The following is a 57671-nucleotide window of genomic DNA, read 5'->3' on the forward strand; positions in this document are numbered from 1 at the left end:
GTAGTAGTACGTGGCTGGCACGGCGATGGCGAGGACGAGCGGCGCCAGCGTGGCGGCTACTTCGTCGCCGGTGAGGTCGAGGCAGACCCTGCGCAGCATCAGCATCGCGACGAACAGCGAACCGAAGGAGAGGCCGTACACGACGTAATAGCGCAGCGCATACACGGGATCGTCGGTGCTCGTCGCGCGCGTGAACGTGGCGCGCAGCGGATTATGCGCTGGCGCGTCCTTGGCGAGATGTTCGAGAAAGCGCGCCTTGACGGATCCCGGCAGCAGCCTCTCGCTCGCGTTTGCGATAGCGGGCAACAGCTGGCGGTAGACGTACGGCCGCTCGGCCGTGCCTGCGAGGACGTCCGTGAGCGAGGTGCCGGCATGCCCGTCGCCGAAGCTGTGCTTGGCGTAACTGCCGCAGAAGGCGGCTGCCGCGACGAGCAGATAGGTGCACAAGAGCATCACGCTGCGTGTGACGCGTGCGCCGAAGGGCTGCTGCGGGTTCATGGGACACTCCGTCAAGAAGCGCGGGGCCGCACGTTCGCGCGGTCCCGCGTGCTCGCATCAGGGCTGGGAATAGTCCGTGCCGGACGGATCAGTGGTGTACGTATAGGCGTACGCATAGTCGTAGTGGCCATAGCGCGCGCCGCGCTTGAGCTCCACCGCATTCAGCACGCCGCCGACCACGTGCGCGCGCGCGCGCTGCAGCTTCTTGAGCGACGCGCCGATCTCACGCTCCGTATGGGCGCCCGCGCGGATCACGAGGACCGTTGCGCCGGCGAGGTTCGCGACGATCGACGAATCGGCCACGGCGAGCAGCGGCGGCGTGTCGACGATCACGAGATCGAATTCTTCGGAGAAGCGTCGCAGCACGTCCGCGAAGCGGCTCGACGTCAGGATTTCGGACGGATTCGGCGGATACGCGCCGGCTGCGATGAAGTGCAGCCCCGAAACGCCCGTTGCGCGCGCGGCGATATCGAAGTCCACCTGGCCGGTGAGCAGCTCGGTCAGCCCGCCCTTGGGCGAGCGGCCGAAGTACTGCGCGAGGCGCCCGCGCCGCAGGTCCGCGTCGATCAGCAGCACGCGCTTGCCGGATTCGGCGAACAGCGCGGCGAGATTCGCGCACAGGAAGCTCTTGCCATCGGCGGGCGTCGGGCTCGTGAACGCGACGATGCGGTTCGGCGTATCGACGAGACCGAATTGCAGCGTCGCGCGCAAGCCGCGCAGACCCTCGACCGAGGTGTCGAACGGATGCGTCTTCGCGAGCAGCGCGCGGGTGGGCGCATACGGCGCCGGAACCGGCAGCGTGTCGGCTGCCGCTGTGCGACCGCGCTCGCCCACGCGTGCGCTGTTGTGTGCACCGTGCGGGCGCAGCAGGCGTGCAACGCTCGAGGGCAAGATACGCATCATGCCGCTTCGCGTGGGCGCGGGCAGCGCGGCGTGCTTGCTGTTGGCGAGTTGCAGATCGCTGCGCGTTTGCTCGGCCGAGAGCGCAATCGAGCCGAAGATCGGCAGCGAGAAGCGCCGCTCGATCGTTTCGGGGTCCGAGATACCCGTGATGAACATGTGGCGGCAGAACGCGAACCCGATCCCCGCGAGCACGCCGAGGAGCGCGCCCGCGGAAATGATGAGGCCGGACTTGGGCGCGACCGGCACGGTCGGCACGAGTGCCTCGTCGATGATGTGCACGTTGCCTACCGTCCCCGCCTTCTGGATCGACAGTTCCTGGGTGCGGTTGAGCAGGGCGACGTAGATGTCGTTGGCGACCTTGGCATCGCGTTGCAGCGAGACGGCTTCACGCTCCGTACCCGGCAGGCCCTTGAAGTGATCTTCGAAGCGCGCGCGCTCGGCCGAGAGGGCAGCAAGCTGGGCGTCGACCTGCTGGACCTCGGGGCTGTCGGCGGTGAAGCGCGTAATCAGCTGCGCACGCGCGATGCGCAGCGCCGCGATCTGCTTTTCGTACTCGAGGCCGCCCGACAGATACACAGAGGCCTCGGCAGACGGCTGGAACGTGCCGGCCCGCGCCTGGTACTCTGAGAGCGCGCGTTCCGCGCGCTGCAGATCCTCGCGCAGCCGCGGCAGCTCGCTGTTCAGGAAATCGAGCATCTTGCTCGCCTCCTCCTGCGCGCGCGCCGTGCGCTGTGCGAGGTACGACTGGGCGACTGCGTTGGTGATCGCGGTAATCGCCTTCGGGTCCGTGCCCATGAACGAAAGCTGCACGATGCCGGTGTCATGGCCGCGTTCCATGACCCCCAGGCCGCCCGCCAGACCCATGACGGCGTCGAGCTGGTTGGCGCGCGTGACGAAGAACTCGGTGTCGGGGCGCGCGACGAGCTGCGTCACGTAGATGGTGACACCGTTGCCTTCGGCCGGCTTCCCGGCGTTGCCGGTCAGCAGCAGATGGCCTGCCGGATCGAGCAGATCGAAGCGGCCGTCGCCGAGTGCGCGCAGCGTGAGCTGCACGCCTTCGAGCGCCTTGGGCACGCTGATCGAGTCGACGGCGAACTGCTCGCCGCCCCACGCATAGGAGTGCATGCCGAACCAGGCAGGCATCGGGTGGCCCGGACGCGCGAACAGGTGGGAGATTCGCGAGAGGTAAGGCATCGTCTTTGGCCCCGCGCCGAAGTTGAGCTTGAATTGCTCCACTACGGGCTCGACCACGCTGCGGCTCTTGATGATCTCTATTTCGGCGTCGGTGCGCACCATGCCCCCGCCGACGGTCGAAAGCGAGCCGATCGAGGCGGCTCCCGAGCCTTGCTGCGCCGGGTCGATCTGCAGCATGGCGTCGGCGGAGTAGATGCGCGTGGCAGTCTGGGCATAGAACACGGCGGCACCGAGCACCACCGCCACGATGCCGATCACCCACCAGATCTGGTCCACCACCATGCGCACCAGATCGCGCATCACCTCGTCCTCGTCGCTCCCGCGGGCCGGCGAGATGTCTTCAATGTCATAGGTACTCATTGTTATCTCTCTCGGTCGCGGTACTCAGGGGTTCACGAGTTCTTTCGTGAAGAAGATCGTCTGCAGCGACGGCGTGATCAGGTCGAGCAGGCGGTTAAAGCGCGCCGACTGGGCGATCTGCACGTACACCACATCGCGAGGCTCCAGCTCGAACCGGGTCATCAGCATGATGGAATCGACCTGGGTCATGTCGAGGCGATACACCTCGGGCGTGGCGAGCTTTGTCTTCACAGTGTGGTTCGGTCCCGGCTGCGGATCGATGCCGCGAATCACGTAGATGGCATGCGGGTTCGACGTACGGTTGTCGATGCTGTTCGCGTTCGCGATGGCGTCGGCGAGCGTGAGCTTGCCGCGGTTCATCGGCACGATCGAAGGATGCGCGATTTCGCCGAGCACGAACACGCGGCTATTGGCGCGGTCGGGCACGTCGACGATGTCGCCATCCTTGAGCAGCACGTTCTGGTTGATATTGCCGGTCGAGACCAGCGAATCGACGTCGACCTGATGGCGCACGCCGGCGCGCGTGACGCCGATGTTCTGCAGATCGGCGTCCTGGTTGGCGCCGCCAGCGCGGTTGAGCGCGTCGACGATCGACAGCGGCATGTCGGTGATCGCCTGGCCCGCGGGCTGGCGCACGTCGCCGAGCACCTGGATCTGCTTGCTGTTGAAGCCTGTCACGCGCACGTCGAGCTGCGGGTTGCGGATCGTTTTGCTCAAGCCTTTCGTGAGCGTTTGCTGGACCTGTTCGGCAGTCATGCCGACCACCTTCACTCGGCCCACGCGCGGAAAGAAGATCGTGCCGTCGCTTGCCACGCGCAGCTCGAGCCCGCCGATCTGGCCGCCGCCTGTGCTGCCTGCGCCGCCCGCGCCGCCAAGTGTGCCGCCGCCAGTACCGCCGCCCGCCGAAGCGCCGGCGCCGCCGCCCGACGAGAGGCCCGGCAACGGCGGCGTGCCCCCGCTCGACCCGCCTTGCGAGGTCAGCTCGGGGTGATCCCACACGATCACCTGCAGCGAATCGTTGATGCCGATGTGATAGACGTATTCCGCGCGCGTGTCCGGTGTGAGGCACGTGAGCGGGCAGGTGCGCAACGCCGTGTCATCGTCCGGATGCTGGGCGAAGAATTGCGCGTTGATCTGCTGCACGTCGTAGACGGGCGGCGCCGTCTGCTGTGCCGGCGGAGGGGGTTCGCGCAGGTTGCTTTCGTCGAAAAAACCGCCGGGCGTGAAACTGCACGCGCACAGCGACGACATTGCCAACCCCGCGATGATGGTTTTTGTCTGCATGGTCTCATTCCCCGCGTTACATGTGCGCGCCGATCCTTTCAGCGTCTTTCCTGCTGCCAGGCGCCAAAAAGAGCGCGTACGCCAATCCACCACTGCTGCATGGCCACTGTCGGCCCGGTCCGGCCGAATGCCAGCGTGAGCGCGCGGCCAAGCCCCGGGTCCGCGCGCGTGCCAATCAGCGTGGCGTAAAAGATAAAAGCCCAGCGACCTGCCGGTGAGAGGTGGTCGCGCATGATGAATCGCAGATTAAACGAAGCGTTGTAGAACGCTGTGCGGTTGAACACATACCGCTGATCATCGTCGCTGCGGGCCGCCGGAAAGTGATCGACGAGGATCGTCGGGTCGTACATCAGCTTCCAGTCACGCCGCACGACGTCGAGGCTGAACAGCATTTCGCAGTGCACCTGCGCGCCGCTGCCGCGCAGCCGCTCGTCGAAGCGCACGCCTTCCACTGCGGCGCGCCGGAACGCCATGTTGACCGCTTTGAGCACCTGCACGCGGCGCGCCGAACCTGCGCCGATATGGTGATTGCCCACCGGCCGGCCATACCAGCTCACGAGCCCGACGTTGGGCGCCGCGCCCGTAAGGATCGCGCCGAGCTGATGCACGATGTCGCGCCCGCCAATGCCGCCGAGCGCGCTGTCGCGCGCGAACGCTTCGGCCATGCGCTGGGTCCAGTCGCGGTGCGGCGCGGCGTCGTCGTCGGTGAAGCAGAGAATGTCGCCGCGCGCCGTTTCGATGCCGAGGTTGTAGGCGGCGACGACGCCCGGCTGCGTGATGCGCGCGACGCGCAGGTTGCGCGTGCCGGGCCCCGCTGGCCGCGCGTCGAGCAGCGCATGCGTGGCGTGGTCGTCCTCGCGGGCGACGACGACCACTTCGTCGGCGGGGCGCCACTGCGTGTCGAGCGCCGCGAGACAGCGTTCGAGATCCGCCGGCCGGCGGTACGTCGGCACAATCACAGTTAGTTTTACTGACGGGCCCGATACCTCATTCACGTGTTTCCCCGTATGCGTTTCAATACGCGTTATGGCCGATGAAGCCCTTCACGAGGGTGATCAGCACGATTTTGATGTCGAACCAGAACGACCAGTTGTGGATGTAGAACAGGTCGAATTTCACGCGCGCTTCCATTTTTTCCACTTTGCGCGTGGCGCCGCGATAGCCGTTCACCTGAGCCCAGCCGGTGATGCCGGGCTTGATGCGGTAGCGGTGCATGTAGCCGTACACGAGATCCTTGTAGAGGTCGTCGTGTTCGAGCGCGTGCGGGCGCGGTCCTACCACCGACATTTGCCCGAGCAGTACGTTGACGAACTGCGGCAACTCGTCGAGGCTCGTGCGGCGCAGGAATGCGCCGACCTTCGTCACGCGCGCGTCGTGCTGGCTCGCCTGGGTGACGACGCCTTCGGCTTCGCGGTGCACGGTCATCGAGCGGAACTTGTAGATCTCGAACGTGCGGCCGTCGATGCCCTTGCGTTTTTGCCTGAAAAACACGGGGCCCGGCGAGTTCAGCTTGATCGCGACAGCGATGAGCGCGAAGAGCGGCAGCATCAGCACGAGCGCGGTGAGCGCAAATATGCGGTCGAACACGAGCTTCGGCCACATCTGGGGCGTGGGGATCGGCATGCCGGTCAGGCTGATGGTGGGCAGGCCGAGCACGTCCACGAGCGTGTGGTTGAAGAGCGCGAGGCTGCGCGTATCGGGAATGAAGCGCAGGTTCACGAAGTCGTTCTGGAACGCGCGCGTAAAGCGGTAGATCGTGTGCTCTTCGGAGAGCGGCAGCGCGAGCCAGACTTCGTTGATGTGCTCGTCACGCACTTTCTGCACGAACGCGTTCATCTCCGTGAACGTGGGCAAGCCGTTGATGCTCGCGTGCCCCGCGTGTGTCTGGTCGCGATCGGCCTGGGTCGTATCGAGCATGAACACGGGCTTGAAACCCGCGTGCGCACGCTGTTCCAGATGCGCGAGCAGCGTGCGCGTGAAGCCCGGTGCGCCCACGAGCGCGACGGTGCGGTAGTTCAGGCCGCGGCGCCGCGCCACGCGCAGCAGCAAATGCGCGGCAAGCTTCGTGGCGAGGATCAGCGCGCCCGAAATGAGCGTCGCGTAGGCGAACCATAGCCGCGAGATCGTGTCGGCGCGGTGCAGCGTGAAGACGAGCAAGAGCCCCATCACCACGACCACGAGCCAGGCGGCGGCAGTGCGCGCGAGCATGGTCGGCAGCGACTTGCCGCGCCATGTTTCGTAGATGCCGAACACGGGGAAGAGCAGCAGCACCAGCGCGCAATTGAATGCGACGAGGAGCCGCTGCGTGTCCTCGAGTCCGATGGCCGCCGAGTAGCGCGCGCCGTGGGCGAGGAGGCCTCCGGCGATCACGAAGAGCGCGTCGAAGGCCCGAGCCGTATTGCGAAACATGTCCGATCCTCTGCTTGTGCTGCGTCAGGCGACGGTTTCGGCTTGACGCAGGCGCGGCAGCAGGCGGTCGAACTCGCTGCGCACGAGGCGGTAGCATTCGCAGGCGCGCGCTTCGAGCCCTTCGCGGTCCAGCACCTGGATGCGGCCGCGATTGTGGTGGATGAGGCCCTGGGCGTGCAGCTTGCCCGCCGCTTCGGTGATGCCCTCGCGGCGCACGCCGAGCATGTCGGCAATGCGCTGCTGCGTGACGGCGAGTTCGTTCGACGCGACGCGGTCCGTCTCGCTCAGAAGCCAGCGGCACAGCTGGCTGGAAAGCGAATGGTGGCGGTTGCACGCGGCCGTTTGCGCGATCTGCGTGAGGAGCGCGTGCATGTAGAGCATCATGAGCCGGCGCAGCATGTCCGAGCGCGCGAAGTGCTGGCGCAGCGCCTGGGCGCTCATGCGATAGGCGAAGCCGCCGTGCTGAACCTGCACGCGGCTCGGCATGGTTTCGCCACCGGTGAGGATCGGCACGCCGGTCATGCCTTCGCGGCCAACTGCCGTCAGTTCGACCGAGCCGCCGTCTTCCATCGTCGAGAGCAGCGAGATGACTGCCGTGGTCGGGAAGTAGACGTGGTGAATGCGCTGGCCGGAGTCGCAGAGCAGTTGCTCGGCACGCAGATTGACGAGCTCGAGATCGGGCGCAAGCGCCTGCCACTCATGCGACGGGAGAGCACCGAGCAAATGATTGCCGTGCAAATCGGATTGAAGGGTAAGCATGATTGGTCCTCGCACGAAGCCGTGTCGAACACGGCATTCTGTTTTTCCCCCGCCACCTCGTCCCATGTGCCTTGTGCCTTGATGCCTGGCGTGCGGCCATGAGTACGTTGTGTGGGCCCCGTATACCCCCGGACGCGTCGGTGCTGGTTTGTGGTCACCGGTTACGCGCTGGTATGGCATGCCTGTTAGCGAGGAGCGTGCCAACGGACCCGAAAACGAGCAGTGGCGCGACGCAGCACCGCAGGCCGTGGATCGCGATCTGGAAAAGTCGGTCTTTTTGTTTCAGATCTGTACAGTGCGCGCGGGCCGGGTGAGCGCGGCGCGCGGCGTGGTTTGCCCGCAACGCCTTGATTTGACGGGCCTCGCGGACGTGCACTTAAAGCTTTGCGTGAGCTACCAAGGCTGAAACACGCGTTTCTCGAGCGTCTCGATGCGGTTGCGACTGCGAATCGAAATTGATTCAGATGTGTTCCACGACTAGCGTGCGCTGGCGCACGGAATGTTGGTTGCACGCAAACAGAGGCAGTGCGCAGCGAAGCGCAAATCCGACACGCGATGAGCGCAAGAGCAAGCGTACATGCGGGTTTCCACGGCTTGGGGGCTTTGAGACACGGCGCGCGCGCCCCTCAGCGTTTCAGAGGGCGGCGCCGGCGCATGTGCCAGGCTTCGCTGCGCTTGCTCGCGCCGAACCTGTTTCGTTGTTGTTGCATTGCGTTTTGCAGGCCGCAGGAGCGTCGCTGAGCGCTTGCTCAGCGCGTTCGGCCGGCGTTGCTCGACCGTGCGCAGGCGCACAGATCGCGTATTTTTGAGCGTCTAGATTCCACGTTTGCGCCTGTGGTGAGCATGTGAAAAGCTCGGGGTGCGCAAGGGTTCACTACCAGAAAAATGCCTGGCAAGAACGTGGCAAAGGCGCCTGGCGAAAGCGAGGCGCGGATATCAGATGGGCGTCGTCGCGCCGGGCGGAAGCGTTGCGGCCCGCGTGCGGCGCGAGCGGAAGAACGCGCGGCGCAGTCTTTCGGACGGTTCGTCGACCCAGCGGTAAATCAGCAGGGATACGACCGCGACGACAACGAGCATGAGCGCGATCCACGGCAGTCTCGCGACGCGCGGAAGCTGCTCGAAGTGCTGCAAAAATACGGTGAACGCCGCGCCGTGAACGATATACACCTCGTACGAAATATTGCCGAGCATGCGGTCGCGGCGCGTGCCTGGCTCCCGTACCGTGGCGAGCGCATACGGAATCAGCAGCAGCGATAGCACGCAGTTCGCGGCCAGCGTATAGCGGATCAGCGGGCCGGTGAAGCTGCCCCACAGGAACAGTTCACGGGCGTGAGGCAGCGCGAGGCTGCCAAAGAAGAACAGCGCACCCGCGGCGAGGCTGGCATGAGCCGTTCGCTTCGAAGGGCGCCAGTCGTGGCGGGCGGCCAGCATGCCGCTCAGGAAAAAGATGAAGTAGAGCGGCAAGACCGAATGGGAAGGCCACGGTCCGAAATTGCCGAACAACACGACGAAGCCTGCCAGCGCAACGGCGACGATGGTGGCTTCGATCGCGGTGCGGTGCGTGTCGCGCGTGAGCAGCCAGATCACGATCGGCGCGACCACATAGAACTGCATCTCGATGTCGAGCGACCAGACAGTGGGAATCACGTTGTCGGGGGCATCGAGTTGCGCGTAGCCGAAGATAGCCAGGTGCGACTCGTAGAAGTTGAACGCGGGCAGCGTCCACTGCGCGGGCAGGCGGAACGCGAAAATGCCGAGCGGCCAGACGCACAACGCGAGCAGGATGAGGGTTGCGTAAAACACCGGCAGCAGGCGCCACGCGCGCGAGAGCACGAACGACAGATAAGGCCGCGGCAGCGGCGCATATTCCGCGTGCCACATCTGGTAGATCCAGTAGCCGCTCAACGCGAAGAACAGATGCACGGCGGCCGCGCCGATCGAGACGGGCAGCACGTGGCCAAGGCACACGGCACCGGCCAGTGCGAGGCGGAATGCGCCGGGCGGTGCGATCAGGTTGCGTGTGGTCATGGCCTGTCCTGTCCTGTCCTTGTCCGATCCTGCGACCGGTGGGCGTTCGCGTCACGGATAAAAAATCGTTGCCGACGCGTTGATCGCACGAATCTCGCCTTCGGGCGGCGCACGCCGGGCCGTTTCGCCGTGCGGCGTGAGCGCAACCGTGCGCGGCCTGCCCGGTACGAGATGGAACCAGTTCGGTGAAGCGACGTAATGCGCATCGGCCACGTACACGTAGCGCGCGAAGCGCTGCGTTTGCAGCACGAGTTGCCATCCTTCAGGGGTTGCTTCGAGCTTCGCCGCGATGCCCAGGTCGTGGCGCTCCAGCGCGCGTTTCTCGGGCAGATGGAACGCCTCGGCGAGAATGGCGCCGCTCGTGCGATCGCGTAGCGTGGCGATCGTCACGTCGTGCGGACGCGGGCCGAAACGGTAGGCGTGCGTGAAGTCGAAGAATCGCCCAAGGCAGTCGGCGGCGCTCACCGTGCGCGCGCTGCGCGGCGCAAGCGCGATCTCGCGGCTCGCCTCGGCGACCTTGACCGCGCCATCGCGCAGGCAGAGCAGTTCGAGCGTGGCGTCGAGCGGCTGCGACGTCTCGTTGACGAGGTGCAGGTCGAGGCCGTTCAGGCCTTCATCGGTGATGCCGAGGTGCACGGGCTTGAACGCCTGCGCGAGCCCGTGCCATGCGCTCTTGGGGCGCCGCAGCGAATCGACCACACCCCAGCCCGCGCCCGGGCGCAGGTCCTGAAACTGCCAGACGAGCGCGCCGCCACAGCGCGAACCCGCGCGCCGCCATTCGGCGTAGACCTCGGTCATGAGCTCGGCCACCACCGCGCGCGCGAGGTCCAGAAAGCGCTGCGGGTCTTCGTAGCGCAGCCGCGCGGCCTCGTGGCCGTATACCGCTTGCACGTAGTGGTCGCGCACGTCGTCGAAGTCCCAGCCGGAGCCGGGGTCGCGTGGCACGGCGGCCTTCCAGCGCGGATCGTGGCAGTGGATCGTGCCGAGGCCTTCGTGCAGCGTGGCGTCGTCGGGAATGTTCGCGAACGCGAGGCATTCGGCCGCAAAACGCACATCGGAGCGCCGCACGTCGTTCATGGGTCGCTGATACGCGCTCACGCCGTAGTAATGCGTGATGCCCGAGCGCGTGCCGAACGGCCAGGTGCCGCCCGAAGGCGAATTCGTCACGTACTGGATGTCGGGCCGCTCGCGTGCGACGAGTGCGGGCAAGTGTTGTGTGAAGAGCGGCTGCTCGCGCTGCTCGGGCGTCAAGCCGAACATCGCGGCCTGCTGGTCGATCTCGCTGCCGCCGCAGGTGACGGCCAGCGACACATGGCGGCGCGTGCGCGCGAGAAACTGCGTGGCTTCGCGCGTGACCGAGGCGAGGAAGGCGTCGTCGCTCGGGTAATCGAAGTTGGCGAATGCGAAGTCTTGCCAGATGAGGATGCCGTGCTCGTCGGCGAGACGATAGAAAATATCCGATTCGTAGACCATCGTGCCGCCCACGCGCAGCATGTTCATGCCCGCGTCGCGTGCGAGTGCGAACCAGCGCGCGAGTTCGTCGGGGTGGCCCGCGAGCGTCACGAGGTCCGCGCTCGTCCAGCAGGCGCCGCGGCAGAACACCGGCGTGCCGTTGATACGCAGTGCGAAGCCATTGCCGTCGTCGCCGTGGTCCGCTTCGATCGTGCGAAAGCCCACGCGGCCCAGATCGAACGATTCGCCGCCCAGCTGCAGCGCAAGGGCGTGCAGCGTGGGCGCGCCGTGCGTGTGCGGCCACCAGCGCTCGACGCTCGGCACGCGCAGCTCGCCGCATAGCGTGCGCGCGTCGCGCCAGGCGAGCGCAGCTTGCGCGCCGGCGCACGAGAGTTGTGCGCTGACCGTAGCCGGTTGCTCGCGCACGAACGTGAGCGTGAACGACACGATGCCGTCGTCGCCGTCGAGTGAGGTGTGCACATCGATCGTGTCGAATGCGTGGGGCGCGTCGCCGAGCCATTCGATGGGACGCCATGGGCCCACGGCTTCCACGCTCGGGCACCAGCCCGGCATGTGGCCGAGCAGTGTGGTGCGCACGTTGCGTAACGTCGGCGGATTCACGAGGCGCGGGCGCCAGCGCGCACGGCCGCGCCGCGCGGCCAGCAGCGGCGCGAGCGAGCGAAAGCACAGCGCGAGCGTGGCGTGGCCTTCGAGTGCGATGTCGAGGTCGTGCGCGACGAACATTGAATCGGAGTCGAGCAGCTTCTCGCCCCCGAGCCAGACTTCCGCGAGCGTCGCGAGACCGTGCAGACGCAGGCGCTGCGTGCCATGCCCCGTCACATCGACGCGATACCAGTGATCGTCCTGCTGGAACGCCGGCGGATGGCCGATATCGAGCCGCCCGGCCGCGCGCCACGCCGCCGCGACGGTGCCGGGCACCGAGGCGGTGAGCCAACCCGCGGCGGGCCAGTCGGCGGGCGATGCGCACGCGCCCGCGCGCGTGGCGAGGCATTGCCAGCCGGTGTCGAGCGGGCGCGGCCAGACGGCCGCCGCACCTTCTTGCGCGGCCGCCCGAGTGGCTTCCAGCGCCGTCTCAGCCGGGCCGCCCGGCGGATCGAAGGTATCGGTTGGCAACGACCGCACGGCGGCTCCTTTCTATGGACTTGTGGTTGGTGCCCGGCCGGCACAGCCATCAAACAATCCGACGCTCAACCCATCAGCCTGGCAAGCGGCGGGAGCGTGTTGTCGTAGGCCGCTTCGAGCGTGTCGAAGCAGTCGGCGCAGAGATCCGGGCGCTTGCGCGCCATGGCCCGCACGAGCCGGAACTGCATCACCATCGACTCCGACGCAATGGTCTGCGCGCCCGCAACGATTTCCTCAGGCAAGTCGAAGCCCTGCTCGTTGAGCCACTGCAGGTACTTGGAGAGGAACTCGAAGTTCGCGCCCAGCTGCCGCATGAGGTTGAACGAGTACAGGTGGAAATACCGTTCGCCGCGCGTGAGCAGGGCGTCGAGCTGCTCGGGAAACGCCGCGCGCCACTGCGTGACCGGGTTGCGCTGCGGCCTGCGCCCGAGATGCGTGCGCAGCAGCTCCGCAGAGGCTTCCGCGAGGTCCAGCCCGGTCAGCGGCGCGCGCGCCTGCTTGCAGAACTCCACGTACGGAAACAGCAGGTCGGGCTGATCGAAAAACTGCGGCAGCTTGCGGAACACGCCGTCGTAGTCGCTGCCATCGAGCCGGTGGTAGCCCGTGTTGTGGAAGTAGCCGAGGCGCTTTTCCAGCGGGTCGATGAAATCGATGCCGATCGTGGTTTTCGGATGCTCGCGTTTGTACGACGTGGCGCGCGTGTTGGGCAGGTAGTAGCCGTCCACTTCGACGAGCACCGTGTGGCCGCGCAGCGTTTGCGCTTGCACGCGGTCTTCGAGCGAGTCGTAGATCGCCAGCTCCTGCACCTGGGTGCCGTAGAGCGTTTCGAGGTCTTCGAGCGGAAACTTGAAGAACGTGAACTGGTCGCCCTCGAAGTCCTGCGTCACCGTGAACGCGAAGCCGGCGCGCGGGTCGAGCCCGAAGCCGTGCAGCACTTCGATCCACAGGTCGACGTAGCAGTTCGTCTCCACCCACACGCGCTCGCCCTGGTGCAGCGCGTGCGAGGCGTGCTCGCCGCGCGGCGCGCGCAGCGGCACGACCACGGCCGGCGCGGCCGGTGCCGCCGGTGGCTCTGGCGTCGCGGGTGTCAGCGATTCGGCAGTCGAGAGCGGCGCGCTCATACATTGCCCTCCAGCGCGTGCGCAATGCGCGCGCGCGTGTCGCCCCAGAGCAAGGCGCGCACGTCGTCGGGCCAGGCGTTCACGTCGAGGCCGTGGTGGCGGAAGAGCGCGAGCGTGATGCGCTCCATGCCGAAGCCTACGCACCCCGTATGCGCGACGGAGCCGTCGGCGCAGGCGATCTTCCAGATCGCGCCGAAGTGGTCCATGTGATAGTTGAACGACAGGCACGCGGTCTTGCTTTCGGGGTTCGCCACCGGAATCAGCAGCTCGAACTTGAGCGCGAGCGTGCGCTGGCTGTCTGCGACGATCTTGCCGCCGCGCCCGAAGAACGGGTCGTTGGCGAGATCGACGTCGAGCGGCAGGTTCAGCGCGCGCACGAGCGCCGAGCCGCGCTCGATCCACATCTGGCGGAACGCCATGACCTGCTCCGCGTTGCCAAGGCGCACGTATTCGCGCTGGCGGAACATCTGCATGCGGGCCGGGTCGAGCGAGGGCTCGTGGCGGAAACAATACGACAGCACGTCGATCGTCGCGCCGCCTTCGGGCAGCGGGCCGCGCCGGGCGATCACCGGATAGATCGGATAGCACGCCGCCGGCGTGAGCACCACGCGCGTGGCCTTCTGCTGGCCGAGCCAGGCGTCGTCGCGGTCGTCGTCGCGCTCGGCCATGGCGTCGTCGAGCGCGCGCAACAGGCGCCGGTGGCCGCCGTCGTCGCCGCAGAACGAGTGGATCGTGCCGGCCAGTTGCGGGAAGTTCTTGAGGTACTCGCTGTCCTCGAAGTCCGTGCGGCGCATGGCGGGCGGAAAGCGCAGCAGCTCGGGCTGCTGGTCCGCGCCGAGGTGCGAGATCGCCACGTTCAGGCGGTCGACGATGTCCTCGAAGACCGCGCTGCGCCCGTACAGGCCGTTTTCACCCGTGTCGATCAGGATGCCCTTGGCGAGCAGGCGATCGCGCAGGGTCGGGTCGGCTTCGAGTTCGGCGGCGGCTTCGCGGGCGGCAGCTTCTTGCGCCGCGGCGGACGTATCGGTGATCGTGCTCATTTCAGACTCCCCCAGGAGCGGCCGGACGCTGGGCCAGCAGCAGGCTCGCGGTGTTCTGCGCGATGCGGTCGTTGTTGATCATCAGCGGCGCGGAGTAGAGGTCGCGCAGGTGGCGGCCCACGCTGTACTCCGTGCCGTTCTTGTAGCCCGCCATGCCCACGATCATCAGGACTTCCTGGACCACCTGCAGCGCCGTGGTCGAGATGCTCGTCTTGAGCGTGTTCATGTCGGAGGCGAAGCCGAGCAGCGCCGACAGCGGCAAGTCGGCCTGGTTCGCGCCGTGCTTGGCGTTGTGCGCGGTGCGCGCGGCGTCGAGCGCGACGGCAAGGCGCGCCTGCATCATCTGCAAGAGGCCCGTGGCTTGAGCGAGGCGCATGCCGGCCGGCGGCACGGAGCCGGGCTTCGCGCGCGCCTGGGCGCGGAAGAACGCCTTTGCGCGGTTCACGGCGTCGCCGGCCACGCCCGTCCACACGGCCGCCCACAGCGTATGCGAGACCGGCAGCATGGTCTGGTCGGCAATTTCGCTGAACGGCGTGGGCAGGATCTGCGTGGCGTCGCCGCTTGCGATGAAGCGAAAGCCTTCGCTGCAGGTGCCGCGCATGCCCATCGAGTCCCACACGCCGCGTTTTTCGAGCGTGCTTTGCTCGCGCAGCGTGACGATCATCACCTGGTCGGAGGCGGCGGCTTCCGCGTTGCGGCGGGCCGTGACGAGAATGCCGTCGGCTTGTGCGCCATACGAGATCGTCGGCGCGAGCTTCTCGATGCGAAAGCGCTCGCCTTCGACCTCGACCGCGCAAGCGCTCGTGCGCATCGCGCCGCCGATGGTTTCCTCAGACGTAGCCGAGGCCAGCAGCAACTGCTCCGAGACGATGCGCTCGAGCAGGGCTTCGTGCCACGGCGTGCCGCTGCCGTGCTCCTCGACGCAGGCCACCTGGATCTGGTGCATGGCGTAGACCATGGCGGTCGAGGCGCAGCCCTGCGCGAGCGTTTCGCAGATCGTCGCGACGTCGGCGAGCGAGAGGCCCGCGCCGCCAAAGCGCGTTGGCACCATGGCCGAGAGCAGGCGCTCGCGGCGCAGGGCGTCGAAGGCCTCGGTCGGGAAGCGCGCTTCGCGGTCCACGGAATCGGCGTGCTGCGCTGCAACCTGCATCGCGCGCTGCGCCGCGGCGCGCCAGCTCGCGGCCGGCTCGATGGCGGTGAGCGGGGCGGCCGGCGCGTCGCCTGTGGCGGGCGCGGCGTCTTGCATCAACGGCGCGTTCATACGGCCGCCTTTGCCTGCTGAAGCTCGGTCACGGCCGCAGCAAGCGAATCGATGCTGGAAAAGAGCCGGCGCGTGAGCATCCGGTCGGGAATCTCGATGCCGAATTCGTCTTCGATCGCGAGCATCAGGTGCACGGTCGCGAGCGACGAGAGGCCGGCGGCGTAGAGATCGGCGTCGTCCGCCAGGGTGTCGGGCGGCACGTCGAGACGCGCGGACTCGGACAGGATGCGGCGCAGTGCTGTTTTCATGAAATTGCCCCCTTCAAAGAAAAGGTCGCTTGGACGCTTGGGGTTGGATCTTCACGGCTAAAAGTCGATGTCCCGGACTGCCTTGTGCGCGGTGCTCCGGCGATTCAAGCGTTGCGCGGGCAGCCAGGCGTGCCGGTTGTTCGTATTAAACGAATCGCGATGCAGCATCGTCGGTTCGCTTCCGCACGGAGATCGACGGGTCGCGAGGCGTAACGTGTGGCCATGGCGACACCGCATGTCGCAACGGGAACGAAAGCTTGAGGAGGATCAATGAACTGGAAAACGCTCGAATTCGAACAGTTCACGGCACGCGAGCTGTATCTGGTCATGCGGGCGCGTAGCGCTGTGTTCGTTGTCGAACAGTCCCACGTATGTCTCGACGCCGACGGGCACGACGAGCGCGCGCTGCATGTGTTCGCCGTGGAGGACATGGGCCGTCCCATGCCGGTGGTCGCCTATGCGCGCATCCAGCCCGGCGACGCCGAGGACCCCGAAATCACCATCGACAAGGTGCTCACGAGCCCCGCGCGGCGCGGCGACGGCACGGCGGAAATGCTGATCGAGCGCTCGCTCGCGGCGATCGTGCAGCGCTGGCCGGGGCGCGCCGTGCGCGTGAGCGCGCCGGCGAGCCTCAGAGGGTTTTACGAGCAGTTCGGCTTTCGCAAGACGGAAGGGCCGTTTCTGGAGCACGGCGTGCCGTTCATCGGGCTCGTGCGGCAGATGCGCGGCGAGCACGGCACGTTTGCCGCGCGACGGCGCGAGCGCGGCGCGCTTTCCGCCGCGAGCACGTTCGAGCTGCTTTGAGGGCGCGAGATGAGTGAGGCCACTGCTATTCCCGGGTCTATGCCCGGCGCTTTGCCCGGCTCCGCACCCGGCCCGATTCCGGCGCGCGGGCCGGTGCGCGCCCGCGCGCCGGCCCGCTCACGCTCGATGTCGCGCTTCCTGATCGGCCCGTTCGCCACGCCGATGGCCATGTTCCTGCTCACGTTCGCCCTGATCCTCGCGCATCAGGGGCGTCTGCTCGAGATGACCTTCATGCCAATGGGCTGCGCGGTCGCGTACTGGCTGTACCGGCGCTATCCGGCCCACTATCTGTCGTACGTATGCTGGCTGTTCTTCCTCACGCCGGAAGTGCGGCGCTTCGCGGACTTCTTTAACGGCGCGTTCAACTCGACCAGCATGATCATGATGACGCCGTTCGTTGCCGCGAGCCTGTGCGGCATTTCGATGGTGCTGAATTATCGGCTGCTCGGCCAGCGCCGCGCCGCGCCGCTCATCATGCTGCTGATCGCCGTCGCGTATGGCTACGTGCTGGGTGTGGCCCAGTTCGGCATCGTGCCTGCCACCTACACGATGGTCGGCTGGGTGCAGCCGATCTTCATCGGCTGGTACATCATGCTGAACTGGCGGCTCTATCCGCTATTTCGGCAGGTGCTGTTCAAGACGTTCGTCTGGGGCACGATCCTGATGGGCTTCTACGGGATCTATCAATACGTGTCGCCGCCGCCGTGGACCATATTCTGGCTGGCCCAGTCGGGCATGGAGTCGTCGTCGGGCAGCCCCGTGCCATTCGGCATGCGCATATGCAGCACGATGAACTCCGCCGGGCCGTTTTCCATGACGATGATGGTCGGCCTTCTCATGTCGATCGCGTCGCCCAGCAAGCTGAAAATTGCCGCGGGCATTGCGGGCGTGCCGGCGCTGCTGTTCACGGCGGTGCGCACGTCGTGGGGCGCGGTCGTCATCGGCCTCATCTATCCGCTTGCCATGCTCGATGTGCGCAGCCGTTTGCGCCTCATCATGGCCATTTTGCTGTTCGCGGGACTGTGCACGCCCATGCTCCTGATCGATCAGGTCACCGCGCCGCTCGCGAAGCGCATGGCCACTATCGGGAACCTCAGCGAGGACAACAGCTTTCAGGCACGCCAAGGCTTTTACACCAACTTTGCCTCGATCGCCGAAGAGAGCTTTGCCGGACACGGTCTTGGCTCGACGGGGCTTGCCGCGAAGCTCGCCGACCCGCACGCGCAGATCATTGCGTCGCTCGACAGCGGCGTGGTGGACATCGTCTGGGTGCTCGGCTGGGGCGGTGGGCTGCTCTACGTGGCCGGGCTCGTTGCACTGCTCTGGCGGGCTTTCCTCGCGAGCCTTGCGCGGCCGGGCGACCGCTTCGCGATTTCTGTCGTGGGCGTGGCGATCGCGATTCTCGCCATCATGGTCATGATCGATACGATGCAGGGTTCCAGCGGGATGTACTTTATGTTCGGCGTGGTGATGCCGGTGATCGGCGTGCGCTACTCGCGCCAACAGCAGCGGCGCAACGAGGCAATCGCCCGCGCGCGCCGGCGGGGGCTCGCATGAACGCTGCCAACGCACTGCGGGTGCTGATCGTCACGCACGTCGTGAGGGACAACGACGGGCAAGGGCGCGTGAACTACGAGATCGCGCGCGCGTTGCTGGCGGCGGGGCACCACGTCACGATCGTGTCATCGATGGTCGCGCCGGAGTTGCTCGCTCATCCTCGCGTGCGCCATGTGCCGATCCGCGAAAGCCGCCTGCCGAGCCGCCTGCTCCAGTACCAGATGTTCGCGCTAAAAAGCGCTGCGTGGATCAGGGCGCACCGCCGCGAGTTCGACATCGTGCACGTCAACGGTTTCATCACCTGGACGCGCGCGGATGTGAACGCCGTGCATTTCGTGCATGACGGCTGGTATCGCTGCGGCTTCTATCCGTTCCGGATCGCCGGCGGCTGGTATGGCGCCTATCAAGTGATCTATACGCGTCTGAACGCATGGTGCGAACGCTGGGCGTTTCGTCGCTCGCGTGTGGTCGTGCCGGTGTCGCACAAGGTGGGCGAGGAGGTGCGCGCGGTCGGTATCGAGCCGGGCAGCCTGCGCGTGATCCACAACGGTGTCGACGCCCGACAGTTCTCGCCGGGGGCGGGCGAACGTGATCGATTCGGACTTCCAGGCGAACCGTTCATGCTGCTCTTTGCGGGCGATTTGCGCGTGTCGCGCAAGAACCTCGACGCCGTGCTGCGCGCTCTGGTGTCGACACCGGCGCAAGTGCATCTCGCCGTGGCCGGTATCCTGCGCAACAGTCCTTATCCCGCGATCGCGCGCGATCTGGGCGTGGCCGACCGCGTGCATTTCCTCGATCTCGTCAAGGACATGCCCGCGCTGATGCGCTCGGTCGACGCCTTCGTGTTCCCTTCGCGCTACGAAGCGATGAGCCTCGTCATGCTGGAGGCGCTGGCGGCGGGTCTGCCCGTCATCACCGTGGCGACGGCGGGCGGCTCTGAGGTGATCGACAGCCGTTGCGGCGTGGTGCTCGAGAACCCCGAAGATGTCGAAGGCCTCGCGCGCGCCATCGAGCGCGTCGCGCGCGACCGGGAGTACGCGCGCGAAATGGGGCGCGCGGCGCGCGAGCTTGCCAAAACGCTTACGTGGCAGGCCATGGCCGAGCGCTATCTTGCGCTGTACGAGGAGATCGCGCGTAGCGACGAAGCCAGGCGGGCACGCGTCCCGGCGCCCGCAATGTCGGCACGGCCATGACTGAGCGTATCGACTCGCTTCAGATCGGCATGCACTGGTTTCGGGAGCGCCCAGGCGGACTCGACCGGATGTTCATGGCCTTGATCCAATCCCTGCCGGCGCAGGGCGTGGACGTGCGCGGCCTCGTGGCCGGCACCGGCAACGTGCAGACGGAGACCAACGGCCTCGTGCAGGCGTTCGCGGGTGAGCGCGACGGTCTGGGCGCGCGGCTGCGTGGCGCGCGCCGGCACTCGATCAGACTCAAGCGCGCCCGCGCGCCCGACATCGTGGCCAGCCATTTCGCGCTCTACGCCGCGCCCACACTCGGCGTGTTCGCGCGTGTGCCGCGTGTCGTGCATTTTCACGGGCCGTGGGCGGCGGAATCGTCGGCGTCCGGCCGCGGCAAGTTCTCGCATGCCGTGCGGCACGCGATCGAGCAAACGGTCTATCGCGGTGCGCGCCGCCATATCGTGCTTTCGCGGGCGTTCGGGCGGGTGCTGCAAACCGACTACCGCATCCCGGAGGAGTCGATCCGGATCGTGCCCGGCTGCGTCGACGTCGCGCGCTTCGATACGCCGCATACGAAAGCACAGGCGCGCGAACGGCTCGGCTTGCATCAGGACCGGCCACAGCTCTTCTGCATTCGTCGCCTCGTTCCCCGCATGGGCCTCGAGGATCTGATCGACGCGATGTTCGTCGTCAAGCAGTCGGTGCCTGACGTGCATCTGACGATTGCCGGCAAAGGCATGCTGGAAGCCCAGCTGCGGGCCCGCATCGCGGCGCGGGGCCTGGAGACTCACGTTACGCTCGCGGGCTATGTGTCCGACGACGATTTGCCTTTGTGGTATCGCGCCGCCGATCTGAGTGTCGTGCCCACGGTTACGCTCGAAGGCTTCGGCTTGACCACGGTCGAGTCGCTGGCCGCCGGCACGCCGGTGCTGGTGACGCCGGTGGGCGGCCTGCCGGAGGCGGTCGCGCCGCTCTCGGAAGGGCTGGTGCTGCCCTCCATCGGTTTCAATGCGATCGGGCGCGGCATTGTCGACAGCCTGCTCGGCACGCATCCGCTGCCGAATGCCGAGAGCTGCCGCCAGTACGCGCGCAGCCGCTTCGATCACCCGGCAGTGGCGTCCCAGGTGGCAGCGGTGTATCGCGAGGTGCTGGGCGAAAGCTGAACGTGCGCCAAGGCGATGACGGCGGCGCGCGATGGAGCGCCGCCGCACAGACGCGCGCCTGCGCGGCTTTCATGATCGGCATGTTGCCGGCGCGCTTCGTTTGCGTGCCGGTCAGGCGAAACGGCGGCAAGGAGCCGCTTTTCTCACCGCGGGACGGACCTGGGCGCAGCATGAAAATCATTCATCTGGCCAATCACGCTCAGTTGATTGGCAACGGCATTGTCAACATGATGACGGATCTGGCCTGCCTGCAGGCGCAGGCGGGTCACGACGTGGTCGTTGCGTCGTCCGGCGGCGAATTCGAAGCACTCTATGCGCGCTATGGCGTGCGCCATGTCACCGTGCCGCAGTCGCGCCAGCTGCGGCGCGCGCCTGTGATGCTCGCGCGCTATCGGCGCCTCGTGCGCGACTTCCAGCCCGACATCGTGCATGCACACATGGTCACGGGCACGATGCTCGCGCGCTTCGCCTGTGTGCGCCGGCCTTATGTGCTGTTCGCAACCGTTCACAACGAGTTCCAGAAGAGCGCCGCGTTGATGCGGCTCGCGGACCGTGTCGTCGCCGTGACGGGTGTCGTCGCGAAGTCCATGGAAGCGCGCGGCGTGCCTGCAGCCAAGCTCGCGGTCGTGCGCAACGGCACCGTAGGGTCGCCGCGCCGCAGCGGTTTGCCGCTCGGTCCCGCGCCGCAGTTGCAGCGGCCCGCCATCACGACGGTGGCGGGCATGTACGAACGCAAGGGCATACATGACCTGCTGCGCGCGTTCGCCGCGCTGCCGGAGCGTTTCGCGCACGCACATCTGTACCTCGTTGGCGACGGGCCCGACCGCGCGATGATGGAAGCACTCGCGCGCGAGCTTGGCGTAGCCGATCGAGCGCACTTCACCGGTTTCGTCGCCAACCCGACGGGCTATCTCGCGCAAACGGATGTCTTCGTCAATGCCGCGCACCGCGAACCCGGCGGGCTCGTGCTGTGCGAGGCCCGCGAGTCCGGCTGCGCCGTGGTGGCGACGCGCGTGGACGGCAATCCGGAGATGGTGGGCGGCGAAGACGCCGCGCTACTCGTGCCGGCGGCGCAACCGCAGGCGCTCACCCAGGCGATCACGCGCCTGCTCGACGACCCCGCGTTTCGTGCGGCGCTGGCCGAACGTGGCCAGAGCAATCTCGGACAATTCTTCGCGCAGACGGTATGCGACGGCTACGTGGCGCTTTACGAAGAGGCGCTCGAGTCGGTGCGTTCGCGGCGCGGCCGCGAGGCCGTTGCTGCCGCGGCATCCCGCAAGGCGTTGCCGTGAGCAACGCCGAAGGTTGAGCGCACGGCGCGGGCGGCAAGCGCTGCTCGCGCGAACGGGTCGCCATCGAGGTGCGGCTGCAAGCACCTCGCTCACCAGGCACTCGCATAAGCCCAATCAGTCACGTCAGCCGATCCTGGCCCTGAGCCACGCCCATGCGCATCAGGAAGCGCCGCGCCAGCTTGCGCAGCTCGGCCGATTGATGCAGCGACAACGCCAGATTCGCTGCGACCGTTGCAAGCGCGATTGCCGCTGCCGCCGCAATGCCGAGCGGCAAGCAGGCGAGGGCGAACGCGACGACGAGGAACGCGAGATGCGTGAGCATGTTGCCCACGATGTCGCGCCCTTGCACCCGGGCGAAGTACGTGTAGGCGGCGTAATCGCAAAGCGCTTTGGCCACGACGACAACGCCCGTGCCAACGAGTCCGAACGCGTGCGTCGCGCCCCACAGTGCGGCGGCGAAAAAGGGCAACTGCAGCCAGCTGATGCGCGCGACGCTGCGTGGATTGGCCTGGGCCTGGATGAAGATCCCGAGAATGCCCGATTGCCCCGCGAGCCATACGCTGATGACGAGCACGCGGCCGACCGGCGCCGCGGCTTCGGCAATTGCCGCGCCGAGCCAGATTTCGAGGAAAGGCTTGAGCGCGAACAGCGCGACGATCATGCACGGTGTGAACACGCCGTTGAGGAACGCGAGCGCGTCGCGTGCGAGCTTGTGCGCGTCTTCGTGCGTCGCTGCGGAAAGGCGCGGGAACAGCGTGCGCAGCATCGCGGAAGGCAGCATGTTCAGGCGCGTCACGAGGTTCTGCGGAGCCGAATAGAAGGTCACATAGCGCGCGCCCAGAATCGCCCCGACCAGCACGCGGTCGAGCGTGCCGGCAATCGCGCCAGCGCCCGAAAAGAGCAGCGTCCATTTGCCGTAGGCGAACAGATCGGCCATGACCTTGCGCTCGGGCATGCGCAGCCGTGTGATGCCGAGCGCGCGAAAAGTGGCGAAGCCGAGCAGCACGCCTGCGATCAGGCGCGCGATGACGGCGGCCGGAATCGCCACCGAAAGCGTGGGCGAGAGCCAGTAAGCGGCGGCGAGCGGCAGCACCTGGAACAGGAAGGTGCCGAGCGTCTGGTTCGTGTTGTAGCTGCCGAAGCGCTCGACGGCCGTGATGGCGCCTGCGAACACCCACGTGACGTTCGCGAGCGGCACGGCCACGGCGATCCACGGCAGGATGCTCATCAGCTCATGGCGGAACACGGGCTCGATGTGCATGGCGTACGTGATGTAGAGCGACGCGCACGACCATACGACGAGTCCACCAATGATGCCCGTGCACAGGTTCAGAAAGCATGCGCCGAAGAAGATGCGCTCGACGGCGTCGCCTTCGGCATGGCGCACCTTGGCGATCTGGTTCTCGGTGGCGAGGCTCGTGCCCAGATCGAGCAGGCTGAAGTAGCCGATCAGCGCCCACACGAGGTTGATCACGCCGTAGCGCTCGACGCCCAGCAGCTTGATGTAGGCCGGTACGGTCATCAACGAGACGAGCGTCGGCGCAATGAGCCCGGCGAAGTTGATGACGATGTTGCGTAGAACGGCTTTTTCCATGAGCGTGGCGTTCGTTTGGTCGTGCTTTAGAGCAGGTGAATCACATCGCGTCGAGAATGGCTTGCTTGAACAGCAGCGAACCCTGCGCGCTCACGTGGTTGTCGTCTTCGTACACCGGCACGCCGTCGAGCACCGCCTTGCAGGTCGCGCCGGTGCACAGACGCGGCACCGGATCGAAAACGCGCACGTTCGGAATCGTGGCGACCGACTCGACGAGCTTGCGCTCGAACGCTTCGGTTTGCAGATTCGCGGCGGCAGACGGCTCGATACGCTCCGGGTCCGCATAGAAGCGCGGCAGCAGTTTGCCTTCGAGCACCGGCGGGTTCTGGAACACCACGAGCCGTGGCGTGCTCGCGGCGAGCGCCTTCACGGTGAGCGGTAATTGACTCGTGAGCGCCGCGCGCGAGGTGGCGAGGGTGGCCGTGCCGTTCGGGTCGGTGGTCACGAAGTGCGTGGCTTTCTGCAACTCGCCGAAGAGCGTCCAGCCGTTGCCGTAAAGGCTCCAGCGGCCGATGTAGAACACCACGGCGGGTTTGAGCTGCTCGATGGACGAGGCGATCGGTTCGGCGAGACCGAGGCGGCTGCAGTCGCGCCCGCTTTGGGCGCCGTCGCTGCGGCGCGTGTCGAGCAGCGGCGGACAGCCAACGTGCACGAACGCCATGAGGCGCATGTTGCGCTCCACGGCGATGCTGCGCAGCACGGGCAGCCACGCGCCGCCGTGCGAGTCGCCCCACACGACCATCAGGTTGCCGGTGGCGGCCATGTTGTAGGCGGTGCAAAACTTGTCGGCTTTCGCGTCCGCGAGTTGGCAGGGCTCGGGCTGAAGCGCGAGCCGCATCTGCTCATTCTGCGTGTAGAGCGCGAAGCCGCGATTGTCGGCCGCCGCGCGCGTGGGTAGGCCCGCGCGTGCGAACAGCACCGCGCCTGCCACGCCGAGCAAGGCCAGCGCCACGCAGAGCGCGCCGAGCTGCCGGCGGTTCGCTTTTTTCGTGCGGATGGGAAGCTCGACCAAGCGGTAGGTCAGCGCGGCCAGCACGATGCTCGCGAGCACGAGTGTGAGGCGCGTGGATACGGGCACGAAGAGGCCGCCCGCGAGAATGTTCGCGAACGACAGCAGCGGCCAGTGCCAGAGATACAGCGGATAGCTGATGAGCCCGATCGCGACGGCCAGGCGGTTAGCGAGCACGTGCTTGTTGAGCCACGCGTGCGGCCCCGCGCAGATGACGAGAAATGCGCCGACGGTGGGCAGCAGTGCACGCCAGCCGGGGAACACGTCGTTCTCGTTGATGAAGACGACCGCCGCGCCGATCAGCAGAAGGCCCGCTGCCGAAAGCGCGTTCGAGGCCCGCGGCCCGTATTGCACGAGGGTGGGGCGATGCAGCAGCAGCCAGGCGAGCGAGCCGCCGATCATCAGTTCCCAGAAGCGCGAGAGCGGCGAGTAGAACGCCGCGGTCGGGTCCGACGCGGATGTGACGAGGCTCACCGCGAATGACGCAGCGGCGATGCCGCCGAGCAACAGGGGGAAGCCGAGCCGGCGGCGGTACGCGAAGCTCGCGAGAAGCGGCCAGAAAATATAGAACTGCTCTTCCACGCCGAGCGACCACAAATGCAGCAGCGGCTTGGTTGCGGCGGTATCGTCGAAATAGCCGGCTTCGCGCCAGAGCGCGATGTTCGACAGGAACGTTGCACCCGCAACGAGATGCTTGCCGAGCTGCTGATACTCCTCGGGCATGAGCAGGAACCAGCCCGCCACGAGGCACGCTGCGAGCACGACGACCAGCGCGGGAAAAATGCGGCGGATGCGCCGCATATAGAACTCGACGTAACTGAAACGGCCCTCTTCGACGCTCTCGAAGATGATCGTGCTGATCAGGAAGCCTGAAATCACGAAGAAGAGATCGACGCCGACGAAGCCGCCGCGCAAGTGCGAGGGAAACGCGTGAAAGGCCAGCACGGAGAGCACGGCGATAGCCCGCAGCCCGTCGATGTCGGGGCGGTATTTCGGCGCGCGCAGGTGTTCGGGCGCTGCATATGTGGACGTGGACGCGGCGATTTTGCCGAGAGCGTCGGGCGTCGTGGCTGCATCGCCCGCGTCGCGATAAAGCGCGACAGAGCGCGCCGCGACGCCGGACGCATCGAGGCTCGATGGCGTACCGCCGTCGCTCGCGGAGAGCGGGGCAGCCTGGTTTGTCATTCGCATGGCGGACTCGTGCTGGGCGGATCCGGTGATTGGGCGGCGCATGCCGGGCCAAGCCGCAGCGCCGCATTCGTCGGAGCAAACGGCTTTTATCGTTGGCCCAATTGTGCCGCTGCAGCGCGGCATGCAGTGTGGCCAGCCGTACAGATACACCTTCAGGCGTCTGGTTAAATCCTCCCCAGTTGGTAAGGGTTTGTCCCACACCGTTGCGTTGCGCTGGGTCGATCACGCAGCGCGCCCGAGCGGCTGTCACACGCATCCTTCATTCTTGCCGCGTCATCGCATAGGGATATCCGATGGAACCTGTCGTCTTCGACGGCTGCTTCGGCTGGCTTCATCCGGCTCTTGGCCGGCATGGGGTGGTCTTGTGCAATCCGTTCGGCTATGACGCGCTGTGCACCCATCGGGGCTGGCGGCGTCTCGCCGAACGCCTCGCGGCGAGCGGCATGCCCGTGCTGCGCTTCGACTATCCCGGCGCGGGCGACTCGCTCGGCGACGAGGAAGATCCGGGCCGCGTCGAGGCATGGATCGAGAGCATCGCGGCTGCGGTGCGCCATCTGCGCGAGCGCACGGGTGTGGCGCAAGTGTCCCTCTGTGGCTTGCGCCTGGGCGCGACGTTGGCTGCGCTTGCCGGCGAGCGTATCGGCGATATCGACGGCCTCGTGCTGCTCTCGCCCGCGTTGTCGGGCCGCAACTATCTGCGTGAGTTGCGCGCGCATCGGCAAAGCTGGCTGAGCACGCCGGCGGGCATGACGGCCGATCCGATTCCCGAAACGGCGGCCTACGTCGAAGCGTTTGGCTTCGGCCTGCATGGCGACGATATCGCGCGGCTCGGCGCAGTCGACTTGCGCGCCGACACGAAAGCGCCTGCGCGACGTGTTTTGCTGCTCGATGCGAGCGACCGCGCGCGCGCCGGTGCGCTTGTCGATCACTACGTGGCGCACGGCGTGGAAGTGGAGCGCCAGTCGTTCGACGAGGCGGACCGGTTCATGGTCGAGGCGCTATACAGCGAAGAGCCGGTCGTCGCATTCGATGCCGTGACACAGTGGCTCGCCGATGCGCCGCCGCGCGTGGACGCAAGCGCGCCGCTCGCGTTCGAAGCGCGCGACTGGCCGCAACCGCAACTCGCAGCGACGCAATTCATCGAGCAGCCGGTGGTCTTCGGCGACTATTTCGGCGTGCACTGCCAGAGCGCCGCGCCGCGTGCGGATGCGCCCGCCGTGCTGTTCATCAATACGGGCGCGAGCCATCACATCGGCGACGGACGCATTTTCGTGCTGTTCGCGCGGCGGCTTGCGGCGCTCGGTGTTTCGTCGCTGAGAATGGACCTGGGCGGTCTCGGCGACAGCACGCCGGCCGCGCGTTCGGTCACGCTCGACACGATCTATTCGCAGGAATCCTATGCAGATGCGGCGCGTGGCGCCGACTGGCTCGTTGCGCGCGGCCATGCCCGCGTGGTCGTATTCGGCGTGTGCGGTGGCGCCTTTGTCGGCCTGCACGCATGCGCGCAGCATCCGAATATCGTGGGCAGCTTCGGCGTGAACCTGCAGAAGTTCATCTGGGACGGCGCGGACCGCACGCCCGGCACGACGGGTCTCGCCTCGAACCGCGTGCTGCGGCAATCCGCGCTGAGCGCCGAAAAATGGAAAAAGGTGCTGCGCGGCGAGACCTCGCTTTCGCGTGTGGTCAATGGCCTTGCGCAGCGCTTCGCCCGCACGCTGACGCGCCGCGTGGTGGACTTCATCGACGCGGCGACAGGCTGGTCGCCCGCGCCCGGCGAGGCGCGCCGCCTGATGCAGCGTATTCACGCGAAGGGCGCGCAAGTGCGGCTCGTGTACGGCGACTACGATCTCGGCCTCGACGAACTCAAGGTCCAGTTCGGCGCGAAGATGGGCGGTTTGCGCAGCTTCACGCGCGTGCGCGCGACGACATTGCCAAAGCTCGATCACGCGCTGTTCACCCAGGCCGCGCGCGAGGCAGCGATGGCCGATGCGCGGCAGTGGTTTTTCGAGCGCTTCTGCCAGCGGCAGACGCAGGACGAAACAGCGTGGCACGGCCCCGTGCCGGTTGCGCGGCCGCGTGTGGCGGTCGAGCGAGCAAGCCAGGCAACTTGCAGTTCTCATCTTGATGGAGCGCATCAATGAACATTGAGCTTCCGCTGGACCAGATCAACCAGCGCGCGTGGAACTCGCACGATGCCATGCGCGAATTCACGATGGGCAAGACCTTCACGGACCTCGGCGAAGAAGCCGCGTTCGACTGGGTCTATGCCGAGTGCGCAGGCGAGCCGATTCTCGACATCGGCATTGGCGCGGGCCGCACGATTCCGCTGATGATGCGGATTTCGCAGAAGTACACCGGCATCGACTACACGGCAAAGCTGCTCGAGCAGGCGAGCGCGCGCTTTCCGGGCCTCGACTTGCGCCACATGGACGCGCGCGACATGGCCGACCTGCCGTCGGACCATTTCGCGCTTACTGCATTCAGCTGGAACGGCATCGACTGCGTGGACTATGAAGACCGCGTGCGCATTCTCAAGGAGATGTACCGCGTCACGCGTCCCGGCGGGCTCGTGCTGTTCTCGACGCACAACCGCGAAGGCCCGGGCTTCAACGAAAGCATCTGGAAGCTGCTGCCGCGTTTTTCGCCGAATCCCTTGCGCTTTGGCTGGCGCACGCTGCGCTCGATGCGCGTGATGCCGCTCGCGACGTACAACTACCTGCGGCATGTGCGTTTTCATCGCGACTACCCTGGGTATTCGATCAAGACTGCGGGCGCGCATTTCTTCGGCATCGTCATTGTGTACACGACGTTGCCCGAGCAGCGGCGCCAACTCACCTCGCTCGGCTTCGAAATCGATGCGGTGTTCGGCAGCTGTGACGGCCAGCGCATTCCGGCAGAAAAGACCTCGAGCGATGTGTTCTGGTTTCATTTCATCGCACGTAAGCCGAGAGTGCAGTAGGGCTCGGTGCGTTTTCGGCGACGGTGGCGGATCTGTGTGTGCACGTACAGATGCGCAACGGCCATGAGGATTCAATGAGCCGTGCGCCGCTACACGGCGCGAGGAGACCACATCGTGCGCTTTGACAACCATCACGGCCGCATGCGGGAGGGCGACAATGCACGCGATCGTACAACGCAGCGTTGAAAGACCCGCGTCCTGCGGTGAGCTGGACGAGCGGCGCCTGCGCAACGCGCTGGGCCGCTTTGCCACGGGCGTCGTGGTGATTTCCGCGGGCACCGGCGACGAATTGCATGCCATGACGGCGAACGCCTTCATGTCCGGGTCGCTCAGACCCCCGCTCATTGTCGTGTCGGTCGGCCACCGCGCGCGCATGCACGAGCGGATGATGAGTGCGGACCTCTTTGGTGTCAGCGTGCTTTCCGAGGAGCAGGAGTCACATAGCCGGCACTTTGCCGGCGAGCCGCAGGACTGGCTCGCCCCGTGCTTCACGGAGGTGGAGGGGCTGGCGGGTGTCGCGCTGCTGCATCGCGCACTGGCGCGCTTCGCGGCGCGCGTGGTCGACCGGCATCCTTGCGGCGATCACACGCTGTTCGTCGGCGAGGTGCTGTCGTTCTCGCTCGAGGAGGACGCACCGCTCGTGTTCTATAGCGGCCGCTATGCTTCGGTGGCGCAGGGGCGCTGAACGCGCGTCCTATCGCGTTACCCACTGATTAGTCCGACCCTTTTTTGTGCGACACCGCAAGGGCTGCGTCACTGTCGACCGCAGGCCTTTCCACTCGCGGCTCCGGGAATCCCCTAGGAATCTAAATCATTGCTCTGCCGGGCGAATCCGCCCTTGGCTCGGCCTGCCGCGTCACGTCCCGGGCCCAGGCTTATGCCGCCAATTTTTACTCTAATGCGTTGTTTTAATTGGAAAAATTAAGGTGGTCTGCTGCCTGCTAGCTGCTCCTCGCGGGTTCCTCGCGAGCGCCCCACGACGCATCATTCCCCCGTTCCGCCCCACTTCTTGAATTTGTCATCCCTCGTCCATATAATTAGCACTCACCGCATGAGAGTGCTAACAACGCTCGGTGCATAAACATCTCTGGCTGGCGGTTGCCGGCAGCCAGGTTTTCTTGAGTCTCTTCAAGTCCCAATCAACAGAGGAACATCCATGAACCTTCGTCCTTTGCATGATCGCGTGATCGTCAAGCGCCTGGATCAAGAAACCAAGACCGCTTCGGGCATCGTGATCCCGGACGCAGCGGCAGAAAAGCCGGATCAAGGCGAAGTCCTGGCCATCGGCCCGGGCAAGCGCGACGACAAGGGCGCCCTGATCGCGCTCGACGTGAAGGTCGGCGATCGCGTCCTGTTCGGCAAGTACGCTGGCCAGACCGTCAAGGTCGACGGCAACGAACTGCTCGTGATGCGCGAAGAAGACATCATGGCCGTGGTGAACAAGTAAGTTCATTCCACCGCTCACTATTCAAGAATCCAAGGAGTTAGAAGATGGCAGCTAAAGACGTCGTGTTCGGCGATTCCGCCCGTTCCAAGATGGTTGAAGGCGTGAACATTCTCGCCAACGCAGTGAAGGTCACGCTGGGTCCGAAGGGCCGCAACGTGGTGCTCGAGCGCTCGTTCGGCGGCCCGACGGTCACCAAGGACGGTGTCTCGGTCGCAAAGGAAATCGAGCTCAAGGACAAGCTCCAGAACATGGGCGCGCAAATGGTCAAGGAAGTCGCTTCCAAGACCAGCGACAACGCCGGTGACGGCACGACGACGGCTACGGTTCTGGCCCAGTCGATCGTCCGCGAAGGCATGAAGTACGTCGCATCGGGCATGAACCCGATGGACCTGAAGCGCGGCATCGACAAGGCCGTCGCAGCAGCAATCGAAGAGCTGCGCAAGGTCAGCAAGCCCTGCACGACCAACAAGGAAATCGCGCAAGTCGGCTCGATCTCGGCCAACAGCGACACGTCGATCGGCGACCGTATCGCTGAAGCGATGGACAAGGTTGGCAAGGAAGGCGTCATCACCGTCGAAGACGGCAAGTCGCTGCAAGACGAGCTGGAAGTCGTCGAAGGTATGCAATTCGACCGCGGCTACCTCTCGCCGTACTTCATCAACAACCCGGACAAGCAAGTCGCCGTGCTGGAAAGCCCGTTCGTCCTGCTGTTCGACAAGAAGATCTCGAACATCCGTGATCTGCTGCCGGTTCTGGAACAAGTCGCGAAGGCTGGCCGTCCGCTGCTGATCATCGCTGAAGACGTCGAAGGCGAGGCACTGGCCACGCTGGTCGTCAACAACATCCGCGGCATCCTGAAGACCGTCGCAGTCAAGGCTCCGGGCTTCGGCGACCGTCGCAAGGCCATGCTGGAAGACATCGCGATCCTGACCGGCGGTCAAGTTATCGCTGAAGAAACCGGCCTCACGCTCGAAAAGGCAACGCTGAACGAACTCGGTCAAGCGAAGCGCATCGAAGTGGGCAAGGAAAACACGACGATCATCGACGGCGCTGGCGAAGCCGTGAACATCGAAGCGCGCGTGAAGCAAATCCGCACGCAAATCGAAGAAGCGACGTCGGACTACGACCGTGAAAAGCTGCAAGAGCGCGTTGCCAAGCTGGCAGGCGGCGTGGCAGTGATCAAGGTCGGCGCTGCGACCGAAGTCGAAATGAAGGAAAAGAAGGCACGCGTGGAAGACGCGCTGCACGCAACCCGCGCTGCCGTTGAAGAAGGCATCGTCCCGGGCGGCGGCGTTGCGCTGATCCGTGCACGTACGGCAATCGCCAACGTGAAGGGTGCGAACGCTGACCAGGACGCAGGTATCAAGATCGTCCTGCGCGCCATGGAAGAGCCGCTGCGCCAGATCGTCACGAACGGCGGCGAAGAAGCGTCGGTGGTCGTGGCAGCGGTTGCCGCTGGTTCGGGCAACTACGGCTACAACGCAGCGACCGGCGAATACGTCGACATGGTTGAAGCCGGCGTGGTCGACCCGACGAAGGTCACGCGCACCGCGCTGCAAAACGCAGCTTCGGTTGCTGGCCTGCTCCTGACGACGGACGCAGCCGTTGCTGAAGTGCCGAAGGAAGATGCTCCGATGGCTGGCGGCATGCCCGGCGGCATGGGCGGCATGGGCATGGACATGTAATTTAGGCTCACGCCGAAATTACATCGAAGTGCAGGGGACACGCCGCGAGGCGTGTTTCCCAGCCCGAAAAGAAAAAACCCGCAGCGATGCGGGTTTTTTTTCGTCCGTGCGGTTTGCGCGTGGTTCACGCGCCGCCGCGCCGCGAGCGTTATTGCTTCGCTTCGCCGGGAGAGGCTTCGTCCCCGTCCGAGTCGTTGCTGCGCGCCCAGAAGAACCGGTCGGGCAGCCACGCCCCCATGCCCGGCCTGAACGCACTCTGCACGGCCTGATACACATACTCCTGCGCCTCGCGCACGGCCTCGGGCGGCTCCTGGCCGTTCGCGAGCAGTGCGGCAATGGCGGCGCCGAGCGTGTCGGTCACGCCCATCATCGGCTGCGTGGAGCGGTCCCACAGGTCCTGGCGCAGCTGGCCGTCTTCGCAATACAGCGTGTTGACCACGCGGTGCGTGCCCGTTTCCATCGCCAGGATGTACTCGCAGCCCGTGGCAAGCAGGTGCGCGATAGCCGCGTCGACGCTGGGCGCTTCCGCGTCGCCGTCCGGCTGCGCGAGCGCGATCAGCGTTGCGGAATCGGCAACAAGCAGCGTGGTCTGCGGCACGAGCAGGTCGGCCATGGCTTCGCGTAGTTCGTCGGCGGCGAGCACGTGTTCGTCGTCGAGTGTGAAGTCGGGGGCGAGGATGAGCGGCACGTCGTCGTAGTCGGCGACCACTTCAGCGATCGCGCTCACGACTTCGGCGCGCGCGCCCGCTCCAACCTTGAACGCCGCGATGGGCATGTCTTCGAGCAGCATGCGCGCCTGGGTGGCGACGGTTTCCGGATCGAGGCCGGTCACTTCGTCGCAGCCCGCGGAGTCGCGCACCGTGTAGCCGGTCAACGCGGTGACGCCGTGGCAACCCATGCTGGCGAGCGTGAGCAGGTCAGCCTGGAGTCCGCCGCCGCCTGTCGGGTCGGAAAGGCCGAAGGTGAGGACAATGGGAGGGGTGTCGCTGGGCATGAACGTGGCGAGATGGATTGGACTTCGGGCGCGGTGTACCGCGCCGTCATAAGAGAATGCTTCAATTATGCGGCTTATCGTTGAATCCGGGGGACGGATGACCCCGGCGCGCGCGAGGATTTTTTCGCGCTGCACGAACCGCTCGCGGCGACGCATTCGGTTTGATCCCGTGCAGGCCAGATTTCCTCTTGCTAGGCATGGAAACGGCAACAAGGTACCATCATGGCTCTCGTTTCCCCGATTTTTTTTCCGACTGGTTTCGGACTTTTCGACGCGGCATAAGAATGGAATATAGAAGCTGGATGTGCCTGATCTGCGGCTGGATTTACGATGAAGAAGCCGGTTTGCCAGACGAAGGCATTGCCCCCGGCACGCGCTGGGAGGATGTCCCGATCAACTGGACCTGCCCTGAGTGCGGCGCGCGCAAGGAAGACTTCGAGATGGTCCAGATCTGAGGCCACGCTCGCGGCGGCGTGCGGTTTTCGCGCGCTTCTGACGTGTTTCTCACGCGTTTCGCAGATATAGCGGGCGAGGGCCGGTGCGCAGTCTGGCTGCAGATTCCAGGAGTGTGGCGGATGTCGAGTGCGGTGCGGCTCGCGATGTCGCGACGGCTGGCACCGTATTTGCGCTTGCCGCCCCGGTTGTCGATACTTGTGTCGATGCTTTGGTCGAGATCGCCCGCCTGGTCGGCCCGCTAATGTTTTCGGCGCTGCCCTATGAGTCATCCTTCAAGCTCTGATGTGCGGTTCGAAGCGTTGCCGAATCCGCGCGGCGGCACGGTGCCGTTCGCGCACGGCGCGCTCGCCCAGGCGCTCGCCGCGCTCGCAGAGCAGCGTGATGTGGCCCGGCCGCTGCGCCAGGCTGCCCGCACGCTGCACGACGCCGGCTGGCTTGCCGCCGCGCGCTTCGCCGACACGCTGCTCCTCGCTTCCCCGCTCGCGCTTGCCGCGCCGGTGCCCGTAGCGCCGCCGCCGGGCCTGCCCGTGCGGCCGCTCCATGCGCCCGAGGAAGCGAAGGACGCTGAAATGCGTGCCCTGTTCAGCGAGGCGCTGCAAGATCTCGTCGCTGCGCTCGAGCGCCGCAATCTGCGCGAGCTGGCGTGCTCGCCCGCGCTTTTCGCGCGGCAGCACGCGCTCGTGGCTGCGCTCGCGGAGCACATGCCGGGTGTCGCGCTCGCCTACGAGGACATCGCACTGCTGGGCCGGCCGCTCGCGCCCGCTTCGCTGCATCCGCAGCCGGCGCAGCGCTTTGGCCAGGTGCGCGCGCGCTTCGAGCGGGCGCTCCTGCTTGCGCTGAAGTCGAAGCCCGGCAACGGCAGCCGCGCGACCGATGCGCTCGCGCTCGCGGCGTTCGACGAGATGGACGCCTGCATGGCCGAGCTCTCGAGCGCCGATCCGTACGACTTCTGGCGTCTTGCTGCTGCGTGCGCACGCGCGCTGCGGCGGGGCGTGGCGTCGTGGGGAGAGGAAGGTGTGCGGCGTCTTTACGCGCGCTGCAATCTGCTGATTGGCGAGCACGCGCATGGCCTGCGCTTCGCGCCACAAACGCTCGTGCGCTCCACGCTCGCGTTGCTGTGGCGCGATTACGCGCTCTTCGGGGCCGCTGCGGAAGACACTGCCGACGTCGATCTGCTACATGACTACGGCTTGACCGTGGAGTGGCACATTGCCGGCACGCAGGCCTCGGAGGCGCTGTGGGAGGCCGGCAGCGTGCAGGCTGGCGCGCTCGCGGCGCGCGTGGCGCCCACGCGCGAGCTGGGCGCGCTGGTCGTGAATGGCAATGCGTATGAAGATTTTCTGCAGACCGCCGATGCGGCGATGATCGCGCTCGGCACGCACTCGCGCACACTGACGTTGCGCGGCGCAGGCGCGAGCCCGGAGCCCGCAGACGCGCTGGTAGCCGCCGAGGCGGCGTACCGCATCGGCGCCGCCGCCTGGGCGCTCGGGCTCGGCCATATTGGCCAGCTCGCGGACGCGCTGGGCCTCGCGTGGCGGCGCACCGCGCATGCGGCAACGCTTGCGGCGCTCGAAGCGCGGGGCGCGCCGTCAATTCAGCCGCCCGGCGCGGAGGCGATCGAGCACGCCAGCGAGGTGCTGCGTGCCATGCTGCACAAGGTCGCGGCGGGTATCGCGCAACCCGACGCCACGCCCGCGGTGCGTGCGCTTGGCGTGGCAATCGTCAACGGCGCGGCGCAAAATGCGGTGCAAAATATTGCGTACTGACTCCGTCGGGCCTGTGGATTCGCGGTGCTGGCCGTACCTTGCAGCGGTCAGGCATCGGCCTTGCGCCATCGGCCGATTGCCTTGCAAGGGCACAGCGCGCGCGTGTTAGAGTGAGCCATTCCCTGCAATGCGCAACGCGCCGCGGCTGGCAAGGTGCGAGGCAGCCATCATCGGGCGCCCGACCTCCGGCCTGGCAGCGCGCCGCCATTGCGCATCGTCTTTGCTAGAATTCAAATCATGTCCAAGAGTAACGATCGCATCAATCTGACCAACCAGTTCCTGATCGCCATGCCGAACATGGCGGATCCCACGTTTTCAGGAACGGTGGTCTACCTTTGCGATCATTCGGAGCGCGGCGCGCTCGGTCTCGTCATCAATCGGCCCACCGACATCGATCTCGAGGCGCTCTTTTCCCGCATCGACCTGAAGCTCGAAATCGAGCCGCTCCTGCACGTGCCCGTTTATTTCGGCGGCCCGGTGCAGACCGAGCGCGGCTTCGTGCTGCACGCGAGAGCCGAGGGCACAAGCTACACGTCGTCGATGTCGGTGCCGGGCGGCCTTGAAATGACCACGTCGAAGGACGTGCTCGAAGCCGTCGCCAACGGCAGCGGCCCCGAACGCTTCCTGCTCACGCTCGGCCACGCCGGCTGGGGCGCCGGCCAACTCGAGGACGAAATCTCGAAGAACGGCTGGCTCACGGTCGAAGCGGACCCGAAGATCGTGTTCGACGTGCCCGCCGAAGAGCGCTTTGAAGCGGCGCTCGCGCTGCTCGGCATTTCCTCGTCGATGCTCTCGGGCGAGGCGGGTCACGCATGAGCGTGGCCGCTGGGCGAGGGGCCGGCGAGGCGACCTTGCTTGCGTTCGACTATGGCGAAAAACGCATCGGCGTCGCGCTCGGCAACGCGCTCACGCGCAGCGCCCGGGCGCTCACCGTCATTCCCAACAAGAGTCGCGACTACCGCTTTGAAGCGATAGCCGCGTTGCTGCGCGAATGGCAGCCCGATCTGCTCGTGGTCGGCCTGCCGTGCCATCCGGACGGCACGCCGCACATCATGACGCAGCACGCGAAGCGCTTTGGCAACCAGCTGGGCGGCCGCTTCGGCCTGCGGGTGGTGTGGGTGGACGAGCGCTATTCGTCCGTCGACGCCGAAGCGCGGCTGCGCGAGCGCGGCGAACGCGTCGAACATGTCGACGCGGAAGCGGCCTCCGTGATTCTCCAGCAGTACCTCGACGAACTCCCGCTCTAACTAGCCCGCGAGTTGCCCGATGATCATTCCCGACGCTGAAGCGCTGTATTGCGCCCTTCTCGACGAGATTCGCGCGGCGTATCCCGCCGATGCGTTCGGCGCGCCCGGCGGCCTGGCGATCGTCGGCATTCATAGCGGCGGCGCGTGGATCGCCGAGCGGCTTGCCCATGACGTCGGGGCGCTCGAATGGGGCGTGCTCAACGTTGCGCTGCACCGCGACGACTATGCGAAGAAAGGCTTGCACAGCAAGGCGAGCCCGACGGCGCTGCCCTTCGCGGTGGAAGGCCGCCACATCCTGCTCGTCGACGACGTGCTGTTTACGGGCCGCACCGTGCGCGCCGCGCTCAACGAACTGTACGACTACGGTCGGCCGGCTTCCGTCGAACTCGCGGTGCTTGCCGAACGTGGCGGGCGCGAGCTGCCGGTGTCCGCGCGCTTCACCGGCGGCGCGGTGAGCGTCGATGCACGCGAGACGCTTGTGCTCGCACACAGCGCTGACGGTCTCTTCGCGTTTCACGTCGAGCCGGGCAGCGGCGCCTGAGGCGTGCGTCAGGCGCATCGAACACATTCGGCGGCAGCGGCGGCAGACGCACAGGCGCGTACGCTGGCCACGCGCCGCCCATCACATCCAGGACACGCGATGAACACACAGCCCACGCCCGCTGCGTCCACTGCGGACGACAAGCGTTTTCGCTATGGCTTTCTCAAGGGCAATCCGCAGCTCACGAAGAACGGCGAGCTCAAGCATCTGTTGTCGATCGAAGGCCTGTCGCGCGCAATTCTCACGCACGTTCTCGACACGGCCACGCAGTTCGTGAGCGTGACCGACCGCGACGTGAAGAAGGTGCCGCTGTTGCGCGGCAAGTCGGTGTTCAACCTGTTCTTCGAGAACTCCACGCGCACGCGCACCACGTTCGAAATCGCGGCCAAGCGTTTGTCGGCGGACGTGCTCAATCTGAACATCAACGCTTCGTCGACGAGCAAGGGCGAGTCGCTGCTCGATACCATCGGCAACCTTTCGGCGATGCACGCCGACATGTTCGTCGTGCGCCACGCCTCGAGCGGGGCGCCGTACCTGATCGCCGAACATTGCGCGCCGCACGTGCACGTGATCAACGCCGGCGATGGCCGCCACGCGCACCCGACGCAAGGCCTGCTCGACATGTACACGATCCGCCACTACAAGCGCGATTTCACGAATCTGCGCGTGGCGATCGTGGGCGACATCCTGCATTCGCGTGTGGCGCGCTCGGACATTCACGCGCTGACCACACTCGGCGTGCCCGAGGTGCGCGCCATCGGCCCGCGTACGCTGCTGCCGGGCGGCCTCGAACAGATGGGTGTGCGCGTGTTTCATAACCTCGATGAAGGCCTGAAGGACGTCGACGTCATCATCATGCTGCGCCTGCAGAACGAGCGCATGAGCGGCGCGCTGCTGCCATCCGCGCAGGAGTACTTCAAGAGCTGGGGCTTGACGCCCGAGCGCCTCGCGCTCGCCGCGCCCGATGCGATCGTCATGCATCCGGGGCCGATGAATCGCGGCGTGGAAATCGACTCGCAGGTCGCCGACGGCCCGCAGTCGGTGATCCTCGACCAGGTGAGCTTTGGCATTGCGGTGCGCATGGCGGTGATGGGCATCGTCGCCGGAAATAACGACTGAAGCGGCGAGAACGATAAGGGCAGCACATGAAGATTCATATTCAAGGCGGCACGCTGATCGGTCCGGCAACCGGGACGGAACAGCAGCAGGACGTGTACATCGAAGCGGGCAAGATCGCCGCGCTTGGTGCGGCGCCCGCGGGCTTTCAGGCGGACAGAACAATCGATGCGCGCGGCCTCATCGTTGCGCCCGGTCTTGTCGACCTGAGCGCGCGCCTGCGCGAGCCGGGCTACGAGCACAAGGCCACGCTCGACTCGGAGATGAACGCGGCGCTCGCGGGCGGCGTGACGAGCCTCGTGTGTCCGCCGGACACCGACCCCGTGCTCGACGAGGCAGGCCTAGTCGAGATGCTCAAGCACCGGGCGGGCAAGCTTGCGCGTGCACATGTGCATCCGCTCGGCGCGCTTACCGTGGGGCTGAAAGGGCAGGTGATCACTGAGATGGTGTCGCTGACCGAGGCAGGCTGCATCGGCTTCACGCAGGTCGATGCGCCGATTGCCGATACCCAGGTGCTGCTGCGCGCGCTGCAGTATGCGAGCACCTATGGCTACGCCGTGTGGCTGCGGCCGCAGGACGCGTATCTCTCGAAGGGTGGCGTGGCCGCGAGCGGCGCGGTGGCATCGCGCCTGGGCCTCTCCGGCGTGCCGGTGAGCGCGGAGACGATCGCGCTGCATACGCTCTTCGAACTGATGCGCGTGACGGGCGCGCGCGTGCATGTGCAGCATCTTTCGTCGGCGGCGGGAGTCGCGCTCGTGCGCGCCGCGAAGGCCGAGGGCCTGCCCGTGACGTGCGACGTGACGGCCAACCACCTGCATCTGATCGACATGGACATCGGCTATTTCGACGCGCAGTTCCGGCTCGATCCGCCGCTGCGGCAGCAGCGCGATCGCGAGGCGATTCGCGCGGGTCTGGCCGACGGCACGATCGACGCGATCTGCTCGCAGCACACGCCCGTGGACGACGACGAAAAGCTGCTGCCTTTCGCCGAAGCGACGCCGGGCGCGACGGGCCTCGAACTGTTCCTCTCGCTCACTGTGAAATGGGCGCAGGAAGCGCGCGTGCCGCTCGCGAAGGCGCTCGCCCATGTGACGTCGGCGCCGGCTGCCGTGATGCAACGTGACGCCGGGCGGCTCGCCGTAGGCGCGAACGCGGATGTCTGCGTGTTCGATCCCCATGCGCACTGGCGTGTCGAGCCGCGTGCGCTCAGGAGCCAGGGGCACAACACGCCGTTCCTTGGCTACGAACTGCCCGCGGTGGTGCGTGCGACGCTCGTGGCGGGGCGTGTGGGCTTCGAGCGCGCATGACAGATTTATGTCATGTGTGTCTGCTAGCATCACGCGATTCAGCTAATCGTCAAACATGAGCCTCTTCATTCGCAAGACCCGCCTGCTCGGGCATTTGCTGCGCGGCGCGTTGACCGTCGCGATGCGTTTTCCGCGTGCAAGCGCCGATCAGCGGCACGCCATGAATCGCGCGTGGTCCCTCAAGATGCTCGAGCTGTGCGGCTTGAAGCTCGTCGTGCATAACGATGCGGCGCGGCTCGACGCGGGCGCGCTCGTCGTGAGCAATCACATTTCGTGGATCGATATCTATGTGATCAACGCGTGGCGTCCCACGCCGTTCGTCTCGAAGGCTGAGATCCGGCATTGGCCGCTCATTGGCTGGTTTGCGCAGAACCTCGACACCGTGTTCATCGAGCGCGAGAAGCGCAGCGACGCGAAGCGCATCATGCACGAACTGGCCGAGCGTCTCACGCGCGGTGAGCTGATGTGCGTGTTCCCCGAAGGCACGACAACGGATGGCCTTGCGCTCAAGCCGTTTCACTCGAACATGTTTCAGGCGGCGGTATCGGCTGGGCGGCCGGTGCAGCCGCTTTGCATCCTGTATGAGGATGCGCAGGGGCGGCAGTCGGTGGCGCCGGCGTATATCGACGACCTCTCGCTTAAGGATTCGCTCGACGCGATGCTCAGAGCTGGGCCGCTGACCGCCCATGTCTACGTGGGCGAGGCGATCAATGCCGGGGACGATCGGCGCAAGCTGGCGGCGCGTGCGCAGGAGGCGGTCGGGCAGGCGCTGGAGACGATGCGCGGCGAAGCGGTGGCGCATCCGGCTGGAGTGGCGCAGGCGACCTGACGCCTGCTGGCGTGGGCCTGCGCGATTACAGACGCGTTAGCCGTTCGTCGCGCGGCAACTCTCGCAGGGCACCTGCGTGAGGATGCGCTCGTGCGGATCGTCGACGAGATGGATGGCCGAAAGCTGCTCGCCCCACACGCAACCCGAGTCGAGCCCGATCAGGTTTTTGCGCAGAGTGAGGCCAAGCGCAGCCCAATGGCCGAAGACTACGGTCGTGTCGGCCGTTTTGCGACCGGGCACGTCGAACCAGGGCATGAAGCCCGGCGGCGCGGAGTCGAGGCCGCCGCTAGTCGAGAAGTCCATTACGCCGTCGGCATTGCAAAAGCGCACACGCGTGAGCGCGCTGCAGGTCACGCGCAGCCGCTCGATACCCTTCAGGTCCTTGGACCAGCGGCTCGGCTGATTGCCATAGAGGCCAGCGAGCGTCTCGCGCCAGTTGTCGCGGCGCAACGCTTTTTCGAGTTCGTGCGCGAGTTCCATCGTGAGATCGACGTCCCACTGCGGCAAGACGCCCGCATGCACCATCAGCATGCCGTTCTCGTAGTGCGCGATCGGGCGATGACGCACCCAGTGCAGCAGATCTTCGGCGTCTGGCGCGTTCAGGATGTCGTCGATCGTGTCGTCTTTTTTTGACTTGCGGATGCCCGCCGAAACCGACAGCAGATGCAGGTCGTGATTGCCCAGCACCGCCACGCCGCGTTCGCCGAGATCGATCACCTCGCGTAACGTTTCGAGCGACGCGGGACCGCGATTGATCAGGTCGCCTGCGAACCAGAGCGGCGTGTCTGGGGACGGCGCGGCTTTGGCGAGCAGTTCGCGAAATGGTGAGAGGCAGCCCTGAAGGTCGCCGAAAGCGAGAGGGGCGGGATGCGGCGCTTGCGTCATCGTTGCGTTGGGATTGATTGCAGTGCGGCGTGGAACATTAGCCTGTGACGGTATCACAGGAATAGTTCGGCCGCGTGATGACGCGAGAATGATAGGAATCCATTAAAGCATGAACGTTCAGACCCTAGCTTGGCATGAAAAATGCGGTCTAAGGAATTTGTCAAGCTGTTTCAAGATGTTAGAAGGGGTGGCGTTCGCGCTGGCGAACCTTATAATCTCTACGGATAAAATCAGAGCCAGAATATGCGGCGTGGATATACCCCATCGCTTGTCGCATAACTGCCCACGCTGACCCTCGTGTGCAACATTCTTTGATGCGTCTGGCGCGGGGTCTTGCACGTCAGTGTAGTACTCACCTCGCGCAACAAAAGGAGTTCCATGATTCTGGTTACGGGCGGTGCCGGCTTTATCGGCGCCAATTTTGTGCTTGACTGGCTGAGTCAATCGGACGAAGCCGTACTGAATGTCGACAAGCTCACCTACGCGGGCAATCTCGGGACGCTGAAGTCGCTGGGGAGCGACCCGAAGCATGTGTTCGCGCGCGTAGATATTTGCGACCGCGCCGCGCTCGATGCGCTCTTCGCCGAACACAAGCCGCGCGCGGTGCTGCATTTCGCGGCCGAAAGCCACGTTGACCGCTCAATTCATGGTCCGGCTGATTTTGTTCAGACCAATGTCGTCGGCACCTTCACGTTGCTCGAGGCGGCCCGCCAGTACTGGAGCGACCTGCCCGCCGCGGAAAAGGCCGCATTTCGATTCCTGCACGTCTCCACGGACGAAGTGTTCGGCTCGCTTACGGCAACCGATCCGCAATTCTCCGAAACGACACCGTGCGCGCCCAACAGCCCGTACTCGGCGACGAAGGCGGGTTCGGACCATCTCGTGCGTGCCTACCACCACACGTATGGCTTGCCGACGCTGACTACGAATTGTTCTAACAATTACGGTCCGTACCAGTTTCCGGAAAAGCTGATTCCGCTGATGATTGCCAACGCGCTCGCGGGTAAGCCACTTCCGGTATACGGCGACGGCCAGAACGTGCGCGACTGGCTCTACGTGAGCGACCATTGCAGCGCGATCCGCGAGGTGCTTGCCAACGGCAAGGTTGGCGAAACCTATAACATCGGCGGCTGGAACGAGAAGAAAAATCTCGAAGTCGTCCACACCTTGTGCGACCTGCTCGACGAGCTGCGCCCGAAGGCGGCCGGCTCGTATCGCGATCAGATTGCTTATGTGACGGACCGTCCCGGACACGATCGCCGTTACGCGATCGACGCACGCAAGCTCGAGCGCGAACTCGGCTGGAAGCCGGCCGAGACATTCGAAACCGGCCTGGCGAAGACAGTCCGCTGGTATCTCGACAACCAGGCGTGGGTCGACGACGTGGTATCGGGCGACTACCGCAAGTGGGTCGAGACGAATTACGCGAAACGCGGGTAAGGAAGAAGGCGATGGCACGTAAAGGCATCATTCTCGCGGGCGGCTCCGGAACACGGCTGTATCCGATCACACACGTCGTGTCGAAACAGCTGCTGCCTGTGTACGACAAACCGATGATCTACTACCCGCTGTCGACGATGATGATGGCGGGCATTCGTGACGTGCTGATCATCTCGACGCCGCAGGACACGCCGCGTTTCGAGGCGATGCTCGGTGACGGCAGCCAGTGGGGGATGAATATCCAGTACGCCGTGCAGCCGTCGCCCGACGGACTCGCGCAGGCGTTCATCATTGGCAAGGATTTCATCGGCAACGATCCGTCGGCGCTGATCCTTGGCGACAACATTTTCTACGGACACGATCTCGCAAAGCAGCTCGAGCATGCCAATGCGCAAGAGACTGGCGCAACGGTGTTCGCTTATCACGTGCACGACCCCGAGCGTTATGGGGTCGTCGAATTCGACCAGTCGTTCCGTGCGGTGTCGATCGAAGAGAAACCCGCGAAGCCGCGTTCGAACTATGCGGTCACGGGGCTGTACTTCTATGACAACCGCGTGTGCGACATCGCGGCCGACATCAAGCCCTCGGCGCGTGGCGAGCTGGAAATCACCGATGTGAATTCGCGCTATCTTGCTGACGGCGCGCTCAGTGTCGAGATCATGGGCCGCGGGTATGCGTGGCTCGATACCGGTACGCACGATTCGCTGATCGAAGCGGCGACCTTCATCGCGACACTACAAAAGCGCCAGGGCCTCGTTGTCGCGTGCCCCGAGGAGATTGCGTATCGCAAGCAGTGGATCGACGCGGAGCAGGTGTTGAAGCTTGCAAAACCGCTCGCGAAGAACGCTTACGGGCAGTACCTCCAGAACATTCTTACCAATCAGGTTGCATGGCTATCCAGGTAACGGCGACGGCATTGCCCGAAGTCAAGATCATTGAGCCTAAGGTGTTCGGTGACGCGCGCGGCTTCTTTTACGAAAGCTTCAACGCGCGCGAGTTCGCTGAGCACGTGGAGCAGGGCGTCGAATTCGTGCAGGACAACCACTCGCGTTCGTCGAAGGGTGTGCTGCGCGGGCTGCACTATCAGATCGAGCATGCGCAGGGGAAACTCGTGCGAGTGGTCGAGGGTGAAGTGTTCGACGTGGTGGTCGATATCCGCAAAAGCTCGCCGCGTTTTGGTAAGTGGGTTGGCGTGAAACTGTCGGTCGACAATCATCGGCAACTGTGGGTGCCGCCTGGGTTTGCACACGGCTTTGTTGTGCTGTCGGAGTCCGCGCAGTTTCTGTACAAGACGACAGATTACTGGTACCCGGAGCACGAGCGCAGCATCATCTGGAACGATGCGGAGATCGGCATCGAATGGCCGATCGAGGGCGAGCCGGTGCTGGCGGCGAAGGATGCGGCGGGGTTCGGTCTCGCAGATTCGGAGTGCTACCCATGATGCATGCTTCGGCAACAAACAACAAACGCGTGATCCTGCTAACGGGCGCAAGCGGCCAGGTTGGCTTTGAGCTCGCGCGTAGCTTGCAGGGTCTAGGTGCCGTGGTCGCAGTCGATCGCGCCCGCATGGATCTCTCCGACCTCGATCAAGTACGTCGAGTCGTGCGCGAGGTGCGGCCGCAACTGATTGTGAATCCTGCCGCATATACCGCCGTCGACGCAGCCGAAGGCGACGTCGATACTGCGATGCGCGTCAATGCGCAGGCGCCCGGCGTCCTGGCTGAGGAGGCAGCGCGCATCGGCGCGAAGCTTGTGCACTATTCGACCGACTACGTGTTCGACGGCACCAAGGGAGAGCCCTACGCCGAGGACGATGCGCCGAATCCGCTCAACGTCTATGGCTGCAGCAAGCTGGCCGGCGAAGCTGCAATCGCTGCCGGGGCGAAGGGGTATCTGATCTTTCGCACGAGCTGGGTATATGGTTTGCGAGGAAAGAACTTTCTTTTGACGATGCTGCACCTTGGCGCCAAGCGCGACGAACTGCGCGTGGTCGATGATCAGATCGGCGCGCCAACCTGGTCGGCAACGATTGCGGCAATGAGTAGCCACGTGTTGGCGCAGGCGATTGGGGCCGGCGATCAGGACTGGGATGCATGGTGGGAGAGGCATCAGGGTATCTATCACCTGACGGCTGCGTCCGAGACGTCGTGGCATGGCTTTGCCGAGGCGATTTTCGAGATGTGCGGGCAAGAAAGGCGCCCGGTCGTGACGCGCATTCTCGGGACCGAATATGCGACGCCCGCGGCGCGTCCGTCCAGTTCGCGCCTCTCCAATGACAAGCTGGCATATGCATTCGGATTGCGCGCACCGCATTGGCGCGACGCGTTGCAGAGTTGTCTTGCGGGACGCTAGGCGTGGAGGTGACTATCGTTGACAAGGCCGTACAACGTGCACGATACTCGCCTACTTTGGGATCGTAGGCGCTGGGTAGTGTGTCCGGGAGCGCATCGAGCCTCTTCAAGCGATCAAAAACTTTGACGGGCCGGCCGACGTGGATCGGCACTCCCGGAAAAATCTTGGCCTGCGGTGTGCAGCATCGTCTTCTGCGACGACATCGCAATCTCTTTGCGGTACTACTGCTTGTCTTCAATCAACTAGAGTCCTCAAGACTTTTCCTTGCGAATTTGCAGAGTGTGAAGTACTTAAACGCCATTAACGACATCAAGGAAGGGCTTCGCAGTCGCGAACTGTGGTTGGCGCTGGGCATGCAAGACATTCGCCAGCGATATCGCCGCTCGATGCTCGGCCCGTTCTGGTTGACGATCAGCATGGCAGTCATGATCGGCGCAATGGGGCCGCTCTACGGCGCGCTGTTCAAATACGATCCTGTCACCTTCATTCCCCATCTCGCACTCGGCCTGATCCTGTGGGGCTTCATGGCCGGCCAGATCGCCGATTTCGGCGAGGCATTCTCGAATTCGGTGAACTACCTGCGGCAGATGAAGTTGCCGTTGTCGATGTTCGTCTTTCGGGTCATGTGGCGTCACACGATCATCCTGGCGCACAACATGATCGTGTACGTGATCGTCTGGGCGGTGCTGCCGGTTCACTTGAACATCACGCTGCTACTGTTCCCTCTCGCGTTCATCGTCGTGCTCGCGAATCTGTTCTGGATGGGCATCGTCGTGAGCATCTTCTGCACGCGCTATCGTGACATGCATCCGGTGATCGGCAACCTAGTGCAGGTGCTGTTCTTCGTCACGCCGATCATCTGGAAGATCGAGCAGCTTTCGCCTGAAAGACAACACCTGATCCATCTGAATCCGTTCTTCTATCTGCTCGAACTCATGCGCGAACCGCTGCTCGGCCGGGACCCGGCCATGGTGGTGTGGGGCGGGGCGGTGGCCATGGCCGTCGTGGGGCTCACGGTTGCGCTGTTCATGCTGGGCAAGCTGCGCCATCGCGTGACTTATTGGCTTTGACGGGGCGCGTTCGACATGCATATTTCACTTGATAACGTCACCGTTCGTTTTCCGATTTACGACGCACGCCATCGCTCGTTCAAGCGCGCAGTGATGGCTGCCGCCACCGGTGGCCGGTTCGTCGGCTCACCGGGTCACACGGTCGTCGAGGCGCTCAGCGATATCAATCTCGAGATTCCGCGCGGCGATCGCATTGCGCTGATCGGCGGCAACGGCGCCGGCAAGACCACGCTGCTGCGCGTGCTGGCCGGTGTCTACGAGCCGGAAGTCGGCAAGGTGCAGGTGCAGGGGCGCGTGACGAGCCTGCTCGATTCGATGCTCGGCATGGACCTGGAGTCCACTGGCTACGAGAATATGTACCTGCGGGGGCTGTTCCTCGGCATGAAGGCCAAGGAAATCGCCAAGCTCTCGGAAGAAATCGCCGAGTTCAGTGAATTGGGCGACTTTCTCAACGTGCCGGTGCGCACGTATTCGTCGGGCATGACGCTGCGTCTTGCTTTCTCGATTTCGACTGTCATCAAGCCGGAGATTCTGCTGATGGACGAGTGGATGAGCGTTGGCGACGAGCACTTCAAGCACAAGGCTGAAGAGCGGCTGGAGCAGTTCGTAAGTGACGCCGGCATTCTCGTCATCGCGACGCACGATCACGGCCTCGCCGAACGACTCGCGACGCGCCGCATCACGATGGAACACGGCAGAATCGTCTCGGAAAGCTGACGCGCGGGCGTCATCTCTCCACGGGCGGGCCGCCTTGTGGCTGTCCGGGTCATGCTGGACGGGAGCGATGACGACGCGTTTGTCGGACGGGAGGTTAGCGATGCAGACTGCAGTCTGATCCCAGCGTGTACGAGACGATTTCAGTGATTTCGAAACGTTCTGAAACAAAGGGCGCAAAGCGGTCGAGGTCTTGATCCGGGATCTACCTGTTCGGTGGAGACGGATCGGCGCATTTCAACTCCCCTTCGCATCCGCGCGATGTCGCACAAGGCTAACGGCGTAGCGCCTGCTTTAGCCAGCGTTTCTATGCGTCAGCACTCGCAGGGCACGGAGCTATTGCGGGTAGACCTGAGCGTTTACAATTGCAACGCTTCCAGTGGGTAGGGTTGGGTATCATCCGGATAGTCGACGGTATCGGCTTATCGAGCGATACTCGTCGGCGTATGTGTGTTTGATTGCGGATTCGCATTCCAGATGCTTGATTCACATAATCTTGAGGAAGATTTGATGGGCGGTCCGTTAATCTCCATTGTGGTTCCGACCACAGGGAAAGAAAGAAACCTCTTCCGGTGCCTAAATTCGTTGGTGAACAATGCGCCGGCATCGTTGCTCGGGGGCGCGGAGCTCATCGTCTTTCTGAACCCTGATCCCACTTATTCGATCGATTACCCGAAGATTGAACAACGCGTCGAAACGCTGCGATCGTTGTTCCAAACGATCAAGATCGTTCGTTCCGAGCGCTTCCAACTGACTGCGGAAGAGTCAGCGCTCGCTGCGTCGGAACATGCGGGAGGCAAGTACATCTGGCTGGCCGGCGACAAGCGCATTTTCCTGCCCGAAGGGCTGCGGGCGCTGGCGAAATGGCTCAAAGCACCCACTGCACCAGCTGCCTATTTCAATTCGAGCTGGATCGATCAAACGGGCAAGACGAACAACTATCCGTCGACGCACATGCTGGCGAACGACGGCCTGATGTCGTACAAGCACTTCGTGATGAGCACGGGCATCAACTTCATCGCGACCGGCATGGGTGCATGGATCTTTGAGCGTCGTTGCCTCGATCGTGCCGTCTGGAAGGAAATCGTCCAAACCTGCGGACCGCACTTTTCACATGTGGCCACGGCGCTTGCGACGCTAGCAGGCGAAAACGTTCAGTACTTCTCGATGTATCTCGTGCAGGTCGAAAGCAAGGCCTACCACGCGGGAGACGACAGCGAGTGGTCGCGCTACTCGAAACTCGCCGGAACCTATCGCTACTATGCCTGGACGTTCGGCCTGATCCGCCAGTTCAACTATCTGATCGAGAAAGGCGTCTACGATCATGGCGACGTGCGGCGCTCGATGTGCTCGGAGGGCGTGCTGTTGCGCCGGCAGATCGACGAGGTTTATTCGCACATCGTCGCGCAGATCCGCTTTGGCTGGTTCAAGAAAACGGAGCGCATTACCCCGGCCGAGTTCGATGAAGCGTATCAATTCCTTTGCCGCGTCTGCCCGGAAAAGGCGATTCTCAACGAAATGCTCAGGGAGTTGTATCAGGGCATCGATTCGCTGCCCGACGGGCAGTTCGCTGATCTTCTTGGCCTGATTTTCGACGCCATGGGCATCGATACGCTAGCGCTGCGCTTCGGGACGCTGATCGTGAGCCAGATCGGTGATCGCTTCGTGCGTCTGCACCCGCGCGGTTTTGTTGTCTCGCATGTGAGAGACAACGATACTTTCATGCTGGCCTACAAGTTTATCGATGCGCCGGCGTTCCACGAAAACTGGCAGATCGTGGCGGAAGCCGACATGGACCAGTTCATGCTCACCGAGCCCATTCGCTCGTGGGACTCCATCTATCCGGTGAGCGTCACGCCTGCACCGCGCCGCAATCGAGTGCGCGAGGCGACGCGCAATATCGTCGTGCGCCTGTACCGGCACCGCTGGACATACGCAGCGGTTGCGCACATGCCGGGCGGCCTGAAGCGCAAGCTGAGAGGCATGCTGTTTTAAGAGGCGGAGAGTCAGCAAGGCGAACTGCACACCAAAAGTTGGATATCGCGCCAACATTTGGCGCGTTTTTCTTTGAGGTGCTGACGATGTACTGGTGCGTCAGCGCCGAGGGTGAGAATGCAATTCGCCGCTACGCTCACGTACCTTCTAGACAGGCTGCAGCGTGGCCATGTGATGCATGACGAAGCGGCCTACCCGATCACACAACGCCTCCCTGTCCTGCGATATGAACAGCACTGGCGCACGCTCGGCTTTCATGTCGAGCAGTGAGAGTTCGACTCCGGAAAGCGCCGCCGCGTATTGGCCATCCACTTCGTGGATGTTGTAGCCCCATAACTGGCCCTCGGCCGTTATCGCAAGCGATCTGTAGTACGCGTTGCGGCCTTTTGCGGTGGGCTGTAGCACAGTCCCGCCTTGATTGGCGAAACTCAGGCCGGCGCCATCCAGGCCGATATGCTCCGCAATGTGCCGTCCGTGTCCAATTGGATCCGCCACCAGGTCCTCGTACGCAATCCGGTACGGCGACAAGTGCCGGGCCTCGAACATGGCTTCAAAGAAGCGCTCGGCGCGCAGCATAAAGTTGACTTTGTCGATAATGGCGTGTCGGGGGATGTATAGAAATGCCTCATCTTGACGTGAACCAGAAAAGTTGTGCCATACGCCGGTTTCGATCGATATCTGGTAAGAGATCGCCTGGGCGAGGACATCCTTGCGCCAGATATAGACGTGGCGCCACTCATCCACGTCCGAGAAAAAATCAGGCTCTTCGAGGAAGCGCTCCGACTCGATTTCGATCCCGAACACGCCATTTTCCGAGCGTAGCCGGGAGGCGAGGAAGTCTTCATAGCGCACAAACACATCGGAAAACGCGAGCGAATAGGTCCGCAGCACGTCCGGAACGAAGTGTTCGCCCGGGAAGCCAAGTTGACCGGTACTCGCGAGCAATTCTGTGAGCAGCGTCGAACCGGATCGGGGAATCATGAAGATGCAGTACTTCGTCGAAGCGGGGCCCTCGTTCTTCATCACGAGTTCCACTAGTTCCCGCGGCGAGCGCTGAAGCTGCGATTCGATATATTCTCGCGGCAGCGTCCACTCATTCTCGAACAGCACCGCGCGTTCCTCAATGCTCCTGGACGGTCCTGCTACCGCGACTGGCTGAAATGGCGTCGCCGCGTATTGATCCACAATTTCGCGCTCACTCGGGCCCGACACACGATCGTCGAGTCTGAGCTGCAACCGGCCCGTTGCCGCGTCGCACATGACGATCGCATGGAGTATGAACGCGCGGCTCGGGGCAGTCTGTTGCGCCTTCTCAACATTGATTGCGAAATCTACGAAGCCTGCCGTGTCGAATCGCAGGAACGCCGCGTACTGGCGCACGCTCGCCGAGTCCGCCACTTCGCTTTCCCAGAGCCGGGTCCCGTTCGCGCAGACGGACACCACATAGCCGCCCTCGAAGAGCGCGGGGACGAACGATCCCATGACGAAATACAGTCCTGGCGACGCGATATACGTTCGCATAGCCATCGTCTCGTAAGCGTGGGCGACCAACAGCGCGTGATTTGGCGGAATCGGCACTTGCTCGTGAACCGAAACAGCATCTCCAACGTTGATCGCGCTGAAGCCGCGTCCGTCCTGCGGACGGCTGGCCAGATGCGGTGCATACCAGCGTTTAACGCCGTCCTCGGTGAACTTGTATTTTCTGAGGGGGGCGAAAAAATAGTCACCAACCTGTTCGCCGTACTGGGTACGAAGAGCAGTTGAACCGCACGGAAGTCCACCTGGATACTTGCTTGTCATTTCTTTCTTCACAACCTTCTGTGAGCCAATATTTCCTTCACCGCGCAGCCTCGCGGGATGCATCACAACCCGGACGCGAACGTTAGCGACGCCGCCCGGCACTTAGACACCACTAGTATGCCCGACCGGCCGGCACGCCCACAGATTGGAGGTCGAAGGTCGGGCTGTGCGTGGGACGCTCACGCACGTGGACGAGAGCCCCTTAGTCTCGTCCCGCCCGCCCGCCCGCCCGCCCGCCCGCCCGCCCGCGACGCGTCGTCGCCTACTCCATGTGGTGCAGTTCCCGCAGGGTTACGCTAAGGATTCGAAGGAAGGAGGCGCATAAGCGGTCGGTATCGCCCGAATCGGGATTCATCGGGCCGTGCGGGCACAGTCGGACAGTCGCCGCCACGGGGTAGAGCTGAACTGAGCGCGCGATTGCGCACAGGACATTATTGATTTTACTTCGAGTGCGCTTTCAGCGTCGCGGGAGGAAAATTCCTCCCCGACGCTGAAGATGGGTTTCGAACGGCTGGACGCCTTATCGATCCCAAGTCACATCGCCGATATCCGTCGAGTACGGCTTGCCGTTTTCGTCGAACTTTGTCGACACTGCTGGGCCGCGGTAGCCGTCCTCTTCAACGGACACGTCGATCAGGCGGCGCGGCGCGCCGCTGTTCAGACTTGTCTCGAGCTGCTCGAGCGACTCGCAGCGCTCGTATGGCAGGCCAGCGAGCTTCGCCAGCAGCGCGAAGTCGAGCTCGACGAGACCGGATTCCGCAGACGCGCCGAATTCCTTCTTGAACGCGCGTGTCTGCGACTTGATGATCGACTGATAGCCGCGATTGTTCAACACGACGACCGTGAGCGGCAGGTCCGGATTCGCGGCCAGCGTAAAGAGCTCCTGCACGTTCAGCAGCAGCCCGCCGTCGCCTTCGAGGCACACCACCGGCTGCTTGCGCGCGGCAACGGCGCCAACGGCCGTCGGCAGGCCGAGGCCCATCGAACCCAGAACGTGACCCGCCCACGCGAACGTGGCGCCTTCGGACGGCTTGAAGAAGCGTGCGATGCCTTCGATCGCGTAGCCCGATGCCGTCGGCACCACGTAGCTGCCCAGACGCGACTTCGACAATACTGTCGAGATCTGGTAGGTCGTGAGGCGCGGGTCGCCAAATGCGGCCTGCTCGTCGGCGCGGTCCTTCACCAGGAGACGCTTGCAGTGCTCGACCCATTCGCGGGTGTCGAGCGCGGGTGCCTGCGTAAGCAGTGCGTCCACGACGCCGGCGACGTTTTCGTTAAAGAACGTCGTGTTCGGCAGGCCCGCGTTCTTTGCGATTTCCTTCTCGTCGAGTTCCACGACGATCCGACGCGCGTTCTTGCCGTAGTTGGCGGCATTGAACGCCGTCGTCAGCAGGTCGAGGCGCGTGCCGAGAAAAACGATGAAGTCGGCCGACTGGATGATCTGGTTCGAGTGCGTCGGGGCGAGACCGCCCGCGCAACCGAAGTTCAGCTCATGGTCGTAGGCCATGAGGTCGAAGCTGGCCCACGTGAAGAGCGTCGGCACGCCGATCTTCTCAACGAGCTGCTTGATCGCCGGGCGCGCGATGCCCGCGATGCGCAGCGCATTGCCCACTACGAGCACGGGCTTCTTCGCGGCCTTCAGGCCGTCGACGATTGCCGTTACGGTGGCCTGCGGAATGTCGTGATCCTTGTGCGCGGCCGCGGCGATGCGCGCTGAGATCTTTGCCAGACGCGCTTCGGCGTCGGGCACCGTTTCCGCCTGTACGTCGAGCGGGATCTCTATGAACACCGGGCCTTTGCGGCCAGTCACGGCCTCGGCGAGGTGAATGGCGAGCGTTTCGTCGTCAATGTCGGCAGGCGTATAGCGGAACGCGGACTTCGTGACCTGGCGCATCAGCTCGATCTGCGGCGTTTCCTGTGCGCCACGGCTGCGCACGCCGTGTACATTGATGTCCGCACGCTTGACCTGGCCCGCGACGACGAACATTGGCACCGAGTCGTAGTACGCCGATGCCACCGAAGTGATCGTGTTCGTGACGCCCGGACCGGACGTTACGATCGCGAGGCCCGGCACGACGAAGTCCTTGGCCTTCGCATAGCCGTCCGCGGCTGCAGCGACCGCCTGCTCATGGTTGCAGTAAATCACGCGCATGGCCGATTCGTCGGCCGCGCGGTTCACGTGCATGGCCATGCCGCCGGTCAGGCAGAAGGCGGTGTCGGTACCCAGTTTCTGGATGTTGGAGAGAATGAATTCTGCGACGTTCATCGTGGCGTCCTAGCCAAGCTGAGTGAGGAAGTCCAGCGCGTGCCAGAAGCCGGCACCGTGGTCCTTGTGGCCCTGCCACACTTCGGGGATAAAGCTCGTGCCAGGATACGCGGAGATCTTCTTCCAGGTTTCCGGCCAGTTAACGTCACCGGTCCCGATGACGACGCCTTCGCCGTTAACGCCGAGCGCGTCGGCGACGTGCAGATGCGCGGAGTACGGCAGCAGCTTCGCAAGCGCTTCCTGGAAGTCGATCCCGAAGTGCGTGCAGGTCATCTGCAGATGCGAGAGGTCCGTGCAATAGCGCAGCTTCAGTTCCTGCGCTTTCTGCACGAGTTCGTCGGGCATCATGAAGATGTTCTGGTGGCGCTGACCGCCGAAGTGCCAAGGGAACGGCGCCATGTTTTGCGGCGTGAGCTCGGTCGACCCGAAGTCGATCTTCGCGCACGATTCGGCAAAGCGGTTGTACAGCTCGGCGCGGTGAGCGAGCGGGAACGGCTCGTCCATCGAGAAGCCGCCGCAGTTCGCAACGATCAGCGCCGAATCGGCCTTCGGGAAGTAGCGGCGAATGCGTTCGGTCGCCTCGACCACACGCTGGAGATTGTCGATCGAGCGCTGGCGATAGCCGAGGTCGTCGGCGGTGAGGTCGAGCAGCTCGCTGTTCTCGAACAGTTCGGGTGCGTGTACGACGAGGCGCTGGCAGTCGACGGTCTCCAGATAGTTTTCCGGCGCGAGCGACAGGTCACGGTACGACAGGTGGAACTCATAGAGGTCCGGGTCGATCATTTCCGTGTACTTCTGGAAGTCGTGGTAACGCACCGGCACGCCCCAATAGCCCGCGAAGCTGTACGTGCGCTTGACAGTCTTCTCTCCGGTCAGGTCGCCTTGATAGAGGAAGTCGCCCGTGCGGATGTCTCGGTGCGCGGTCTTGCCGAGCAGCTCCGGCAGGCGGTAAGGCGCAAGGCCTTGGCCGGGGCTTGCCACGCGCAGGTTCTCTTCGGTGAAGGGTTCGCCGAGTTTAATGCCGCGCGCCGCGATAACGCTCTTGCTGAGGTTTTCGCGGTTGAGCAACTCACCCTGGCTCGGCTGGCGGCCCGGGCCGACCCACGGCAACGCCTGGTCGACTTGGCGGATGCCGTCGACGAGCGCCTTGAATTCAGCCGGCTCGAGGCTCGCGGCGTGATCCGGGCCTTCCATGTTGCGATCGAGCGTGATGTGGCGCTCGACGAGCTTGGCACCGAGTGCAACCGCCGCGATCGTGACCGCGGTGCCACGCTCGTGGCCCGAGTAGCCGATCACATCGTGGATTTCCTGCAGGCGCCTGATGTAGCCGAGGTGGATGTCCGATTCCGGTGCCGGGTACGTGCTGTTGCAGTGGAGCATCGCGAACGGCACGCCGAGGCTGCGCACGAGCTCCGCAGCGGCCTCGATTTCCGGCTCGAAGGACATGCCCGTCGAGAGAATCAGAGGTTTGCCGAGGCTTGCAGCCTTGCGGATAAGGTACGGATTTACGAGGTCGGCCGACGCAAGCTTGAGCGCGGGCACGTCGAATTGTGCGAGCACGTCGACACTCGGCTCGTCCCAGGGCGTGCACATGTACGCGACGTTCTTTTCGCGGCAGTATTCGCGCAGCTGACGGTGCTCATCGTTGGTCAACTCGACCTTGTTGAGCAGATCCTGAATGTACTCGACGCCCAGATCCTCCGAGCCTTCCTCGCCCGGCGCCGTGCGGTAGAGTGCCTCGCGGTTGCGTAACTGGAACTTCACGCAGTCTGCGCCGGCCTCGATCGAGACGTCGACGAGCTTTTTCGCGAGCTCAAGGCTGCCGTTGTGATTGTTGCCGATCTCGGCGATCACGAACGTGCGCGGACCGCCGACTGTGAAATCGCCAATCTTGAATGTAGTTGTGTTCATTCTGCTTTCGTTCTCCACGATGTTACGCCTTCCTGTTCGAAGCGGACCGTGCTCAGGGTGCATCCCAGCGCCTTGAGCTGGGAACACACCGCCGCGCGGTTGCGCGGCTGCACGTAGAACAGGAAAAATCCGCCGCCGCCTGCGCCGAGCAGCTTGCCGCCGAGCGCTCCGGCCTCAAGCGCCGCATTGTAGATCGCATCGAGCGTGTTGCCGCTGATTGCGCTGGACAGTCCGTGCTTGATAACCCAGGCCTCGTGCAGGCTCTTGCCGAATTCGTTGAGATCGCCGCGGATCAGATGCTTGTGCATCTTGCGGCACAGTTCGACCATGTCGAGCAGTTGCTGGTTGCGGTCGCTCTTGTGGAAGTCCTCGCGCTGCTGCACGTGAATCTTCCCAGAGTCGTGCTTGATGCCGGTATTGCAGAGCACCAGGCACTCTTCAAGCTCGTTGCGGATCGAGTCTTCGAGGCGCAGCGAGTGCACCATGTTGCGCTTACCGTCGAACTCGATCAGGTTGAAGCCGCCAAACGCCGAGGCGTACTGGTCCTGCCAGCCGCCCGAGATGCTGAAGCACAAGCGCTCGGCTTGGAACGACAGCTCGGCAATTTCGTAAGTGCTCCACTTGTCCAGGCGCAGTTCGTTGAACGCGCCCACAACGCTTGTGGCGACCGCCGACGAGCCGCCGAGTCCTGAGCCAACCGGGAAATCCGAGTGCACATACAGATCGAAGCCGAAGTCCGGTCGGATCACAGAGACCACCGACGACAGCAAGCCCTTGTCGGGGCTGTCGAGCAGCGCGCGCAGCGAAGAGTAGTGCTCATGCCGGTCGATGTCGTGCGAGATGATGTTGATCTCGGAGCTCGACGACGGGATCAGCGTCGCGTGCGCATAGAGCGCAATCGACGAATTCAGCACCACTCCACCGTTCTGCATGAAGTAGTAGGTGAGGTCGGTGCCGCCGCCTGAGAAGCTGATGCGCACCGGCGCGCGCGCGCGAGAGAGTACAGCTACCTCTTTGTTGGGCGGAAAGAAGTCGGGCGTCGCGAATTCGACGAGACGGCCTTCCGGGTCGAGCAGCGGCACGGCGTTGTAGCCGAGGTCGAAGAGCTTAAGCAGCTCTTCGCGCGAGGTGCCGAACGGCAGCGCATGGAACTTGCGGTTCATGCAGCCATGAACTGGCGCGGTGGTGTGGCCGCCCTGCATCAGAAAACGGCGGATGTCGCCGTTCGTGAGCACGCCCACAAGAACATTCATGTCGTCGACAACCAGAGCGATCTGCGTGGGGCCATGCTCGATCACTGCGATTGCGTCGACGACGGGTTGTTCGTGCCGTACGACGAGGTCTTTAAAATGATCTTTCATTACAGTTTCTGCACACCGTGTTCGCGAATGAATTTCAGGCTGTCAGGCGTGCCGATGTCGATGAACGGTCCCTTGTAGACTTCTGCAACGAGGGATCGCTCCGCGATCAGCGCAGGGAGAATGTCTTTCTCCATCGAGAGCGGCTCGGCCGGAAAGCGGCTCAGCAGGCGCGTATGCAGGCCATACACGCCTGCGCTGATGAGGCCCGGACCTGTCTTGCCCTTTTCGGCAATCTCGACCACGCGTTGCGCTTCGTCGATCTGCACCGCGCCGTAGCGCTCGCAGTCGTCGATTGGCGTGACGACGAGGGCCGGTGCCCTCGCATCGGCCGCCGTACGGTACGCGTTGGCGTTCAGATACGTGTCGGCGTTCAGTGCGATGAACGGACCGTCATAGCGCAACTCGGCGAGCGCGTGCGTGAGCGCGCCGCCCGTGCCCATCGCCGTCGGTTCGCACACGATCGCGACGTGACGCTCGGGATCGTCGGGCAGGCTCGCGGCGAATTCTTCGACCTGCCCGGACTGATAGTGAGCGCAGAACACGAGGTCCTTCAGTCCGGCCTGTGCGAGTTGCTCGATCACGTAGTAGAGGAAAGGGCGGCCATCGACGTCGGCGACCGCCTTTTGCGATGCACCGATTTCGCTTCGCAGACGGGTACCCAGTCCACCGCAGAGAATCAAGGCTTTCATGTGTTTTCGGGCGTCCAGAGTGCGGTGCGCTCGATCGCGAGCGGCAGCGAGGTCCATGCGTCGAGCCCGAACTGTTCGCGAGCCCGGTCGATCGACGGGATATAGCGGTTCCCTGCGCCGGGGCTGTTGGCGGCGCCTTCGATGACGACCTCCTTCGACGGCGCAAGCGTGGCGAGCACGGTACGCGCCAGGTCGCCGATGGTGACTTCGGCGTCCGAGCCGACGTTGTACACCTCGCGGTTGCCGCCATTGAGCAGTAGCGTGACGAGCCACACAGCGAGATCGGCGGCGTAGAGGTAGGAACGCACGCCCTTGCCGTCGCCGCGGATCACGATCTGCTCCTTGCCGAGCGCGTCGCGGATGAAATTGCCGATGGCGAAGTGGCCGTCGAGCGGCAGACCAGCGCCAACAAACGCGAAGCAGCGCGCGCACACGACTTCGCAGGCTGTTTCGTGCGCGTGGATTGCGCCGAGCAGCTCCATCATGCGCTTGCCCTCGCCATAGGCGCTGCCGACGTCCATCGTCGATGGTCCCGTGCGCGAGGTTTCCACGAGGCGCGGCACGTCCGCCGCCTGGCCGCCGTATGCGCCCCCCGAGCTGACGAGCAGCACGCGCTGCGCGCCGCACGCGGCCGCGCAGTCGAGCATGCGCCGCGTGCCGCCGACGATCGATTCCAGCAGCACGCGCGGCGACCGGCCCGCAGCGGCTGAGGTGTCGGTCGCCGCGTGGATCATATAGTCGGCCGGCTCGTCGGGGAATGCGAACTTGCGGATGTCGCCCGTGACCCACTTCAGCCAGGGCGCTCCCGCGGTCCATGGGTGCTTCTGCTCGAAGCGCTGCGGGTCGCGCGAGATGGCTAGCACGCGGAACTGCTGCTTGCGCTCGTCATGCAGCCAGCGAAAGAGCGCGAGCATCCACATGCCGAAGAAGCCAGTCGCACCCGATACGAGGATCGTCTTGCCGTCAAGGCCGCTGCCGTCGATGTGCGCGGCCAGCCGCCGGAAATCGTCCACGGCGATTTGCGGAAACGACCGGCCTTGCTTGTCGCGCATCACATCGAGCGAAGTCATGTTCAGAACCCGATGCCGAGGTAGTTCTCGAGCTTCGTCGCGACGTAGTCGAGGTGCTCGGTCGTGAGGCCCGGATAGATGCCAAGCCAGAACGTCTGGTTCATCACGATGTCGCTGTTGGTCAGGTCGCCGACGACGCGATAGTTACGGCCGATCATGTACGGCTGGCGCGTGAGGTTGCCCGCGAACAGCAGACGCGTGCCGATGCGGTTTTCGTCGAGGTACTGCAGCAGCTCGAGACGGCTCACGGGCGCGTTGTCCTTGAGCGTGATCGGGAAGC

General features: G+C 64.6%; 48 protein-coding genes (2 of these 48 only partly in view). 25 read left to right on the top strand and 23 right to left on the bottom strand.

Features of this window, described 5'->3' with window-relative positions; translation table 11 throughout:
• From U5A58_RS08530 to U5A58_RS08585, 12 genes are all read right to left on the bottom strand, one after another.
• Window positions 1–498 carry the start of a hypothetical protein gene (locus tag U5A58_RS08530; protein WP_321961106.1) on the bottom strand. Its footprint begins 672 nt before the window's first position, so only the first 498 of its 1170 coding nucleotides appear in the window; the start codon lies at window positions 496–498; its stop codon lies off the left edge, out of view.
• 57 nt (window positions 499–555) lie between these two features.
• Window positions 556–2955, bottom strand: coding sequence for a polysaccharide biosynthesis tyrosine autokinase (locus tag U5A58_RS08535; protein ID WP_321961107.1), 2400 nt, complete (start codon window positions 2953–2955; stop codon window positions 556–558).
• A 24-nt stretch (window positions 2956–2979) separates the two neighbouring features.
• Entirely contained in the window at window positions 2980–4239 is a 1260-nt protein-coding gene (locus U5A58_RS08540) for a polysaccharide biosynthesis/export family protein (protein ID WP_321961108.1), read from the bottom strand.
• A 38-nt stretch (window positions 4240–4277) separates the two neighbouring features.
• Window positions 4278–5198, bottom strand: coding sequence for a glycosyltransferase family 2 protein (locus U5A58_RS08545; protein ID WP_415774193.1), 921 nt, complete (start codon window positions 5196–5198; stop codon window positions 4278–4280).
• A gap of 55 nt (window positions 5199–5253) precedes the next feature.
• The gene (locus U5A58_RS08550) at window positions 5254–6648 is read right to left on the bottom strand and encodes an undecaprenyl-phosphate glucose phosphotransferase (RefSeq protein ID WP_321961110.1); all 1395 of its coding nucleotides are present in this window, start codon (window positions 6646–6648) and stop codon (window positions 5254–5256) included.
• A 24-nt stretch (window positions 6649–6672) separates the two neighbouring features.
• On the bottom strand, window positions 6673–7407 hold the full coding sequence (locus tag U5A58_RS08555) for a Crp/Fnr family transcriptional regulator (protein ID WP_158757128.1): 735 nt from the start codon (window positions 7405–7407) through the stop codon (window positions 6673–6675).
• A gap of 936 nt (window positions 7408–8343) precedes the next feature.
• The gene (locus U5A58_RS08560) at window positions 8344–9435 is read right to left on the bottom strand and encodes an acyltransferase (RefSeq protein WP_321961111.1); all 1092 of its coding nucleotides are present in this window, start codon (window positions 9433–9435) and stop codon (window positions 8344–8346) included.
• Window positions 9436–9486: 51 nt separating this feature from the next.
• Window positions 9487–12030: a glycosyl hydrolase 2 galactose-binding domain-containing protein gene (locus U5A58_RS08565; RefSeq protein WP_415774194.1), complete on the bottom strand. Its 2544-nt coding sequence runs from the start codon at window positions 12028–12030 to the stop codon at window positions 9487–9489.
• A gap of 65 nt (window positions 12031–12095) precedes the next feature.
• Entirely contained in the window at window positions 12096–13151 is a 1056-nt protein-coding gene (locus U5A58_RS08570) for a DUF1839 family protein (protein ID WP_321961112.1), read from the bottom strand.
• Window positions 13148–14191: an amino acid--[acyl-carrier-protein] ligase gene (locus U5A58_RS08575; protein ID WP_321961113.1), complete on the bottom strand. Its 1044-nt coding sequence runs from the start codon at window positions 14189–14191 to the stop codon at window positions 13148–13150. The genes U5A58_RS08570 and U5A58_RS08575 overlap by 4 nt, the downstream gene beginning before the upstream one ends.
• 1 nt (window position 14192) lies before the next feature.
• Window positions 14193–15452 (bottom strand): acyl-CoA dehydrogenase family protein, encoded by a 1260-nt coding sequence (locus U5A58_RS08580; protein WP_321961114.1) that lies wholly within the window; start codon window positions 15450–15452, stop codon window positions 14193–14195.
• Entirely contained in the window at window positions 15449–15700 is a 252-nt protein-coding gene (locus U5A58_RS08585) for an acyl carrier protein (RefSeq protein ID WP_158757133.1), read from the bottom strand. Before U5A58_RS08585 ends, U5A58_RS08580 begins: the two co-directional genes overlap by 4 nt.
• Before the next feature lie 270 nt (window positions 15701–15970).
• Here U5A58_RS08585 and U5A58_RS08590 point away from each other — a divergent pair, with 270 nt between their 5' ends.
• The 5 genes from U5A58_RS08590 (at window position 15971) to U5A58_RS08610 (ending at window position 21697) form a co-directional block, all read left to right on the top strand.
• The gene (locus tag U5A58_RS08590; protein ID WP_321961115.1) at window positions 15971–16504 is read left to right on the top strand and encodes a GNAT family N-acetyltransferase; all 534 of its coding nucleotides are present in this window, start codon (window positions 15971–15973) and stop codon (window positions 16502–16504) included.
• A 9-nt stretch (window positions 16505–16513) separates the two neighbouring features.
• Window positions 16514–18061 carry a hypothetical protein gene (locus U5A58_RS08595; protein ID WP_321961116.1) on the top strand — a complete coding sequence of 516 codons (1548 nt, stop codon included), beginning with the start codon at window positions 16514–16516 and terminating at the stop codon, window positions 18059–18061.
• Window positions 18062–18075: 14 nt separating this feature from the next.
• Entirely contained in the window at window positions 18076–19254 is a 1179-nt protein-coding gene (locus U5A58_RS08600; RefSeq protein ID WP_321961240.1) for a glycosyltransferase family 4 protein, read from the top strand.
• Window positions 19251–20405, top strand: coding sequence for a glycosyltransferase family 4 protein (locus U5A58_RS08605; RefSeq protein WP_321961117.1), 1155 nt, complete (start codon window positions 19251–19253; stop codon window positions 20403–20405). Before U5A58_RS08600 ends, U5A58_RS08605 begins: the two co-directional genes overlap by 4 nt.
• A 170-nt stretch (window positions 20406–20575) precedes the next feature.
• Window positions 20576–21697 carry a glycosyltransferase family 4 protein gene (locus U5A58_RS08610; protein WP_321961118.1) on the top strand — a complete coding sequence of 374 codons (1122 nt, stop codon included), beginning with the start codon at window positions 20576–20578 and terminating at the stop codon, window positions 21695–21697.
• A 118-nt stretch (window positions 21698–21815) separates the two neighbouring features.
• Here U5A58_RS08610 and U5A58_RS08615 read toward each other — a convergent pair whose 3' ends face one another.
• Together U5A58_RS08615 and U5A58_RS08620 are read right to left on the bottom strand one after the other, a co-directional pair.
• Entirely contained in the window at window positions 21816–23291 is a 1476-nt protein-coding gene (locus tag U5A58_RS08615) for an oligosaccharide flippase family protein (protein ID WP_321961119.1), read from the bottom strand.
• A 40-nt stretch (window positions 23292–23331) separates the two neighbouring features.
• Entirely contained in the window at window positions 23332–25491 is a 2160-nt protein-coding gene (locus U5A58_RS08620; protein WP_321961120.1) for an acyltransferase family protein, read from the bottom strand.
• 293 nt (window positions 25492–25784) lie between these two features.
• Here U5A58_RS08620 and U5A58_RS08625 point away from each other — a divergent pair, with 293 nt between their 5' ends.
• The 5 genes from U5A58_RS08625 to groL all read left to right on the top strand — a co-directional run bounded on the left by U5A58_RS08625 (window position 25785) and on the right by groL (window position 31582).
• Window positions 25785–27632: a serine aminopeptidase domain-containing protein gene (locus U5A58_RS08625; RefSeq protein WP_321961121.1), complete on the top strand. Its 1848-nt coding sequence runs from the start codon at window positions 25785–25787 to the stop codon at window positions 27630–27632.
• On the top strand, window positions 27629–28450 hold the full coding sequence (locus tag U5A58_RS08630) for a class I SAM-dependent methyltransferase (RefSeq protein ID WP_321961122.1): 822 nt from the start codon (window positions 27629–27631) through the stop codon (window positions 28448–28450). Before U5A58_RS08625 ends, U5A58_RS08630 begins: the two co-directional genes overlap by 4 nt.
• A gap of 157 nt (window positions 28451–28607) precedes the next feature.
• The gene (locus tag U5A58_RS08635; protein WP_321961123.1) at window positions 28608–29135 is read left to right on the top strand and encodes a flavin reductase family protein; all 528 of its coding nucleotides are present in this window, start codon (window positions 28608–28610) and stop codon (window positions 29133–29135) included.
• A gap of 471 nt (window positions 29136–29606) precedes the next feature.
• On the top strand, window positions 29607–29897 hold the full coding sequence (gene groES, locus U5A58_RS08640) for a co-chaperone GroES (protein ID WP_028202123.1): 291 nt from the start codon (window positions 29607–29609) through the stop codon (window positions 29895–29897).
• A 44-nt stretch (window positions 29898–29941) separates the two neighbouring features.
• Complete coding sequence (gene groL, locus U5A58_RS08645) at window positions 29942–31582, top strand: chaperonin GroEL (protein ID WP_321912987.1); 1641 nt, start codon at window positions 29942–29944, stop codon at window positions 31580–31582.
• A 148-nt stretch (window positions 31583–31730) separates the two neighbouring features.
• Here groL and U5A58_RS08650 read toward each other — a convergent pair whose 3' ends face one another.
• Window positions 31731–32576 carry a hydroxymethylpyrimidine/phosphomethylpyrimidine kinase gene (locus U5A58_RS08650; protein WP_321961124.1) on the bottom strand — a complete coding sequence of 282 codons (846 nt, stop codon included), beginning with the start codon at window positions 32574–32576 and terminating at the stop codon, window positions 31731–31733.
• 284 nt (window positions 32577–32860) lie between these two features.
• Between U5A58_RS08650 and U5A58_RS08655 the strand changes: the two genes are divergently transcribed.
• The 8 genes from U5A58_RS08655 (at window position 32861) to U5A58_RS08690 (ending at window position 39838) form a co-directional block, all read left to right on the top strand.
• Complete coding sequence (locus U5A58_RS08655; RefSeq protein ID WP_008342674.1) at window positions 32861–33031, top strand: rubredoxin; 171 nt, start codon at window positions 32861–32863, stop codon at window positions 33029–33031.
• 261 nt (window positions 33032–33292) lie between these two features.
• On the top strand, window positions 33293–34798 hold the full coding sequence (locus tag U5A58_RS08660) for a hypothetical protein (RefSeq protein ID WP_321961125.1): 1506 nt from the start codon (window positions 33293–33295) through the stop codon (window positions 34796–34798).
• Window positions 34799–35035: 237 nt separating this feature from the next.
• The gene (locus U5A58_RS08665) at window positions 35036–35614 is read left to right on the top strand and encodes a YqgE/AlgH family protein (RefSeq protein WP_158757151.1); all 579 of its coding nucleotides are present in this window, start codon (window positions 35036–35038) and stop codon (window positions 35612–35614) included.
• Window positions 35611–36045 carry a Holliday junction resolvase RuvX gene (gene ruvX, locus U5A58_RS08670; protein WP_321961126.1) on the top strand — a complete coding sequence of 145 codons (435 nt, stop codon included), beginning with the start codon at window positions 35611–35613 and terminating at the stop codon, window positions 36043–36045. Before U5A58_RS08665 ends, ruvX begins: the two co-directional genes overlap by 4 nt.
• A 19-nt stretch (window positions 36046–36064) precedes the next feature.
• Entirely contained in the window at window positions 36065–36586 is a 522-nt protein-coding gene (gene pyrR / locus U5A58_RS08675) for a bifunctional pyr operon transcriptional regulator/uracil phosphoribosyltransferase PyrR (RefSeq protein ID WP_321961127.1), read from the top strand.
• Window positions 36587–36685: 99 nt separating this feature from the next.
• Window positions 36686–37705 (top strand): aspartate carbamoyltransferase catalytic subunit, encoded by a 1020-nt coding sequence (locus U5A58_RS08680; protein ID WP_321912977.1) that lies wholly within the window; start codon window positions 36686–36688, stop codon window positions 37703–37705.
• Window positions 37706–37731: 26 nt separating this feature from the next.
• Window positions 37732–39009 carry a dihydroorotase gene (locus U5A58_RS08685; RefSeq protein WP_321961128.1) on the top strand — a complete coding sequence of 426 codons (1278 nt, stop codon included), beginning with the start codon at window positions 37732–37734 and terminating at the stop codon, window positions 39007–39009.
• Between the two features lie 55 nt (window positions 39010–39064).
• Window positions 39065–39838 (top strand): lysophospholipid acyltransferase family protein, encoded by a 774-nt coding sequence (locus U5A58_RS08690; RefSeq protein ID WP_321961129.1) that lies wholly within the window; start codon window positions 39065–39067, stop codon window positions 39836–39838.
• A 36-nt stretch (window positions 39839–39874) separates the two neighbouring features.
• Here U5A58_RS08690 and U5A58_RS08695 read toward each other — a convergent pair whose 3' ends face one another.
• Entirely contained in the window at window positions 39875–40723 is an 849-nt protein-coding gene (locus U5A58_RS08695; protein WP_321961130.1) for a symmetrical bis(5'-nucleosyl)-tetraphosphatase, read from the bottom strand.
• A 378-nt stretch (window positions 40724–41101) separates the two neighbouring features.
• On the opposite strand from U5A58_RS08695, the gene rfbB reads away from it, so the two are divergent.
• The 7 genes from rfbB to U5A58_RS08730 all read left to right on the top strand — a co-directional run bounded on the left by rfbB (window position 41102) and on the right by U5A58_RS08730 (window position 48294).
• Window positions 41102–42163 (top strand): dTDP-glucose 4,6-dehydratase, encoded by a 1062-nt coding sequence (rfbB, locus tag U5A58_RS08700; protein WP_321961131.1) that lies wholly within the window; start codon window positions 41102–41104, stop codon window positions 42161–42163.
• Between the two features lie 11 nt (window positions 42164–42174).
• On the top strand, window positions 42175–43068 hold the full coding sequence (rfbA, locus tag U5A58_RS08705; protein WP_321961132.1) for a glucose-1-phosphate thymidylyltransferase RfbA: 894 nt from the start codon (window positions 42175–42177) through the stop codon (window positions 43066–43068).
• Window positions 43053–43604, top strand: coding sequence for a dTDP-4-dehydrorhamnose 3,5-epimerase (rfbC, locus tag U5A58_RS08710; RefSeq protein ID WP_321961133.1), 552 nt, complete (start codon window positions 43053–43055; stop codon window positions 43602–43604). The genes rfbA and rfbC overlap by 16 nt, the downstream gene beginning before the upstream one ends.
• The gene (gene rfbD / locus U5A58_RS08715; protein WP_321961241.1) at window positions 43604–44515 is read left to right on the top strand and encodes a dTDP-4-dehydrorhamnose reductase; all 912 of its coding nucleotides are present in this window, start codon (window positions 43604–43606) and stop codon (window positions 44513–44515) included. Before rfbC ends, rfbD begins: the two co-directional genes overlap by 1 nt.
• Before the next feature lie 281 nt (window positions 44516–44796).
• The gene (locus tag U5A58_RS08720) at window positions 44797–45585 is read left to right on the top strand and encodes an ABC transporter permease (RefSeq protein ID WP_321961134.1); all 789 of its coding nucleotides are present in this window, start codon (window positions 44797–44799) and stop codon (window positions 45583–45585) included.
• 15 nt (window positions 45586–45600) lie between these two features.
• Entirely contained in the window at window positions 45601–46302 is a 702-nt protein-coding gene (locus U5A58_RS08725) for an ABC transporter ATP-binding protein (protein ID WP_321961135.1), read from the top strand.
• A 705-nt stretch (window positions 46303–47007) separates the two neighbouring features.
• Window positions 47008–48294 carry a hypothetical protein gene (locus tag U5A58_RS08730; protein ID WP_321961136.1) on the top strand — a complete coding sequence of 429 codons (1287 nt, stop codon included), beginning with the start codon at window positions 47008–47010 and terminating at the stop codon, window positions 48292–48294.
• Between the two features lie 147 nt (window positions 48295–48441).
• Here U5A58_RS08730 and U5A58_RS08735 read toward each other — a convergent pair whose 3' ends face one another.
• The 7 genes from U5A58_RS08735 to rfbH form a co-directional block, all read right to left on the bottom strand.
• A complete protein-coding gene (locus tag U5A58_RS08735; protein ID WP_321961137.1) occupies window positions 48442–50094 on the bottom strand; it encodes a Stf0 family sulfotransferase in 1653 nt (550 codons plus the stop codon).
• A gap of 520 nt (window positions 50095–50614) precedes the next feature.
• Entirely contained in the window at window positions 50615–52360 is a 1746-nt protein-coding gene (locus U5A58_RS08740) for a thiamine pyrophosphate-binding protein (protein ID WP_321961138.1), read from the bottom strand.
• A 9-nt stretch (window positions 52361–52369) separates the two neighbouring features.
• Window positions 52370–54271, bottom strand: a complete 1902-nt coding sequence (locus U5A58_RS08745; protein ID WP_321961139.1) for an N-acetylneuraminate synthase family protein — start codon at window positions 54269–54271, stop codon at window positions 52370–52372.
• Window positions 54268–55632, bottom strand: coding sequence for a CBS domain-containing protein (locus U5A58_RS08750; RefSeq protein WP_321961140.1), 1365 nt, complete (start codon window positions 55630–55632; stop codon window positions 54268–54270). The genes U5A58_RS08745 and U5A58_RS08750 overlap by 4 nt, the downstream gene beginning before the upstream one ends.
• Complete coding sequence (locus tag U5A58_RS08755; protein WP_321961141.1) at window positions 55632–56321, bottom strand: sugar phosphate nucleotidyltransferase; 690 nt, start codon at window positions 56319–56321, stop codon at window positions 55632–55634. Before U5A58_RS08755 ends, U5A58_RS08750 begins: the two co-directional genes overlap by 1 nt.
• Complete coding sequence (locus U5A58_RS08760) at window positions 56318–57391, bottom strand: NAD(P)-dependent oxidoreductase (protein WP_321961142.1); 1074 nt, start codon at window positions 57389–57391, stop codon at window positions 56318–56320. Before U5A58_RS08760 ends, U5A58_RS08755 begins: the two co-directional genes overlap by 4 nt.
• Window positions 57392–57393: 2 nt before the next feature.
• Window positions 57394–57671 carry the 3' portion of a lipopolysaccharide biosynthesis protein RfbH gene (rfbH, locus tag U5A58_RS08765; protein WP_321961143.1) on the bottom strand. Its footprint extends 1066 nt past the window's final position, so 278 of the gene's 1344 nt are visible here — the last part of the coding sequence; its start codon lies off the right edge, out of view; its stop codon occupies window positions 57394–57396.

Source organism: Paraburkholderia sp. J7 (genome assembly GCF_905220155.1).
Lineage (GTDB): Bacteria > Pseudomonadota > Gammaproteobacteria > Burkholderiales > Burkholderiaceae > Paraburkholderia.

Coding starts and splice junctions, on each gene's coding strand:
- U5A58_RS08535 (WP_321961107.1), bottom strand. CDS start 2,955: ATGAGTACCTATGACATTGAAGACATCTCGCCGGCCCGCGGGAGCGAC.
- U5A58_RS08540 (WP_321961108.1), bottom strand. CDS start 4,239: ATGCAGACAAAAACCATCATCGCGGGGTTGGCAATGTCGTCGCTGTGC.
- U5A58_RS08550 (WP_321961110.1), bottom strand. CDS start 6,648: ATGTTTCGCAATACGGCTCGGGCCTTCGACGCGCTCTTCGTGATCGCC.
- U5A58_RS08555 (WP_158757128.1), bottom strand. CDS start 7,407: ATGCTTACCCTTCAATCCGATTTGCACGGCAATCATTTGCTCGGTGCT.
- U5A58_RS08560 (WP_321961111.1), bottom strand. CDS start 9,435: ATGACCACACGCAACCTGATCGCACCGCCCGGCGCATTCCGCCTCGCA.
- U5A58_RS08570 (WP_321961112.1), bottom strand. CDS start 13,151: ATGAGCGCGCCGCTCTCGACTGCCGAATCGCTGACACCCGCGACGCCA.
- U5A58_RS08575 (WP_321961113.1), bottom strand. CDS start 14,191: ATGAGCACGATCACCGATACGTCCGCCGCGGCGCAAGAAGCTGCCGCC.
- U5A58_RS08580 (WP_321961114.1), bottom strand. CDS start 15,452: ATGAACGCGCCGTTGATGCAAGACGCCGCGCCCGCCACAGGCGACGCG.
- U5A58_RS08585 (WP_158757133.1), bottom strand. CDS start 15,700: ATGAAAACAGCACTGCGCCGCATCCTGTCCGAGTCCGCGCGTCTCGAC.
- U5A58_RS08590 (WP_321961115.1), top strand. CDS start 15,971: ATGAACTGGAAAACGCTCGAATTCGAACAGTTCACGGCACGCGAGCTG.
- U5A58_RS08595 (WP_321961116.1), top strand. CDS start 16,514: ATGAGTGAGGCCACTGCTATTCCCGGGTCTATGCCCGGCGCTTTGCCC.
- U5A58_RS08605 (WP_321961117.1), top strand. CDS start 19,251: ATGACTGAGCGTATCGACTCGCTTCAGATCGGCATGCACTGGTTTCGG.
- U5A58_RS08610 (WP_321961118.1), top strand. CDS start 20,576: ATGAAAATCATTCATCTGGCCAATCACGCTCAGTTGATTGGCAACGGC.
- U5A58_RS08615 (WP_321961119.1), bottom strand. CDS start 23,291: ATGGAAAAAGCCGTTCTACGCAACATCGTCATCAACTTCGCCGGGCTC.
- U5A58_RS08620 (WP_321961120.1), bottom strand. CDS start 25,491: ATGCGAATGACAAACCAGGCTGCCCCGCTCTCCGCGAGCGACGGCGGT.
- U5A58_RS08625 (WP_321961121.1), top strand. CDS start 25,785: ATGGAACCTGTCGTCTTCGACGGCTGCTTCGGCTGGCTTCATCCGGCT.
- U5A58_RS08630 (WP_321961122.1), top strand. CDS start 27,629: ATGAACATTGAGCTTCCGCTGGACCAGATCAACCAGCGCGCGTGGAAC.
- U5A58_RS08635 (WP_321961123.1), top strand. CDS start 28,608: ATGCACGCGATCGTACAACGCAGCGTTGAAAGACCCGCGTCCTGCGGT.
- groES (WP_028202123.1), top strand. CDS start 29,607: ATGAACCTTCGTCCTTTGCATGATCGCGTGATCGTCAAGCGCCTGGAT.
- groL (WP_321912987.1), top strand. CDS start 29,942: ATGGCAGCTAAAGACGTCGTGTTCGGCGATTCCGCCCGTTCCAAGATG.
- U5A58_RS08650 (WP_321961124.1), bottom strand. CDS start 32,576: ATGCCCAGCGACACCCCTCCCATTGTCCTCACCTTCGGCCTTTCCGAC.
- U5A58_RS08655 (WP_008342674.1), top strand. CDS start 32,861: ATGGAATATAGAAGCTGGATGTGCCTGATCTGCGGCTGGATTTACGAT.
- U5A58_RS08660 (WP_321961125.1), top strand. CDS start 33,293: ATGAGTCATCCTTCAAGCTCTGATGTGCGGTTCGAAGCGTTGCCGAAT.
- U5A58_RS08665 (WP_158757151.1), top strand. CDS start 35,036: ATGTCCAAGAGTAACGATCGCATCAATCTGACCAACCAGTTCCTGATC.
- ruvX (WP_321961126.1), top strand. CDS start 35,611: ATGAGCGTGGCCGCTGGGCGAGGGGCCGGCGAGGCGACCTTGCTTGCG.
- pyrR (WP_321961127.1), top strand. CDS start 36,065: ATGATCATTCCCGACGCTGAAGCGCTGTATTGCGCCCTTCTCGACGAG.
- U5A58_RS08680 (WP_321912977.1), top strand. CDS start 36,686: ATGAACACACAGCCCACGCCCGCTGCGTCCACTGCGGACGACAAGCGT.
- U5A58_RS08685 (WP_321961128.1), top strand. CDS start 37,732: ATGAAGATTCATATTCAAGGCGGCACGCTGATCGGTCCGGCAACCGGG.
- U5A58_RS08690 (WP_321961129.1), top strand. CDS start 39,065: ATGAGCCTCTTCATTCGCAAGACCCGCCTGCTCGGGCATTTGCTGCGC.
- U5A58_RS08695 (WP_321961130.1), bottom strand. CDS start 40,723: ATGACGCAAGCGCCGCATCCCGCCCCTCTCGCTTTCGGCGACCTTCAG.
- rfbB (WP_321961131.1), top strand. CDS start 41,102: ATGATTCTGGTTACGGGCGGTGCCGGCTTTATCGGCGCCAATTTTGTG.
- rfbA (WP_321961132.1), top strand. CDS start 42,175: ATGGCACGTAAAGGCATCATTCTCGCGGGCGGCTCCGGAACACGGCTG.
- rfbC (WP_321961133.1), top strand. CDS start 43,053: ATGGCTATCCAGGTAACGGCGACGGCATTGCCCGAAGTCAAGATCATT.
- rfbD (WP_321961241.1), top strand. CDS start 43,604: ATGCATGCTTCGGCAACAAACAACAAACGCGTGATCCTGCTAACGGGC.
- U5A58_RS08725 (WP_321961135.1), top strand. CDS start 45,601: ATGCATATTTCACTTGATAACGTCACCGTTCGTTTTCCGATTTACGAC.
- U5A58_RS08735 (WP_321961137.1), bottom strand. CDS start 50,094: ATGACAAGCAAGTATCCAGGTGGACTTCCGTGCGGTTCAACTGCTCTT.
- U5A58_RS08740 (WP_321961138.1), bottom strand. CDS start 52,360: ATGAACGTCGCAGAATTCATTCTCTCCAACATCCAGAAACTGGGTACC.
- U5A58_RS08745 (WP_321961139.1), bottom strand. CDS start 54,271: ATGAACACAACTACATTCAAGATTGGCGATTTCACAGTCGGCGGTCCG.
- U5A58_RS08750 (WP_321961140.1), bottom strand. CDS start 55,632: ATGAAAGATCATTTTAAAGACCTCGTCGTACGGCACGAACAACCCGTC.
- U5A58_RS08755 (WP_321961141.1), bottom strand. CDS start 56,321: ATGAAAGCCTTGATTCTCTGCGGTGGACTGGGTACCCGTCTGCGAAGC.
- U5A58_RS08760 (WP_321961142.1), bottom strand. CDS start 57,391: ATGACTTCGCTCGATGTGATGCGCGACAAGCAAGGCCGGTCGTTTCCG.